This is a genomic window from Candidatus Binatus sp. (assembly GCF_030646925.1).
Taxonomy (GTDB): domain Bacteria; phylum Desulfobacterota; class Binatia; order Binatales; family Binataceae; genus Binatus.
In genome coordinates, this window is the sequence record NZ_JAUSKL010000089.1 from 1 (window position 1) to 57,671 (window position 57,671).

Genomic DNA, 57,671 nt, shown 5'->3' on the forward strand with positions numbered 1-57,671 from the left:
AATTGGTGGGCGGTGCAGGTTTCGAACCTGCGACCCTCGGCTTGTAAGGCCGATGCTCTACCACTGAGCTAACCGCCCGTATCGACGCATCGTAGCTTGGGCGCCGGAGTGCAGACAAGGAACCGCGTCGCCGCGGCGGCGAGGCGTTTCGAGTACAGATGGCTTTGATGGTTTCGCGCAGGTCGTCGTCAGTGGCCTGCGCGATCGCATCGAAGAATCGGGGAGCTGCTGTTCGGCTCAGTACATGCGACGACTGCACCCTCACCCGCCTCATCGCTCTGCGCCTCGGCGACCTCTCCCGCAACAAAGCGGGCGAGGCAATAACACGGCAGCTATCGCGAGAGATGATGGAAGGAGCCTAATCGGCAGCGCATCGCTCAGATGCGCGAACGGCTCGCCGCCATAGATCGCGCGGATTGGCGAAAAGGAAACGCGTCGTCGAAGGCGGCGAGGCGTTTCGAGTACAGATGGTTAGGGAAGGGGAGAAGACGGAGTCGTCGCGAGGGGAGGCAAACAAGGAAACGGCTCGCGGAGGGAGGCGGGGACGACGGAAAGAAAAGACGCCTCGCCGCAGCGGCGAGGCGTTTCCAGAAAAGTTGATTTTACAGAATGTTAGTGATCGTAAATGCCAGCGACAGTTCCGTTCCAGTGTCCGCGGCCGCAACGGCTAGCTGCTGGTGGCGGGCTCCGACGAAGATGACGGGGCGCCAGCGGTCTCGTTCAGCGAGTCCTTAAGTTGCTTGCCCGGTTTGAACTTGGCCGAGCGGCTGGCGGAAATCTCGATCGATGCGCCGGTCTTGGGGTTGCGTCCGGTGCGCGCCTGGCGTTCGGAAACCGAGAAGGTACCGAAGCCGGAGATGTTGACCCGGTCGCCCTGGCGCAAGGCCGAGATCACGTCGTCGAGCACGATGTTGATCGCGCGCTCAGCGTCGGCTTTGTTCAGAGGCAGCTTGTTCGACAACGCTTCGATTAATTCGGCCTTGGTCATGGCATCCTGGCGGCCTCCCGACCGCACATCCGAGCCGCTTCACCGGCTACGACGGTTCGCGACTATCCCCGCTTACCGATCCCCTAGGACAGATTCGTGGGCACCGCTGAGTCGTCCACGTCGGGCGGCGGAATCTGGCCCTTGGGCGCCGGCTCGCGCAGAAAGGCGAGGTCGCTCTCGCCTTTGCCGGCTCGGAAGAAGGTAGCCGGATCGGCGATGACCAGCGCGTGTCTCAGCACTTCATCCATATGATCGACCTGGATGAGGGTGACGTTTTTCAGAATCTGCGGTGCGATCTCCTCGATGTCCTTGGCGTTATCCTTGGGGATCAGGACGGTCTTGATGCCGCCGCGATGCGCGGCGAGGACTTTTTCCTTGAGTCCGCCGATCGGCAAGACGCGTCCGCGCAGCGTGATTTCACCAGTCATCGCGAGGTCGTTGCGAATTGCCGAGCGGGTGAGCGCCGAGACCAGCGCGGTCGCGAGCGTGATGCCGGCCGAGGGGCCGTCTTTGGGGATGGCGCCTTCGGGCACGTGAATGTGGATATCGATGCGATGATAGAACTGCGGCTCAAGGCCGAACACTTCGGCGCGCGAGCGGACGTAGGAGAGCGCGGCTTGCGCGGATTCCTGCATCACGTCGCCGAGCTGTCCGGTGATGGTGAGCTTGCCGCGGCCGGGGACGATCGTCACCTCGACGTTGAGCAGTTCGCCGCCGAGTTCGGTCCATGCGAGGCCGGTGGCGAGGCCGATTTGCGGGACAGTTTCCGCGGTTCCGTAGCGGAACTTCGGGACGCCCAGATACTTGGCGAGGCTTGAGCTCGAGATTTTGACGTGCGCGTTGCGATCGGTCTTGACGACTTCGACCGCAATTTTGCGGCAGACGGAGGCCAGCTCGCGCTCGACATTTCTGACGCCGGCTTCGCGCGTGTAGTGGCGGATGATGCCGAGGATCGCGCCGTCGGAGACCTCGATATTCTCAGGGCGCAGGCCGTTGGCCTCCTGCTGTTTTTTGAGCAGGTACTTTTTCGCGATGTTGAGTTTCTCGGTCTCGGTGTAGCCGGGAATTCGAATCACTTCCATGCGGTCCTGGAGAGGCCGCGGGATGCGATCGAGGGTATTGGCGGTCGTGATGAACATCACCTTGGACAGGTCGTAATCGCAATCGAGGTAGTGGTCGTTGAAGGTGTTGTTTTGCTCGGGATCGAGCACTTCGAGCAGCGCCGAGGAGGGGTCGCCGCGGAAGTCGGTGGACATCTTGTCCACTTCGTCGAAGAGCAGCACGGGGTTCGACGAGCCGGCCTTGCGAATCGACTGAATGACTTTGCCGGGGAGTGCGCCGATGTAGGTGCGGCGATGGCCGCGGACTTCAGCTTCGTCGCGCACGCCGCCGAGCGATACGCGGACGAACTTGCGGCCGGTCGCGCGGGCGACAGATTTGCCGAGCGAAGTTTTGCCGACGCCCGGAGGGCCGACGAGACACAGGATCGGACCCTTCATCTGGCCGACCAGAGTCTCGACGGCGAGGTACTCGAGGATGCGTTGTTTAACCTTGTCGAGGCCGTAGTGATCCTCTTCGAGGACGCGCTCGGCTTCCTTGATATCGAGTTTATCTTCGGTGTACTCGAACCACGGCAGCGCGAGGAACCAATCGAGGTAGTTGCGGACGACGGTCGCCTCGGCGGACATCGGCGACATCATCTTGAGTTTCTTGATCTCGCGTTCGCACTTTTCGCGTGCTTCGGCGGGCATCTTTTTTTGCCGGAGCTTTTCTTCCAATTCCTGAATCTCGTTTTTGAATTCGTCCTTCTCGCCGAGCTCCTTCTGGATCGCGCGCATCTGCTCGTTGAGGTAGTACTCCTTCGAGGTTTTCTCCATCTGCTTTTTTACGCGGGAGCGGATGCGTTTTTCGACCTCGAGGATTTCGAGCTCGGAGCGCATGTAGCCGAGGATCTTTTCGAGCCGATCGGCGGGAATGGTTGATTCGAGCAGCGCCTGCTTGTCTTCGAGCTTGATGCCGAGATGGCCGACGATTTTGTCGGCGAGGAACGCGGGATCGTCGAAGGCGGAGATCGAGGTGACCATCTCGGGCGGGATTTTTTTGTTGAGGCGCGCGTAGTTGTCGAAGGCCGAGACGACCGAGCGCATCAGCGCTTCAACTTCGGTCGAGCGATCGCTTACTTCTTCGATCTCTTCCGCCTCGACCTGGAAGTATTCTTCGTCGGTGACGTAGCGGATGATGCGCGCGCGCTTCTTGCCTTCGAGCAGCGCCTTGACGGTGCCGTCGGGGAGGCGGAGCAGTTGCACGACGACGCCCAAGGTGCCGACCGCGTAGAGATCGCCGGCGGCGGGTTCCGCGACTTTGGCATCCTTCTGGGCGACCAGCAGGATCGGGGTCTTCTTCGATTCGGCGGCTTCGAGCGCCTTGATGGATTTTTGGCGTCCGACAAAAATCGGATAAACTTCGTGGGGGAAAACGATTAGCTCGCGCAGAGGTAGAAGGGGAACGAGGGCCGCTGCGTCGCGATTATCTTTCTTGTCATTACGGAACAGCATCTTTTTCGATCTCGAGTCTCCCGGGCTAGGCGGTTTCGGCGGTCTTTTGATAGACCAGCAGCGGTTGCTCCTTCTGAGTAACCACTTCTTCCGAGATAAGCACCTCCTTGATATTGGGCTGCGACGGAATTTCGTACATCAGATCCACCATGATCGTTTCCATGATGGCGCGAAGGCCGCGGGCGCCGGACTTGCGCTTGAGCGCCTCGCGCGAGATTGCTTTGAGCGCGCCCTGGGTGAACTTCAGGTGGACGTTTTCCATGTCGAACAGCTTCTGGTACTGGCGCACCAGCGCGTTCTTGGGTTCGGTGAGAATCCGAACCAGCGCTTCTTCGTCCAATTCGCCGAGAGTCGCGATGACCGGCAGGCGTCCGACGAACTCCGGGATCAAGCCAAATTTGAGTAAATCCTCGGGCTGAACTTCGTAGAGAAGTTCGGAGATGGTCTTGGGATCGCGATGAGTCAAGTCGGCGCGAAAGCCCATCGTCTTGCCCGAGATGCGGCGCCGGATGATGTCGTCGAGGCCGACGAAGGCGCCGCCGCAGACGAACAGGATGTTAGTGGTATCGACCTGCAGGAATTCCTGCTGGGGATGCTTGCGGCCGCCCTTGGGGGGCACCGACGCCATCGTACCTTCGATGATTTTGAGAAGCGCCTGCTGGACGCCTTCGCCCGACACGTCGCGGGTGATCGACGGGTTGTCGCCCTTGCGCGCGATCTTGTCGATTTCGTCGATGTACACGATACCGCGCTGGCATCGCTCGATATCGTAATCGGCGTTTTGCAGCAGCGACAGGATGATGTTCTCGACGTCTTCGCCGACGTAGCCGGCCTCGGTGAGCGAGGTCGCGTCGGCGATCGTGAAGGGGACTTGGAGGAAGCGGGCAAGCGTCTGCGCGAGCAGCGTCTTGCCGACGCCGGTCGGTCCGATCAGCAGGATGTTGGACTTCTGCAGTTCGACGTCGCCGGTGACCATCTGCGAGTCGATACGTTTGTAGTGATTGTGAACGGCGACCGAGAGAATCTTCTTGGCGCGTTCCTGGCCGATTACGTACTGGTCGAGCACGCGCTTGATTTCGGCGGGTTTGGGGACTGCGGAACTTTGGCTGAAGGCCTCTTCGCTGTCGGTTTCCTCGGCGATAATGTCGTTACAGAGATCGATGCATTCGTCGCAAATGTAAACCGTGGGACCAGCAATCAGTTTGCGAACTTCATCCTGGCTCTTACCGCAAAAGGAGCAAACCAGATTGCCCGAACGATCGTCATGCTTGGCCATACTGCCTCCCGCGGATCACTTGGAGGGCCTCCGGTTAACGATTACCTCATCGATCAATCCGTATTCAACCGCTTGCTCCGGAGACATGAACAGGTCTCGATCGGTATCCTTTTCGATCTTACGAAGACTCTGGCCGGAATGCTTCATTATAATGTTATTGATGTCCTCCCGCGCGCGGATAATTTCGCGCGCATGAATCTCGAGATCGGAAGCCTGCCCGCGCATCCCGCCGAGCGGCTGATGGAGCATGATGCGCGAGTTGGGGAGCGCATAGCGGCGGCCTTTGGCGCCGGCGCACAGCAGCACCGCCGCGGCGCTCGCCGCCTGGCCGAGGCATAGCGTCGAGACCGGCGGCCGGATGAACTCCATCGTGTCGTAGATCGCCATCCCGGCGGTGACGGAACCACCGGGTGAATTGATGTAGAAATTGATTTCCTTTTCGGGGTCTTCTGACTCGAGGAACAGAAACTGCGCGGTGATCAGATTGGCGACGTCATCGTTTACTTCGGTGCCGAGGAAAACGATCCGGTCCTTGAGCAGGCGCGAGAAGATGTCGTAGGCCCGCTCCCCGCGGCCAGTTTGTTCGACGACTATCGGAACCAAGTTGCTCATAAAGCTGTTGCGCATCGCAGCCTGCCAGCTGAATTCGCGAGATGGCCGCCGACGCCTTAAGATTGTAACTGCTGGGAAATGGTCGAGCAACCTTGGATCGGGTTGATCAATGTTTGCAGACCGACTATGCCGGCTCCTCGCGATCTTTTTCGGGTGCGGCAGCGCCGCTTGCAGGGGCTTCTGACGCAGCGGGCGACACCTCTTCGCGCTTGGCGCGTTCGAGAATCAGGTCGAGCGCCTTCTCACGGCGCATCGTCTGGCGCAGTCCCTCGAGATTCTCTTCGTTGCGATAAAACTCGGCAGCCTTGTCGCGATTGCGTCCGCTCGCGTTGACGATCTCGGCGACCTTGCTCGCGAGCGCGTCATCGTCGATCTCGATTTTTTCCTGCTCCGCGAGCGCGTCCACGATCAGCGTGGTGCGGGCGCGCTTCTCGGCGCGCGATTTGAGATCGTCGGCGCTCTGCTTCACCCGTTCGGTTGCGTCTTCGTGCGAAAGCCCGCCGGATTCGAGCGTGGAGTGGAGTTCGGCTTCCATCGCATTGACTTCGCGCGCGACGAGCGACTCCGGCAACTCGATCGGATTGCGCTCGATCACGAGATCGAGCAGGCCCTGGCGCACGCGGAGGTCCGCCTCCTGTTTGGCGTGCGCGAGCAGTTGCTCGCGGACCTTGGCGCGAAACGCCTCGAGGCTTTCCTCGCCCTGATCCTTGGCGAAGTCTTCGTCGATAGCGGGCAGCTCGCGGCGATAGATTTCCTTGGCGAGCGCGCGCCATTCGACGGTCTTGCCGGCGAGTTCTTTTTGCGTGTAATCCGCTTCGTACGTGCGAGTGGTCTTCGTTTCCACCCCGATCTCGGCGCCGATCAACGCCTCGTCAACGCCGTGGGCGAGGCTCCGCCTGGATACTTCGATCAGCCGATCTTCGGACTTGACGCTGGAGAGCGGCTGGTCGTTCTCGAACGCCTCGACCGTCGCGAGCGCGTAGTCGCCTTCCTCGACGATGGTGCGATCCTCGACTTTTTTGAGCGTCGCCTGGCGCTCGCGGAAGCGCTCGATCGCTTCGTCCACCTGCTCATCGGTGACTTCGACCTTGGCGTCGGGAACTTTGAGGCCCTCGTAATCCTTGACCTCGATTTGCGGGCGAAGATCGAAGGTGGCACTGAACTTGAGCGACTTCTCGAGGTCGGTCTCTTCGGTGACGATCTCGGGCGGCACGACCGGCTTGAGATCGTTCTCCGCGAGCGCCTTGTCGGTGTATTCCTTGACGAGTTTTTGGATTACCTCGCCGCGGACCTGATCGCCGAAGAAGCGTTCGAGGAGTTTGCGCGGGGCGCGGCCGGGGCGGAAGCCCTTCAGCACGACGCCGCGTTTGAGCTCGTTGAAGGCGCGATCGAGCTCGCGTTTGATCTCGTCGGGCTCGACTTCGATCGTGAGTTTGCGCCGCAGGTTGTCAGCAGTCTCGATATTTACATTCATAGGGCTTTAACCTTTACAGATAAACATACGGCGGTGGCGGGAACAACCGAAGCGCGCGGACGTGGGCGGGAAACAACCAAACACAGGACAAGAGAAGAGATCCGAAACCTCACGCAGGTTTCGGGCTTCCCATGGCGATTAAGATGCGCGCTACGCGCTGCTAGTAAGGGAGCGGAAGCATCGCTCTGAATACCGCGCCCGTTATTTTACGGGAGAGGGAGCCGAAGTCGCGCAACGCACGCGAAGCCGACTTCGGGCCGCAGGGCCGAATCGCATTAGAATTAAGATGCGGCCTACGGCCTGTTAGTAACGAGTGGGAAGGAGAGCCGCGATCACGATTGGCATTTTGCATCATCGTCGTCGCCGACCAAGGATGCGGCCTTCGGCCTGTTAATAAAAGGAAGAGAAAGAAGAGTTGCGAACGGGTTGAAATCTTCGATCGACATTAAAATCATCACAAACCCTGAGCGGAGGCTGGCGTCCGATACCTCTCCCGTTACTCTACGGGAGAGAGCCTGCCCTGAGCGAAGTCGAAGCGAGGCCGAAGTCGCGCAACGCACGCGAAGCCGACTTCGGGCCGCAGGGCCGAATCGCTCCAGGATAAAGAGGTAGGTTAGGGTGTCGGGTCGCCCGCCGCTGCATTTCTTTCTCTCCGTCGGGCTCTTGCTGCGGTGGGTGATGATTTGGCGCATGTTGGATCATTAGGGCGGCTTGAAAATCTATGTCAGGGTGATCGTTGGCTAGTGGAGGCGCCGCGAGGACCATGCAAATAGAGAAGTTCTCAGATCCTGGTCGATTTCTAACTGAATTGGTCGCGATCAATCACGCGATCAATGAGACGGGCGACGCAGAACAGATCCAGTGGTTGCTGGTCGAAAAAACCTGTTCTGTGATCGGCGCGGATGGCGCCGCCCTGGTTTTGACCAATCAAGGTTCCAAGCCACGAATCTCGGCGGTGTGTGGGAGTTTCCCGGTCGCGGAATTTGAGGCCCAACAGACCCGGAAAGGTTTCGGCGCGCGAGGCGCCCTGAGCGTGCCGGGCCGCAGCGGCCGGAACTATTTGGAAGCCAAAGTCGGCGTGCTCGGAAACGAAATCGGCGTTCTGGTGGCCGTCTGGCAGAATGGCCGCGAATTGCCGGAGGAGGCGTCATTCGTACTGGCAGCGATGGCGGATCAGGCCGCTATCGCTATCCGCGCCGCTGCCAGCGTCGAGCAACGCCGCCAGAGCGAACTTTTCCGCAAGATGGTCGAGGAGGTGACGGACTATGCGATTTTCATCCTCGACCCCGAGGGCCACGTCGCGAGTTGGAATTCGGGCGCGGAGCGAATGAAGGGATACACCGCCAACGAAATAATCGGCCAGCATTTTTCGTGCTTCTATCCAGCCGAAGAGCGCGACCTTAAGCCGCGCCGGGAACTCGAGCGGGCCGTGGCGGAGGGCCGAATCGAAGACGAGGGATGGCGAATCCGCAAGGATGGATCGCGGTTTATCGCGAATGTGGTAATCACCGCGCTGCGCGAGAAATCCGGGGAGTTGCAGGGTTTCGCCAAGGTGACGAGGGACGTTACGGAACGCAAGCGCGCCGAAGAAGAACGACTGCATCTCGCACGGGAGCAGGAAGCGCTGGCGCAATCGCAACTCGCGGTGTCGGCGCGAGATGAATTTTTGGCGCTGCTGAGCCATGAGCTCCGCAATCCGTTGAGCGCGATTTCCACGGCGCTGTACGTGCTCGGGCGCGTGTTGCTGCCGGATCAGAAGGCGCGCCGGCATCTGGAAATAATCGAACGCCAGGCCAGGCACCTGACCAAGCTGGTAAACGATCTGCTCGATCTCTCGCGATTTACCGCGGGCAAAATCAATCTCGAGCGCCGTCCAACGGACATTCTCGAATATGCGCAGAATTCAATTCAGACCCTGACCCCCGAGATTCAGGCCTATCAGCACGAGCTTAAGATTGTCGCCGGCGCCGCACCCGTGATCGTCGATGCGGACCCGGTGCGGCTCGAGCAGATGATCAAGAACCTGCTCGAGAACTCGCTCAAGTACACTCCGAGCGGCGGCAAGATCGAAATCGCGATCGGCGTCGAGGGGCAGTTCGGAACGCTCTCGGTATCTGACAACGGAATCGGGATCGATCCGGCGATGATGCCACGGCTGTTCGATCCATTCACGCAGGAAAAGGACGTGGCCGCGCGTTCGCAAGGCGGTCTGGGTCTCGGCCTCGCGGTGGTGAAGCGCCTCGCCGAGCAACACGGCGGGACGATCGCGGCGCATAGCGACGGCAAGGGACTCGGCAGCAAGTTCACGCTCAAGCTGCCGCTGCAGGCAGAATCTGAATCGGGTCGGCGGGAGGCGGATTCATACGCCATGACCGTCCTGATCGCGGACGACGAACCCGATGTGCGAGCGACGATGAAGGACCTGCTCGAGATGTTGGGTTACCGGGTTCTGACCGCCCATGACGGATGCTCGGCGCTGCAGACCGTTTTGAGTTCGCGGCCCGCCGCCGCGATCGTCGATATCAGGATGCCGGGTCTCGACGGTTACGAGGTTGCGCGCGGAATCCGGGCCGAGAGCGAGTGCAATCCGATGCTGCTGATCGCGCTGACGGGGCATGGCTTCGATTCCGATCGGAAGCGATCGATGGAGGCGGGATTCGACGTGCATCTGACGAAGCCGGTATCGATCCCCGAACTGCAGCGGATTCTGAAAGACCATTGGGCATCGGGCGGGAGCGCGCACTGAGCCAGGCGCAATCAAGGAAGAGGAATAAGAGATCTGAAACCTCCCGCAGGTTTCAGACTTCCCGTGGCGATTAAGATGCGCGCTACGCGCTGTTAGTAAAGAGCGGACGCGGCGCTCTTAATACCTCGCCCGTTGTTTCAGAGGAGAGAGGAGGCCGAGTCCCGCCGGGGACGAGGTAGGTGAGGGTGCTGGAGCGCCCGCCAACGCACCGCCCTGATCTTCATCGTCGGCTATTTTTTTCGGCTATCCTGAAAGAAGGCGCCGTCCTAATGCTTCGCGGAGGTAGCATCTTCCGGAAGGGAAAGTGACGGATCACGAAATGTCGGACGCATCGAACCAGCAGGCGATCCAGCATCCTCACCTACCCGCCGCAGGAGCGGCGGGCCTCCTCTCCCGTAAAAATAACGGGAGAGGTATAAGGCAGAGCCTCCGCTCATAAGGTTCCCTCGTCGCGAGGTTCCCTCGTCGCTGGGCTCACTCGCAGGACTCTTTTTCGGGCTTTTTGCGAACAGGCCGTAAGGCCGCATCTCAATTTTTAATGCGATTCGGCCCTCCGGCCCGAAGTCGGCTTCGCGTTCACAACGGGAAGTCTGAAACCTGCGGGAGGTTTCAGGCCTCTTATCCTCTCCCTCTCTTATTTTCTGGGATGCCGGCTGACGTTGCGCGGGCGGGGTGACTGAATTGCTGATTTAGTCACCGATGCGACCGGTGCGACGGTGCGCAATATCTGGACATCGCGGCGGGGAAAACCTAGACTGCGCCAGATACCGTTAGGGTGCGGTGCCCGGTTACGGATTGCGTGAATTCATAGAGCTGCGGGCGCAACCCACCATAAACCTCGAACTGTCAGGAGATTCGAATCAGCGATGAGCGAAGCCAATATAGTTCTGCCAACTTTAACCAGCGGACAGGTGATGATTCTGTGGCTGGTACTGGTCTCGGCGCTGGTGGCGCTGGCCTACGGCGTAGTGTTGATCCGGGTAGTGCTGGCGGCCGACCCGGGTCCCAAATCGATGACCGACGTATCGGACGCGATCGAGCTCGGCGCGATGGCGTACCTGGGGCGCCAGGTCAAGACCATGATCTGGTTCGTCGGCGCGATTTTCATCGCGCTTTTTTTCATGTATCGCCACGTCTATCAGGGGCTCACGCTGCCGCTCGGAATCTCGATCGCGTTTCTGATGGGGGTCGCGGCGTCATACGGGGCGGGTTACGTCGGGATGTGGCTCGCGGTCAAGGCCAACGTCCGCAGTGCCAACGCGGCGCTGACGAGCTTCAAGGATGCGATGGAGCTGGCGTTCAAGGCGGGCGGCGTCTCGGGCATGTTCACGGTCGGACTGGGGCTCTTGGGCGCGACGATCATCTTCCTGGTGTTCCGCGAGAACGCGATGAAGGTGCTGGTGGGGTTTGGCTTCGGCGGCTCGCTGGCGGCGCTGTTCATGCGGGTCGGCGGCGGAATCTACACCAAGGCGGCGGACGTCGGCGGCGACCTGGTCGGCAAGATCGAGCAGGATTTGCCGGAGGACGATCCGCGCAATCCGGCGACGATCGCGGACAACGTGGGCGACAACGTCGGCGATTGCGCCGGGATGGCGGCGGACGTGTTCGAATCCTACGAAGTGACGCTGGTGGCGGCGATTATCCTCGCGGCGTACGCGCTGCAGGAGCAGGATTTTATCCAGGCATACGGCGCGTATGCGGGCGCGTTCGCGGTCAAGCTGATCATGTTCGCGCTGATCCTGCGCGCTGTCGGCGTGTTCTCGTCGATCCTGGGAATCATGGCGGTGCGAGTGCCGCCGGGCAAGATGCTCGATCCGATGCGTCCGATCAATATCGGCTACATGACGTCGGCAATCGCGTCGGTGATCGGATTTTTCATCGTTAACTATTTCTATCTGCAGGATCCGCGGACGGGTGCGACCGATTGGCGCTTTGCGTGCTGCGCCTCGCTCGGAATTCTACTCGCGGTCGTGACGCTCTGGCTGACCAATTATTTTACGCATCCGGACAAAGGCCCGGTGACGGAAACCGCGATGGCGGCGCGCACCGGTGCGGCGACGTTGATTTTGTCGGGCATGGCGGAAGGGCTCGAATCGTCGGTGTGGGCGCTGCTGGTGATCGCGGCGGCGATTATCGGCGCGATGGCGATCTTCCACGAATCGCTCGCACTGCAGTTCTACGGAATCGCGCTGACCGGACTGGGATTGCTGACGACGACGGGATTCATCCTCGCGATGGATACCTACGGACCGATCACCGACAACGCGCACGGTATTTTCGAGATGGGCGGAATCCATCAGGAAGAGGCGTCGAAGACGCTTTCGTGGATGGACGCGATCGGCAACACGACTAAGGCGCTGACCAAGGGCCTCGCGATCGCGACCGCGGTGCTGGCGGCGGTGTCGCTCTTCCGGTCGTTTATCGACGAGGCGCATCTCGGCGCGATTGGCGTGCAGATCAACATGCCGACGGTGTTCGTCGGACTGATGATCGGCGGCGCGGTGCCGTTTCTCTTCAGTTCATTCGCGATTAAGGCGGTGAGCCGCGCGGCTTATCAGATCGTGTTCGAGGTGCGGCGCCAACTGCGGATGCATCCGGGGATCATGGAAGGCAAGGAGCTGCCGGACTACGGCGCGTGCGTCGATATCGTCACGGCGGCGTCGCAGAAGGAGCTGCTTGGGCCGGGAATTCTCGCGATCTTCTCGCCGCTGCTGGTCGGCTTTGGACTCGGCGCGGGCGCGCTCGGCGGATTCCTGGGCGGCACGATCCTGACGGGGCAGTTGATGGCGGTGTTCATGTCGAATGCGGGCGCCAACTGGGACAACGCGAAGAAGAAAGTCGAAGACGGCTTTCTTGGCGGCAAGGGCACCGATGTGCACAAGGCGTCGGTGGTCGGCGATACGGTGGGCGATCCGTTCAAGGACACGGCGGGACCGGCGCTCAATCCGATGATCAAGGTGATGAACCTGGTCGCGATCCTGGCGGCGCCGTTCACGACGGTCGAACTTGGCGGGGTTACGGCGCTCCGAGTATTGATCGTGGTGGTATCGATCATAGCACTCTCGGTTGCGGTGATTTTCTCGAAGCGCGGATCGATCGCGGAAGAGAGCCTCGCGCTCGAGACCAAGCGCGCGGCGTAGGAATCGATAAGCAAGGTCGTGAAGGGCCGGGCGTCTTGCGACGCTCGGCCCGTCTTTTTGGCGCGCTCGCTCCGGTTCGCGTTATTGCTGCGACTGGAAGCCCGCGGGCGCCGGTCCGCGTTCCAGATCGCGGGCCGGCTCGACGCTCAATTCGACGGTCATGATTTGTTTTTGCGACATGCTGCGATAGACGCCGCGCAGTGGCGGCACGTCGGAATAATCGCGGCCATAGGCGAGGCGGATATGGCGATCGTCGGCGCGGCATCCGTGGGTCGGATCGAACCCCGTCCAGCCGAGTCCCGGCAATTGCGCCTCGAGCCAGGCGTGGCTGGCCTGCGCGCCGATCGTTTCGACGCGAGCGTCGGCCGGCGGCGCGAGATAACCCGACAGTAGCGCGCGGGGATACCGGCGAGGCGCAGGACCCCGATCGCCAGATGCGCGAAGTCCTGGCATACGCCGCCGCCCACGGTGAGGATCTCGTCAGCCGTCGAATGCACACGCGTGCGTCCCGGTTCGTACTCGAATTGCTGGCGAATCGATTCGTTGATTCGGGTCGCGTAGGCGGTCACGTCTTCGGCCGGGTCGGGACGCGAGAGCCAGAAAAATTTCTTCATCGCCGGGCTGAATGGAACGTGGCGGCTCGCGTTCAGGAAGTCGTACTCGGCCTGGCTGCGAATAGCATCCCGCATCAGGAATTCCTCGATCGTGACGCGTTGCATCGCCGCCGGAACTTCGGGCATTTGCTCGACGATCGAGGTGGCCGTGACCGAGAGCGAATTGTGCGGCGGGTAAATCGCGAACGCATGCACTGTATTGCCGTAGTAATCCGCGTATTCGATCGTCGATGGATGAGGCTCGATTTGCAGCTCGAACTGGACGCATCGCTGGGTCGCGCTGTCGCGCGGCCGGACGCGGACTTCGTTGTGGGACTGATAGACGGGGCCGTCGTAATCGAAGCTGGTGGTATGGCGAATCCGGAAGAACATCAGTCCGACTTCAAATAGTGGCGGAAGACTTCATCGCCGATCGCGGCGCATCCGTCCTGGATATGCAGCAGCGATTGATGCAAGCCGGATTTGATCAGTTCGGCCGGTTTTTTGCTGCTGAGGAACGCGGCCAGTTCGCTGAGCGCGCTGCAAGCCGGCGACGGCTCGGGCCCCTGGTTCGCGATGCGCTCCATCGACACTCGGAGCCGATCGAGCGAATAGCGCGCCGAGCGCGGAAAGGCCGGATCGAGCAGCAGGACATCGATCACGTTCGAGATTCGAATCGAGTTGCCGTAGCGCTTGCGATACGCCTCGAGCGCCGAGGCGCTGCGCAGCACGGCCGCCCATTGCAGCAGATCGACCGGTCCGCCGACGCGTCCTCGAGCCGCGGCAGCAGGAAGTGGTACTTGACGTCGAGCATCCGCGCGACGCATTCCGCGCGCTCGAGCATGATGCCGAGCTGCATGAAATCGTAGGCGAGATCGCGCGGAGTCGTGCTCTGGCGGATGCCGGCGATTCGGTAAAAGCAATCCTTCAGCACGGCGAAGAACGCGAACACGCCGGGCGAGGTGAAAAGCTCGGGCGTCCATTCCTCGGCGGCGAGATAGAGCGTGTTCAGATCGAGCCATAGCTCGGACGAAATGTAGTGGCGCAGCGAGAGCGAATTGGCGCGCGCGTTGCGGATACAATTGCGAATCGAGCTGGGGTTGTCGGGGTCGAGCGTGAAAAAATTGAGGACGGATGATTCGTCAGCGTCGGCGTAGCGGGTCTTGAAAGATTCGGTCTCGCCGAAGATCGCGAGCAGCGGCGCCCACGGCTGCGCATCGCGCGGCGTGGCGCCGAAGAGCACGAACGGGCGGAAATCGATATGCCGCGGCGCGACGCCCATCGTGCTCGGGGAGCCGTTGCGGATGATCGTCGGATGAGTCGAGAGCTGGATAACCGGTTGCGCGATGAAGGCCGCGGGGTCCGCGATGATTCGCTCGCGCGATTCGATGAGTTCCTTTTCGCTGGCGAGCGATCCGATCACGACGCCGTAGCCGCCCGACGCGCCGGTCGGCTTGACGACGAACTTTTCGAGGTTCGCGAGCACGTGCTCCCGGACTTCGCGATTGCGCAGCAGATGAGTCTCGACGATCGGCAGAATCGGCTCCTCGGCGAGGTAGTAGCGAATCATCGCGGGTGTGTACGCGTACACGGCTTTGTCGTCGGCGACGCCGGCGCCGATACCGTTGGCGAGCGCCGCGTTGCCGGCGCGCAGCACGGAGGTCAATCCCGCGCCGCCGAGCATCGAGTCGGAGCGGAATACGAGCGGATCGACGAAGTCGTCGTCGATCCGCCGATACAGCACGTCGATTTGCCGAAGTCCGTGCACCGTCTTCATGTAGAGCTTGTGATCGACGCAGACGAGGTCCTGGCTCTCGACCAGTTCGATACCCATCTGCTGCGAGAGGAAGACGTGCTCGAAGAACGCCGAGTCAACATCCTGCTAGGGATGACGAAAGTCGTCGGATCGCGCGCGACTAAAATTCACAGGCTCTCAGGATGACGGAGGCGGGTAGCCTCGATCAGGATGACGACACCGGTCGCGCGCATTTTCGGAATTCGCACGATCGTGATTGTTTGCGCTCGGTCAAAGGTGGATTTCGGAGGCGGTGCGCGCGATATATGCGCGGTAGGCTGCGTTCGCGCGTTCCAGTTCGAGATGAGTTCCCGACGCGGCGACGGTGCCGTCATGGACGAAAAATACCCGGTCGCACATGGCGAGAGTGCCGGGCCGATGCGCAACGATGAGCACGATTCTATCGCGCGATAACGCTCGCAGCGTCTCGATCAGATTCGATTCGGAACTGGAATCGAGGGGCGCGGTCGGCTCGTCGAGCACCATGATTTCAGGACGCATCAGCAGCGCGCGCGCGATGGCGATTCGCTGTTTCTGGCCGACGGAAAGACGCGCCCCGCGGCGGCCGAGAATCGTCGCATAGCGCTCGGGCAACTGCTCGATAAATTCGGCGCATCCAGCCATCGCGGCAGCCTCGCGAATCTCGGCGTCCGACGCTTCGGGATTGCCGTAGCGGATATTGTCGGCGATCGATCGCGAAAACAGCGCCTCGCTTTGAAAAACGAAGGCAACGCGGCGGCGCAGTACGTCGGGCGCGATTGCGCGGGAATCGCGGCCGTCGAACAGGATCGCGCCGCCTTGCGGTTCGAGGAAGCGCGGAATCGAGTAGATAAGCGTCGTCTTGCCGCATCCGCTGGGACCGGCGAGGGCAGCCATCTGGCCGGCGCGCAGCGACATCGATACGTCCGTCAGGACAGTAGTAGCGCCGTAGCCGATCGCGACGCCGCGGAATTCGAGCAAATCGATTCGCCGCTCGAGTTCGCCCGCGTCGCCAATCGCAGCAGGCTCGCCGAGGCGATCGAGCACGGTGTGGACGCGGCGCAAGCCGGCGACCTGCAACTGCAGTATCGCCCACGTGCTGCCGAGTACCGCCATCGGATTGATCAGCATCATGCCGTAACTCAGCAGCAGCACGACGTCGCCGAGGGTCATGCGGCCCGCGATCACCTGCATGAAGAAGTAGTAGATGACGTAGGCGAGGAGACCGCCGACGAGCGGCATCAGCGCGATGAAGAGCGCGAAGAGGATCGCGATCATCCTGAAGGTCGAGCGATAGGACGCCCAGCTCGCGCGATCGACGGCGGCGGTTTCGCGCGCCTCCTGTCCGAAGACCTTGATCAACTGGACCTGCGCGATGCGCTCCTCGAACGCGGCCATCACGTTGCTGCCGCTTTCGCGCATCGCCTGGCTCTGGCTGCGGAGGATTCGGCCCCACACGCCGGCGCCGAGCGCGACTACGGGCAGAAAGAGAATCGCGATCACGACGATCACCGGCTGATTGCTGAATTGCGCGGAGAGCACGAGGAGCGCCATCGCGAACATCAGGATCGATGCGAGCGGCGAGAGCACGCCGGCGTAGAAGGCCGGGCCGATCGCGGCGGTGTCGTACATCACGCGGAAAACCGCGTCGCCGATTTTCTGATCGGCGTAGAGCGCGAGCGGCGAGCGGATGAAGCGTTCGTAGATCGCGGTGCGCAGCGATTGATTCATCCGCTGCGTGAGATCGATCGTGACGCGCGCCTCGAGATAGCCGAACAGCCCGTTCCACAAGCTGTCGCCGGTGTTGGCGTCGTTCGCGGTCATGCTGGCCTGGTCGAGGCCGCCGCTGTTCACGTCGGTGTTGAGGCCGCCCGAGTTGTCGCCGACCATCCCGATCAGCACCAATGCCGCGAGCAGGAAGAGCGCGACCGCGGCGAGCATCAGCGCGCGATCGTTGCCGACGATCGGAGTCAGAATCGCGGCGGGGATCCCGGTCAAGGGATGACCGTCGATCACGTTGTCGATCACGATTTTGAGCGGCCACGGCGTCATCAGAAAAAACGTCAGCGAGAAAAAGGTCAGCGCGCATTTGATCGCGACGAGGCGCCGATGACGCGCGACGAACGGCCAGCTCTTGAGCAGCAATCGCATCGCCTCGCGGGCGGTGAGCGGCGCGCGTTCATCGACATAGAGCAGGTTCTCGCGCGAATCGGGCAGCGCAGCCGGAGCGATCGCGGGAGCGCCGTTCGACGCGATCGCCGCGGCGCCGTCAGGCGGAATCGTCGAAGGATGAATTGATTCAGGCATTGCCGGCCTCGGCCGCGGGCGCGGTGTCGAATGCGGATTGACCGGCGGCCTCGAGATGCCCCGCGGCGATCCGGTAGATGCGATCGGCGAAAGCGGCGGTGGTACGGCGATGAGTCGCGACGACGACGAGCCTGCGCTTCGGATCGTCGGCGACCCAGTCGCGCACGCCGCGCATCACGGCGTTTTCGGTGGATACATCGAGCGCCGAAGTGGGTTCGTCGAGCAGCAGGATCGGCACGTCACGGAGCATCGCGCGCGCAAGTCCGATCCGCTGCGCCTGTCCGGCGGAAAGCTTGGCGCCCTTCTCGCCGAGCATCGTTTCGAGGCCGGACGGCAGCGAGCGGAGAAAATTTCCGAGGCCGGCGCGCTCGATTGCGAGCATCACGTCGGCGATGGAAGCGTCGGGACGGCCGTATGCGACGTTATCGCGGAGCGTCGCGGTGAAGAGCGGATTTTCCTGCAGCGCGACCGATAGCATCGAGCGCCACGCGGGCAGATCGAAATCGCAAATCGGCGAGCCGTCGAGCGCGATCGAGCCAGCGGACGGCTCGAAGAAGCGCACGATCAGCGAAATGATCGTGCTTTTGCCGGAACCACTCGCACCGGCAATCGCGGTGACCTGGCCGGCGCGCGCATCGAAGCTGACCTCGCTCAGAACCGGCGTACGTAAATCGTAGCCGAAGGTCACGCCGTCGAATGACAATCGCGAAAAATGTTTTGGCGGAATTTTGCGGCCGATGCTGACCGATTGTTCGGGAATCCGCGCCAGCATTTCGAGCACGCGAGCGATCGCGACGACCACGTCCTGCAGGCTGCCCCAGAGATTGGTAACGCGGCGAGTGTGATTGCTCACGCGCTCGAACAGCGAGATCGAGCCTTGAAACAAACCGAGCGAAACGGCGACGTGCGCGAGTCCCGCAGTGCCGCCGGCGATCACTTCGAGCGCACCTAAGTAGAGCGCGGCGACATACGCGAGGCCGCGCACCGTGTTGGTCGCGACGCGATACGCTGCGAGCAGCATCCGGGCGCGGCGCGCGGCGACGAAGGACGTCCAGTTGTCGCGCGCGTAGATTTCGGCCTCGCTCGCCTCGGCGCCGAACGCCTTTACGGTTTTGATCGAGGCGAGCGTTTCCTCGATCCGCGTGGTCGCAAGCGCGGCGGTCTCGCGTTCCTCGACAAATGCGCGCCTGAGTGGGCCGCTGAACAGCCACGCCAGGATGAAGTTTGCGGGCAGCAGCCCAATCGCAATCAGCGCCATCATGTGGTCGTACAGGAAGAGCCAGACGATCGTGCCGATCGCGGCGGGGACGAAAATCACCGGCCGAACGATGAGCCCGTTGATGACCTGCGGAATCGCGGCTGAGTCCTGGAACATCCGGAAGATCGCGTCGCCGATTTTTTCCTGCGAATGGAATTGCACGCTCAATTCCTGCAGCCGGGTGTAGAGATTGACCCGGAACAGGTTGCTGATGCGCTGCAAAATCCAGATCGCGTAGCCGGTGATCGCGCCGAAGAACGGCAGAATCAACACGGAGACCAGCGCGGTGGCGACGCACGCATGAATCAGTACGTCGCGGCGATCGGCGTGGATAGGCAGGTGCAGAAACCAGGCCTGGCCGGGCGTCAGGGGATCGCCGTGGCCGACCACGTCGAAGAAGATACGCGAGATGTTGAGCGCGAAGAGGCTGCCTAGCAGGCCGGGCAGGGTGAGGAGGAAGAGGTAGATGAGATGGCGTCGATACGGACGGATGAAGGGCCAGACGCGCACGACGAGGCGAAAAACGTCGCGGGAGCGGAGGCGTCGCGGCTCGGGAAAACTGATTTGATCGGGTGCGGGCGGCGGAACGCCGGCGATGGTCGAAAGTTTGGAATCGATGCTCAACGAATCAGCGGCGACGCATCGCGTCGATCTGGATCAGGACACGACGCGCACCTCAAGGAATAGTATCGGTCGGCGAAATGGCGGGTAAAGCGGCGATGTGAGGCGGCGCGGAGGAGGCCGAAACCCCTCACGGGTTTCGGGCTTCCTGGGGCGATCGGATGCGCGCTCCGCGCTGCTAGGAAAACAGTTGAGAAAGATGTTTCACGTGAAACATTTTTTCACCCGTCTCATCCACCGCGCGCACACCTGATTCTTCAGAGAATCGGCGTCGCGACTTCGCCGATCCTCACGCCTATTCTTAGCCCATCGTCAATGCGAAAATTTCAGGGCGCGTCGAGGCAGGCTTGGAGGCGCGAGCATCGGAGTCAGAATCGATAACTCATAGTGAACAGAATATAACCAATAGACTTAATCGCAATGCGAACGCACGGCGAAGATGTTTCACGGGAAACGTTCCTTGCGATCGTGAAACGTTCAGCGGGTGAGCGAAACCTGGAAACAGCATGAAAGTTAGTCCCCTGGCCGGAAAACCTATCGAGCCGTCGCGGCTGGTCGATATCCCGCGGCTCATCACCGCCTACTTCACCGGCAAGCCCGACACGCGAATCCAGTCGCAGCGCGTGACCTTCGGCACGTCGGGTCATCGCGGGTCCGCCTTCGACAACGCGTTTAACGAGGCGCACATCCTCGCGATCACGCAGGCGATCTGCCTCTATCGCAAGCAGAATCGCATCGACGGTCCCGTCTTCGTCGGTATCGACACTCACGCGCTCTCGGTTCCGGCCTTTGCCAGCGCGCTCGAAGTGTTTGCCGCCAACAACGTCGAAACGATGATCGATCGCGACGGCGGCTACACGCCGACGCCGGCAATCTCGCACGCGATCCTGACCTACAATCGCGGCCGCAAGACCGGCCTCGCCGATGGAATCGTGATCACGCCGTCGCACAATCCGCCGCCCGATGGCGGCTTCAAGTACAATCCGCCGAACGGCGGCCCGGCCGACACCGACGTCACGCGCTGGATCGAGCAGATCGCGAATGATTTTCTCGCCGCGAATCTTGCGGGCGTCAATCGCATCCCATATGAGCGCGCGATCAAGGCCGCGACCGTGCACAAGCATGATTTTATCGGTGCTTATGTCGCCGATCTCGCGAACGTCGTGGACATGGAGGCGATCGCTCGCGCGGGCGTGAAGATTGGGATCGATCCGCTCGGCGGCGCCGCGGTGAATTTCTGGCCGGCCGTGATCGAGCGCTACAAACTCGATGCGACCGTCGTCAGCGATCGCGTCGATCCAACTTTCGGTTTCATGACCGCCGATTGGGACGGCAAGATTCGGATGGATTGCTCGTCGCCGTACGCGATGCAGCGGCTGCTCGGGATGCGCGAGCGTTTCGACGTCGCGTTCGCCAACGACACCGACGCCGACCGCCACGGTATCGTGACGCGCACAGCGGGGCTGATGAATCCGAATCACTACCTGTCGGTCGCGATCTCGTACCTGTTCGGGAGCCGCACGCGATGGCGCAAAGACGCGGCGGTCGGCAAGACGATGGTCAGCAGCAGCATGATCGATCGCGTCGCGGCGGGCGCTGGGCGCAAGCTTATCGAGACTCCGGTCGGCTTCAAATGGTTCGTCGATGGATTGGCCGATGGCAGTATCGGGTTTGGCGGCGAGGAAAGCGCGGGCGCGTCGTTTTTGCGAATCGACGGCTCGGTGTGGACGACCGATAAGGACGGCCTCATCATGGGGCTGCTGGCCGGCGAAATCACGGCGCGCAGCGGCCGCGATCCGGGCGAGTTGTACGCCGACCTGACGGAAGAGTTCGGCGCACCGGTGTATGAGCGAATCGACGCGCCCGCGACCGCGGCGCAGAAAAGCATCCTTGGCAAACTCTCGCCGGAGCAACTCGACGCGAGCGAACTGGCCGGCGACGCGATCACGTCGGTGATGACGAAGGCGCCGGCGGGCGGCTCGCCATTCGGCGGAATCAAGGTGAGCAGCGCGCACGGATGGTTCGCGGCGCGGCCGTCGGGCACCGAAGAGGTGTACAAGATTTACGCCGAGAGTTTTCGCGGCATCGAGCATCTGCGGCGGATTCAAGCGGCGGCGCAGGAGATGATCGCGCGCGTGTTCAGGCAGGCCGAATCGGACGCGCCGAAGTAGGGCATCGATGTCTGAGCGGCGCGTCATACTCTGCCTCAACGTCGGATCGTCAACGTGCAAGTTCGCGATGTATTCGTTCGAGCAGGGCGCCGAGAAATCGATCGCGCATGGCGAGGCGAAGACAATCGATGCGGTTATCGATGAACTGGATCGACTCGCGCTGCCGCGGCCGGATGCGGTCGGTCATCGAATCGTTCACGGCGGGCCGAATCACGCCGCGCCCGAGATCGTCACCGATGAACTGATCGCGGAACTCAAGCGGCTGATTCCGTTCGCGCCGCTGCACATGCCGGGCGAGATCGACGCGATCGAGGCGAGCGCGTTGCGGCTCGCCGGCGTTCCGCAGGTCGCATGCTTCGACACCGCGTTTCATCGTGCGATGCCGGAACTTGCGCAGCGCCTGCCGCTTCCGCGCGCGCTGTGGGACGAGGGCATTCGGCGCTACGGCTTTCACGGCATCTCGTATGAGTACATCGTGCAGACACTCGGTGCGTCCGCGCCGCGGCGACTCGTCATTGCGCATCTCGGCAACGGGGCGAGCATGGCTGCGCTCCTCGACGGGCGGCCGCTCGAAACCACGATGGGTTTCACGCCGGCGGGCGGCTTCATGATGGGCACGCGCTCGGGCGATCTCGATCCGGGCGTGATGCTGTACCTGATCGAGGAGAAGGGCTACGACGGCGCGCGCCTGTCGGAGCTGGTGAATCACGAGAGCGGACTGCGCGGAGTATCGGGCATCAGCGCCGACATGAAGCAACTACTCGAGGCGCGCGAATCGAATCCGCAGGCGGCGGAGGCGATCGCGATGTTCTGTTATCAGATCAGAAAATCGATCGGCGCGCTGGCGGCGGTGCTTGGCGGACTCGACATGCTGGTGTTCACCGGCGGGATCGGGGAGCACGCGTCATCCGTGCGCGATGAAGTTTGCCGAGGACTCGAGCATCTCGGTGTCGCGATCGACGGCGCTCGCAACGAGTCGCATCGCGAGACGATCAGCACTGACGCGAGCCGCTGCGAGGTGCGCGTGATCGCGACCAACGAGAATCTCATGATCGCGCGTCACACGCGGAAGCTGCTTTTTTAAGCTCCCTGAGAATTTTACTTCCGGACCGCCCACGGCACGGGCTTCTTGTCGAAGAATGCGGCAAGGCCATCGCGGCATTCGTCGGTGATGTGCGGCGCGGCGGTGTACTCGGTCATGCTCATCGCGATTGCCTGTCCGGAGAATCGGCACATCAGCGACTTGGTGATCGCCTCGGCCTTGGGCGCGTTGGTCGCGATCGCATCGGCCCATCTGAGCGCGGTCGGAATCAGCTGATCGCGCGGCACGGCTTCATTGATGATGCCGAGCGCCTGCGCTTTTTCGGCGCCGATCAGTTCGCCCGTCAGCAGCAGGTAGCGCGCGACGCGCTCGCCGACCAGGCGCATCAAGTGGAGGATGACCATCCCGGCCTGGATGCCGTGCTTCATCTCGGTGTAGCCAATTTTGGCGTCGAGCGATGCGACGGCGAGATCGCAGGCGCTCAAAAATCCTGCGCCGTTGCCGACGGCGATTCCGTTAACCGCGGCGATAGTCGGTTTCGAGAGCCGATAGACGCGCTCGATCAACTCCTCACCGCGGAGCGCGCCGTCCCACACCGCGCCGGTTTCATCGACGCGCAAATTGTCGAGCGTCGAGCGCAGTTCCTGCAGGTCCATCCCGGCGGAAAATGCCGGGTCCGCGCCGGTGAAGATCAGGGCTCGCACCAGAGGATCGTCTTCGGCGCGCTTGATCGCCGCCATCAGGCCGTCGATCATCGGGGCGCTGAGCGCGTTGCGATGCTGCGGATTGTTGAGGGTGATTATCGCGGCCGGGTGTCGCGCTTCGTACAATACGATTTCATCTGCCATCGTGATCTCCCAAACTCGCGGCATCGAAGCCGCCACGGATGCTCGCGGGAAGCGGCATTACGCGTGGATGCACATCTACTATAATGATCCAGCGAGGGCATTAGATGTGCGGCAGATTCACAATCACGCGGCGCGACGGTAATTCGCTGGCGGCGGAACTGGGTGTGGCGACGGATTCGTTCGCCGATTACAAGCCGCATTACAACGTCGCGCCGACGCAAGATCACTTCATCGTAAGAATCAAATTCGAGAACCGCGAAGCGATTCCGGCGCGCTGGGGTTTCGTGAACAGTTGGGCCAAAGACGCGAGCGGCGCCGCGCGATGTATCAACGCGCGTTCGGAAACGGTCGAGCGGGTGCGCGCGTTTCGCGAGGCGTTCATCAAGCGGCGATGCGTGGTGCCGGCGGACGGATTTTTCGAATGGACGGGGCCGAAGAATGAGCGCCAGCCGATCTGGTTTCATCGCGAAGATGGCGGCCTGATCCTGATGGCGGGACTGTACGAATCGTGGCAAATGAGTCCGGGCAATTGGCAGAGGACGTTTACGATTCTCACCACCGCAGCAAATTCGATCGCGGCGCGGTATCACGATCGGATGCCGGTGATACTCGACGACCGGCACGCCGACGACTGGATGGATCCGCGCGCGCCGAAGCCGCTCGCGCTCAAGAAGTTACTCGCGCCTGCGCCAGACGAACTGCTGGTGCCGACGCCGGTATCGCCGAGAGTGAACGACGTCGCCAACGATTCGCCGGACCTGCTCGAGACGCCCAAGGACCATTCACTCGCGGCGCGCCAGTTGAATCTGCTGTAGCTCGCGGGGGTGAATCGAAGACTCCGCGCTGAGATGCGTCGAGGCGCGCGCTGAATTGATTGGCCGATCGAGCGCGTGATACTTGATTGGGTACTGCCCGCATCAAGCCATCGCCATCGAGGGCGGCGTACCCAAGTGGTTAAGGGAGAGGTCTGCAAAACCTCCATGCATCGGTTCGAATCCGATCGCCGCCTCCAAATTTACTCAATGATAAAAAGGGGAACTTCGCGGTTAGGCCGAATCTCGGAATCCCAGTCGTCACCTTTTCGTCACCAAGTCAATTAGAAAGGCGCGGGGTTTAGGCCGCGCCTCTGAGTATCCGAGAAAGAGGGTCCGGGTTTATCCGGCGTTCCGAATCTGAACCATTCGAGTGTCAGGGAATAGCTTTCGTAGAGACTGTACCTCGCGAATCACGCGGCAGCCTTGAGCCAGTCAACTGCGTATCGGCTTTCGGGGAATTCTTTGGCTGCGAGCTGCAGGAAGGTCTTAACTCGCCCGTCGCCGCTGAAACGTTTCAAAGAGGCGACGATAGCCCTTCGGACATTGGGCTCTTTTTCCTCGCGCGCAGCTTCCATCAGATAACGGGGCTTAGTTTCGTCGCTGCGAGCCAGTGCCTTCCAAGCAGAACAGCGTGTAGGCCAAGGTCTAGTCCTGTCAGAAGCGATCCGCTTGAACTCGTTTGCTTCCGCTGTTCCTGTCCGCACCTTGGACATCGTCCGGAGTTCGTGCAGAGCTAGAGCTTCAAGATGGCTCTCAGGGGTTTGCGATAGTCGCCGCATACAATTTTCCACGACACGCTCATCAGATCCCGCAGTTTTGAGATATTCGCTGGTAAGCTTCGGATCTATGTTCATCAGGTCTTGGCGCTCAGAGAGTCGGCTGCAACCATACTCGTCACCCTTGTTCATCAGAAATCTCAAAATCCATCGAAACCGCGACTGCTTGATCGCGTCCGAATCCGAAACGAGACGATCGAATGCTCGCCTAACAGCGCTCCTCTTCAAACCGGGCGAGTATGCGAATCCTCCGTCCAGATAGTCGATTTCTCCATCCTTGAGATTCGCCGTGGCGTCCTCGGGATCATCGAAATAGATGGTCTTTTCTTCTGACCGACTCAAGTTCAGTCCGCTTAACTCATCATCAAACAAATCAACGAGCGCCTCGCTGAAGCGCCTGTTTGGTGTGAAGATCAAGAAATCGTCACCATATCGCCTGTGCGCTATTCCGGTCGAAATAATTGAACGATCTACGGGTTCTAAAAAAAAATTTCCAAGCACTGCACAGCCTTCAGGACCAATCGGGAGACCATCTCTTCCATGCAGTTCCCGCCAGAAGCGGAGTGCGCTAACAATTCGTTTGACGGAAACGCGGTCGCAGTTGCGCGCATACAGCATTTGTTCGAGGGTCTCGATGCGAATCGATTCATAGAATTTCGTGACATCGGTTCGACACATGAACTGGGAATCAGCTTGTTCGAGAAGAGTCACACCTTCGCCGACAAACGACATCCAACCGCGCGGGCGGAAGGTCCATGCAGCATCAGGATCGGAACGCGGAACGATGCGATAAGAAAAAACACGACCAGAAATCAATTTATCGGTAACTTCAGCTATGCGCCCGGCAGATGACCTCAGCAGAGTAAGATCAGCGGCGCTGGCTACAGCCATCGTCCGCACCTTCTTGGGCTCATTCGCGCGATAGTTTGGATAAGGGAAAAAAGTCAACTCGCGAGGGGGCCGATTTTGTGACGCCTCTAGCGACAAGTCTTCAGCAAATCGGGCGGCAGAATTCACGTAGTCCTGAAAATCGACTACGTCAGGAATCTCAAAGAATCGTGAGTTCCATTGGGCAACCGCTAAAATGTGTCTTCGCAGTTGTTGTAAATCGAATTGCGTTACCTCCGCCTCTCAACCGCCCCGCAAACCAAGGCTCCATCTTATATCACATGATGCTCTTCTCGGAAACGGACTGCGATCGCGCGAGCGCATCGTCACCTTTTCGTCACCGTGGCATCCGATTTCATGGGTGAGAACGGGTTCCGTAGACCGAACGCTTTTCTGGAAAATGCCTCGATTCGTCTCGATAACGACTTGTCACAACTTGATGACGACGCGACACGGAGCGTCTGCAAAACCTCCATGCATCGGTTCGAATCCGATCGCCGCCTCCAAATATTGCGAGTCTAAGGCGTGGGCGGTGGCGGTTGTGCGAGATTGTGATCGGGTTTCACGGTCAGATTGACGAGGCACGGCGGACCGTCTTCGCCGTAGCAAAGCTTGCTCAACTCGCCGAGCCCGGGGTTGCGATCGTCGTGCGTGTAGCCGGGGCAAATCCATGCGCCGCTGCCTGAGCGATAGAGCGCGACGGTGAAGTAGCGGCCCGGATCGAGCCGTCCTGTAAGAGGATCGCCGCGTGGCGGCAATTCGCGGGAATTGGTGACCTGGAAGCCGTCGTGGGCGGCATCGGGCGAAAATTGCATGAAGAAAATTCGCCATTGGCGGCCGGGCTGCGCGGCGACGGAATATTCCATCGAGCGATCGTAGGAGAACACCGGCTTGTCGCGGCATAGCCACGGGCGGGCTTCGGCGGCGAGCGACGGAGCAGTGGCGACGATCGCGATCGCGGATGCGAGGGCGGCTGATTTTGCGAGCTTCAAAAGTTTCAATTTCGTTGCCTCGAGCCGATTTCGATTATGCGCGCGACGATTTCGCCGAGGTTCACGTCTTTCGGAGTGAAGACCGCCTGCACGCCGAGCTTCAAGAGCGCGTCGCGGTCGTCTTCCGGAATTATTCCGCCCATCACGAGTTGGACGTCGCTGGCGCCGCGGCTCTTCAACAGCTCGATCGTCTTGCGCGCGATCGTCATGTGGGCGCCGGCAAGGCTCGAGATCGCGAGCACATTGACGTCCTCTTCGAGCGCGGTTTCGACCAGTTGCTCGGGAGTTTGCTTGAAGCCCGCGAGCACGACTTCCATCCCGGCCTGCATGCAGGCGTGCGCGAGCAGCTTAACGGCGTTGATGTGGCCGTCGAGGCCGGCCTTGCCGAGCGCGATGCGAATCCGGGTGGTCGCAGCCGGCACGGTTAGCGGCGGCAGGCTCGCGCTGGTTTCGAGAATCGGCGGCGTGTAGCGGCCGCGGCTGACGCGCTCGAGCGACTGCGTCCATTCGCCGACAGTGCCGCCGGCGCGCGCAAGTTCGAGCGTGGGATCCATCAACGGTGCGTCGGCGACGACGGCGCGTTCGAGCGCCTCGCGCGCGTTGACGACGGCGGCCTGATCGCGCGAGGTGCGCCATCTGTCGAGACTCTCGATGCGCTCGCGCTCGTTGGCGGCCTGATCGGCGTGATTCGCAATCGCTGAAGATTTCGGCGTGAGGCCGATTTCCCCGGTGAAGGCATTGACGCCGATCTGAATGATCTCGCCGGCTTCGACCTTGCGATGGCGCTCGGCGAGTTGCCGCGTGAGCTCGGTGCTGACGATCGAGATCGCGCGAGTGTAACCGGCGGCGCGAAGGCGGATCGCGATCTCGCGCGCTTCGGCGGAAATCTCGCCGGTGAGTTTTTCGATCACCTTGCTGCCCTCGAAAATATCACCGTAGCTCGCAAGTCCGGTTTCGTGCATCAGGACTTGCTGGGTGCGGAGGCTGAGCGTCTGCTCGGCCTGATCGGGCAGCGCCTGCGCCTCGCGGAAGCCGGGAAGCTGGAGCGCGTTGACGCGCGCACCGGCTGAGATGACGACCGGCAGCGCTTCGTACGCGATACGGACGATATTCACTTCGGGCTGCGGCTCGGTGAGGGTGAGCGAGCGCACCTGGCATCCGGCGCGGAAGGCGACGTCGTCGATTCCATACTCGGTGTGGCAGAGTTCGCGCCAGAGCTTGAAGTAGGCGCGCACCTTGCAAATCTCGGGAACCAGTTCGATTCCGCTGTTGATGAAAAACGAGATTCGGCGCACGGTCTGTTCGAATGCCGGCGGCGAAAGTTGCGTCCGCAGCGAATCAAGAATCAGGAGCGCGTTGCCGAACGCATAGCCGACTTCATCGGCGGGACCGGCGCCGCTTTCCATGTAGTGATAGCCGCAGCAATTGATCGGGTTCCAGTTCGGGACGCGCTCGACGGCGAACTTAATCAACTCGGTGGAGAGCTTGAACGACAGCTCGGGATGAAAGATCGAGGTGCCGCGCGCGACGAACTCTTTCAGCAGGTCGTTCTGGGTGGTGCCGCGCAGCTCGTTCCACGGCACGCCTTGGCGCTCGGCGACGACGAGGTACAACGCGAAGATAAAGGGCGCGGTCGAGTTGATGGTCATCGAGGTGTTGATCGAGCCGAGCGGGATGCCGTCGAAGAGCGCTTCCATGTCCTGCCAGTGGCAGATCGAGACGCCAGCCTCGCCGACCTCGCCGCGGGCGACGGACGCATCGGGGTCGTAGCCGTTTTGAGTGGGCAGGTCGAAGGCGATCGAGAGGCCGCGCTGGCCTTGTAGCAAGTTGGCGCGAAAGCGCTGATTGGCCTGGCGCGCATCGCCGAAGCCGGCGTAAGTGCGGATGATCCAAGGCTCCCTGGGTTTTTGGGGTTTGGGCTCGCGCACTTTGGTCGGGTTCGCGGGTTTGTGCGGACGATCAGTCATCGGGATTCACCGCGGGCGGCGTCGCAGTACGACGTAAGATTCAGCATACACGAAAGCAGCGTAGTTGCGGCGGCGCGGCGATTCCAGCACGGGGTCAGAGCGCGGCCGGGCGAGCATTGCGGAAGCGGCTGGAGCCTGCTATCGAATCGAGCGCGGCGAGATCGGAAGCAACACGTTCGATCAGATCAAGGCCGTCGATACCGCCATGCTCGGCGACTTCGATCAGCGGCGCGTGCGTCGCGCGCCGAATGCGCGTCGCGGCTTTGCGCGATTCGCCGGCGCTAAGGCGCTCCGCTTCAGCCAGCTCGGCGAGGTGATCGCGATGACGCCCTGCGGCGCGCATGCGGCCTAGCAGCGATGAGATATCGCCAGCGTCGAATCGAAACGGGGTCGCGCGGTTGTAGATGATCGCAGAAGGCGGCATTCCGAGGCGGTTAAGTTCGGCGTAGGTCTCGATCGTCTCGGAGACTGACAAGCTATCGGAGGTTGTGACCTGCAAGATTGCGCAGCGGCGGCGATCGTGGAGCAGGTCCGAGATATTTCGCGATTCCTTGCCGACGGTGCTATCGCCGAAAGTCGAATGCGCCGCGGCCGGCATCTTCAGCATGCTAAGTGCCTGTCCGCTCGCAGGCGCATCGACGATGATCAAATCGTGGCGGTTGGGGTCGTCGGGCGCGCGCTCGGCCTCGTAGTAGATTTTGCCAAGCATCATAAGTTCGCGAAGTCCGGGCGCGGCTTGAACAAAGAACTGATAGACGCGGCTGGCAAAGACCGCCTTTAGCAGCATCCGGCCGGGCACCACGAGGCGGAGATACTCTTCGAGCGCGTGGCCTCCGTCGAGCAGCATCAGCGAAAGGTTCGGCGCTACGTCGATTGGAACGAATGAGGCTTCGACGCCGAGCGTGGAGGCGAGCGGAGCACCAGCGTCGGTTTCCATGATTAGCGCACGCCGGCCCGAGGCGGCTGCGAGGCGGGCAATCGCGGCACTTAGCACGGTTTTGCCGACGCCGCCTTTGCCGAGCACAATCAGCACGCGGCAATCGAGTAGTTCGGTGAGCATCGCGGATAGTAGGCGACTTGCCGGTTACTTATTAAAGGCGGTCTGCACCTTCGAGCTTCGATGCGCGGCCAGAACAGTGTGCTCCAGCTTTGCAAGGCGTTGCTCGATAGCAATGCGCATCGCCGCGTCGCGTTGGTGATTCGCTTCCAACCTTGCGATGCGATCAGCTTGTTCCTGATTCTTTCTAGTTTCCTTCTGAAGTTCGTTGAGGAGCATCGAGGAGAGCATCGAGTAGCGCACTGATTCGACCTTGCCATCCGGATCGTGGACCACCAGCTCCGGATAGACTTGATCGACTTCTTCGGCGACGAGGCCGTACTGCCTTACACCTTGCTGATCGCCTTTGTAGATGAAGGTCACCGGATGCAGCTTCATCAGGGCGTCGGTCGAGGTCCCCATGTCATGGATGTCGCGCTTGTAGCGAGCAGACGACACTATTATTCCCAGGCGACCGCTGCCGTTAACGACGACATCGCTGCCAGTCACAGAACTGCCCGCGATACCGGCAATGAAGGTCGCGGTCTGTGTGCCCTGCGTGCCGAGTCTAATAGTAGCCGCGTCAGCAGCGACACCGCGGTTGCCGAGATCGATGTTGTTGCTGCCGGTGGTTAGAAAAAAGCCTGCCTGGAAACCAATGGCAGTATTGGATTGGCCGGTCGTGTTCTTGAAGAGGGCTTGGACGCCGTCGGCGGTGTTGAAGTTGGCCGTAGTGTTGTTGTACAGAGCTTGCGCTCCGCTCGCGGTATTCTGGATACCGGTGCTGCTGTTGTAGAGAGTGTTCGCTCCTTGGGCGGTGTTGTTCCTGCCCGAGGTGTTGAATGTCAGCGCTCCAACTCCGGTGGCGGAATTGTTGGCGCCCGTGGTGTTGAACTCAAGGGCGCCCACTCCGGTGGCCGTATTCAAGGAGCCGGTGGTGTTGAATGTGAGGGCTTCTGCTCCGGTGGCGGTATTGTTGGCGCCCGTGGTGTTGTCAAAAAGCGTCTGGAATCCGCTGGCGGTGTTGTCGCCCCCCGAGATGTTGTTAAAAAGCGCGCTGTGTCCGCTGGCGGTGTTGAAGGAGCCGGTGGTGTTGAATGAGAGGGTTTGTGCTCCGGTGGCGGTATTGTCGCCCCCCGAGATGTTGTTAAAAAGCGCGTGGAATCCACTGGCGGTGTTGAAGATGCCAGTGGTGTTGCTCCCGAGCGCAGCGGCTCCGAAGGAAGTGTTGTTGGTGCCGGAGGTGTTGCTCCCGAGCGCACCCGTGCCTCCGGCGGTGTTTCCCATGTCGCTTACGTCGTTGTTGGGCGGCGCACCAGCCCAGCTCGATGCGGCTGCGAGGGTGAGGATCAGGCCGGTGATCGCGATCGCATCCTTCCAAACTCTGTTCATGGCTCCTCCTGATGGCGTTACAGGTTGATTATTCGTCGGCGAATATTCGTCGACTGGCGTCCGCGCCCGCCTGGGTTAGCGCGTGTCCAACAAACCCGGCGAACGGGAACTAAACTATAACGCAGTGCATCATGCCGCCGCATTTGCGATGGGCGCAAACGCCCGCGGCAATGGTTCGTGAGGCAGAAGGTATCCTTCGACTGCGGCAGCCTCCCTCGTTCCAGGATGGAGGAGGGGGAGCGGTGGGCTAGCAGGCGATCCAGCACCCTCACCTACCCGCCGCAAGGCGGCGGGCCTCCTCTCCCGTAAAGTAACGGGAGAGGTATAAGACGGCAGCCCTCGCCTCAGAGTGACAAGGTGTGGCGGACCTACCAGCGGATCAGATTTGCGCCCCAGGTCAGACCGCCGCCGCACGCATTGAGCATCACGAGGCTGTTGTCGTGAATGCGGCCTTGCTCGAGCGCCTCGTCGAGCGCGATTGGCACCGACGCTGCGGAGGTATTGCCGAAGCGATCGATATTGGTGAAGACCTTCTCATGCGGCATCCCGAGCCGATCGGCGACCGCGGAGATGATTCGCAGGTTGGCCTGGTGCGGCACGAACAGATCGATTTCGTCGAGCTTGACGCCGGCGCGATCGGCGACCAGGCGGCTGACTTCTTCCATGCTCTTGACGGCGATTTTGAAAAGCTCGGGACCTTTCATCTGGATTGCGTCATCGGCGCATCGCCGCACTTCGGAATCGATCGTGCTGCGCACTCCGGTGGCGCGGACCGAGAGCAGATGCCAGTGCTCGCCCGAGGAGCGGAGCAGGCTCGAAAGCACGCCGCGATTGCCGTCTTCGCTGACCATCACGACTGCGCCGGCGCCGTCGCCGAACAGCACGGCGGTGCGGCGATCGTTCCAATCGACCATGGTGGAGAGGGCGTCGGCGCCGACGACGAGCACGCGTTTGAAATCGCCGGCGCGCATCTGCGAGTCCGCGACCGAGATCGCGAAGATGAAGCCGGAGCAGGCGGCGGCGACGTCGAAGGCGGGAATCGAGGTGATGCCAAGTTGATGCTGGATCTGGCAGGCGAAAGAGGGAAATGCGTACTCGGAGGAGACGGTACCGACGATGATCGCGTCGAGGTCGGTGGCTTTGAGGCCGGCGCGATCGAGCGCGCTGCGGCTGGCGGCGGTCGCGATTTCGGCGAGCGACTCACCCTGGCGCATCGCATAGCGCTGGTTGATTCCCGTGCGCGACTTGATCCACTCGTCGGAGGTATCCATGTACCGCTCGAGGTCTTTGTTGCTGAGAGCGGTGCGCGGCAGAGCGCGTCCGGTGGCGACAATTCTGGATCCCATACGTGACCCGGTTCGTTATAGTTAAGCGGGCCGGAAGGCCAGCGTAGTGTTGGTGCCGCCAAACCCGAAAGAGTTATTGAGCGCGATGCGGACCTTACAGGGACGCGCCTGGTTAGGCACGTAGTCGAGATCGCACTCCGGGTCAGGTGATTCCTGGTTGATGGTCGGCGGCAACATCCCGCGATCGACCGCGAGGATCGTGTACACGGACTCGATTGCGCCGGCGGCGCCGAGGGTGTGTCCGGTCATTGATTTGGTCGAGCTCACCGCGACTTTGGCGGCGCGCTCGCCGAAGACTCGTTTCACGGCCTGGGTCTCGGCGAGATCGCCCTGGGGCGTCGAGGTGCCGTGCGCGTTGATGTAATCGACTTCGTTGGGATCGAGGTCGCTGTCCTCGAGGCACATGCGGATACATTTGGCGGCGCCGCGGCCTTCGGGCGAGGGCGAAGTGATGTGATAGGCGTCGCTGTTGGCGGCATAGCCGCAAATCTCGGCGAGAATCCTTGCGCCGCGCTTGATCGCGGACTCGCGCTCCTCGAGGATCAGGGCGGCGGCGCCCTCGGACATCACGAAGCCATCGCGCTCCTTGTCGAACGGACGGCTGGCTTTTTCGGGAGCGTCGTTGCGGGTCGATAACGCGCGCATCGCGATGAATCCGCCGACGCCGAGCGAAGTGAGCGCGGCCTCGGTGCCGCCGGTGATCGCGGCGTCGAGATAGCCGAGGCGAATCATGCGGTAAGCCTCGCCGATCGCGTGGCTGCCCGAGGCGCAGGCGCTGGTGGTGGTGAGGTTCACGCCGCGCGCGCCGTACCGAATCGAGATTTGGCCGGGTGCGAGGTTGCCGATCAACTTGGGGATAAAAAATGGGGTGACGTGGCGCAGCCCACTCTCGAGATAGATGTGGTGGTACTCCTCGATGGTGCAGAGGCCGCCGATACCGACGCCGATCAGGACGCCGACGTTGTCGGCATTTTCCTCGGTGATCTTGAAGGCGGACTGCTGCATCGCCTGTTCGGCGGACGCGACCGCATACTGGATGAACAGGTCCATCTTTTTGATGTCGCGTTTTTCGATCCAGTCTTCGGCCTTGAAATCTTTGACTTCGCCGGCGATGCGCGCGGGGAACAGGGAGGCGTCGAAGCGGGTGATCGGACCGATGCCCGACTGGCCGGCCATCAGGGCCTGCCAATTTTTTTCTACTCCGGTTCCGAGCGGCGTCACCATTCCCAAGCCGGTGACGACCACGCGGCGATCAAGCATTGGTCTCATCGGACCCCTCATCCACGATAGCGTTGAATTACATAATCTATGAAAATCAGGGCGCGGTCGATATTCATCGCACGGTTACCCACAGGCTCCGCCTTGCATCCAAAGTTGTGCGGATGAAACAATTCAGGCGATGCCGCTAATCAATCCCGCAGACGATCCGTTCGCAAAACTGGCGCAAAATCTGGGCGAACTGGAGATCGTAGTCGGCGAGCGGGCGCGCCCGGCGGTCGCCGAGGTGCGGGAGAAATTGCGCGAGGCGATCGCGTGCCGCGAGCGGGGCGATATGCCGGCGGCGATCATGGCGATTCGCACTGCGATGGAACGACTGGCGGCGCTCGCCAGCGTGCTCGATCCGCAGGAGGGCGCGATGATGCGGTTTATCGCGGAGCGCTTCACGCAGGCGCTCGGCACGGGCGACAAGGGCGATGCGAAAACCGTGGTCGATGTGATGCGGCGGAAAGCGGGCGATACCAGCGACGACGATAAAAAGGATTGGTAATATTTTTCGCGCGGCTGAGTTCGCTCAAGAATTGCGGAGCGGCTTGCGGAATCAGAAACGGGGCGCGACTCGCTTAGCACAAACATCACGGGGACAGGCTGCTGCTTTATACAACTGGCGATTCAACGATCGCCCTCAACAAAAATTTCTGGTGATATCTTGGCGACTGCAGCAAAAATCAATTTGACCAGTCCGGATTCCGACCTCGCCTGCATCAATTCGATTCGCGTGCTCGCGATCGACGCGGTGCAGAAGGCCAACTCGGGGCATCCCGGGATGCCGATGGGGATGGCGCCGGTGGGCTACCTGCTGTTCACGCGCTACATGCGGCACAGCCCGAAGAATCCGGCGTGGTACGGGCGCGACCGATTCGTGCTGTCGGCGGGCCACGGATCGATGCTGCTGTACAGCCTGCTCTATCTCACCGGCTACGACATGACGATGGAGGACATCGAGAATTTTCGCCAGCTCGGGAGCAGAACGCCGGGGCATCCGGAGAATTATCTGACGCCGGGCGTCGAGACCACGACGGGTCCGCTCGGCCAGGGCTTCGGCAACGGAGTCGGGATGGCGATCGCGGCGGCGCATCTTGAGAATCGGTTCGAGCGCGACAAGTCGGGCCTGTTCGATCATCGCATCTTCGGCATCTGCGGCGACGGCGATCTGATGGAAGGGATTTCGAGCGAGGCGGCGTCGATCGCGGGGCATCTCGGGCTCGGCAACATTATCTACATTTACGACGACAATAACGTCACGATCGACGGGCATACGGAACTGACCTTTGACGAGGATGTTTGCAGACGGTTCGATGCGTATGGATGGCATACGCAGCACGTCGAGGATGCGAACGATCTGACGGCGATAAGCAAGGCGATCGAGGCCGGAATCGCGGAGACGAAGCGACCGTCGTTGATTCGAGTGCGATCGATCATTGGATACGGCAGCCCGCATCGGCAGGGTACGTCGGAGGCGCATGGCAAGGCGCTCGGTGTCGAAGAAGTCAAACTGACGAAGCAGTTTTACGGCTGGCCGCTCGAGCCGGCGTTCTACGTGCCGGACGAGGCGCTCGCGAAATTTCGCACATGCGTCGGGCGCGGCGCGCAGCTCGAATCGGAGTGGAACGGCAAATTCGATATCTACGCAAAACAGCATCCGGCGGAAGCGGCTGAATTCAAGGGCATGCTCGCGAAAGAATTGCCGAAGGGCTGGGACGCTGAGTTGCCGGTGTTCACGCCAGCGGACAAACTCGCCACGCGCGAGTCGGCCTCGAAGGCGGAGGCCGCGATCACGGCGAAGGTGTGGAATCTCTTTGGCGGCGCGGCCGACTTGAACGAGTCAACGTTCACCGACGTCAAGGGCGGCGGCGATTTCGAGCGCGGTGAATATGGCGGGCGCAATCTACATTTCGGGATTCGCGAGCACGGGATGTGCGCGATCCTGAATGGCATCGCGCTACACGGCGGATTCATCCCGTACGGATCGAGCTTTCTGTGCTTCACGGATTATTGCCGTCCGTCGATTCGGCTGGCGGCGCTGATGCAACTTCACGTCGTGTTCGTGTTCACGCATGATTCGATCGGACTCGGCGAAGACGGCCCGACGCATCAGCCAGTCGAGCATCTGGCGGCGCTGCGCGCGATCCCGCATCTCACGGTGATACGGCCGGGCGACGCGAACGAAGCGGTCGAGGCGTGGCGCACGAGCATGACGCATACGCACGGCCCGGTGATGCTGGTGTTGTCGCGGCAGAAGATGCCCACGCTCGATCGCACCAAATTTGCGCCCGCGGCCGGCGCGCGCCGCGGCGGATACGTGCTCGGCGAGACCGCGGGCAAAACGCCGGAGATCATCCTGATGTCCACCGGGTCGGAGTTGTCGCTGATAGTCGATGCGAAAGCGAAGCTCGAAGAAAAGGGCAAAGCCGTGCGCGTCGTCAGCATGCCGAGCATGGAAATTTTCGAGCAGCAGGACCAGGCGTATCGCGATGTTGTGCTGCCGCCGAATATTCGGCGCCGGCTCGCGGTGGAAGCGGCGGTGGCGATGTCGTGGTATCAGTGGGTCGGGCCGGAGGGCGACATCATCGGCATGACGACGTTTGGTGCGTCGGGCAAGTACGAAGATTTGGAAAAGCACTTCGGCTTCACGGTCGAGAACGTGGTGGATCGCGCGCTGAAAGTACTCGCGCGCTGACGTGAAGGGGAATGGCTGAGCGGAAGATCATCGTTTTGAACGACGCCGGCGAGTTGTACGTGCGCGCCGCCGAGGAAATCGCGCACATCGCGGGCGAATCGATCTGCACGCATGGCGAATTTTCGATTTGCCTGTCGGGCGGATTGACGCCGGCTGCGACTTACGAATTGCTCGCGACGCGGTTTCATCTGAGCGTGGATTGGAAAGAGCTGCAATTTTTCTGGGGCGACGAGCGATGTGTTCCGCCGGACGATCCGGAAAGCAATTTCGCGATGGTTAATCGCACGATGCTGAGCAAGCTTGGGCTGAGATCCGAGCAGGTGCATCGGATGCGCGGCGAGGACGATCCGGCGAACGCGGCGCGCGCGTACGAAGAGGAATTGCGCAGCCACTTCGGCGTCGGCGAGGGCGAGTTTCCGCGTTTCGATCTGATCCTGCTGGGATTGGGCGACAATCGCCACACCGCGTCACTGTTCCCCGGCGACGCGGCGATTCACGAGACGCAGCGGCTGGTGGCGGCGGTCGAGGTGGACGCGGTCCCGCGGCGACGGCTGACGCTCACACCGCCGGTGATCAACCACGCGCAGCGGGTGATGTTCCTGGTGGCGGGGCAGAACAAGGCGGCGGCGGTGAAGGACGTGCTCGAGGGTCCGTGCGATGCGGACAAGTATCCAGCACAGATCGTCGCGCCGCTTAACGGCGAGGTGATCTGGATGCTCGATAAGGCCGCCGCGAGCCTGCTGGCAAATCGCTGATCGAAAGATAAGATAAGAGTCCGAAACCCCTCACGGGTTTCGGGCTTCCTGGGTACGATAAGATGCGCGCTACGCGCTGTTAGTAGCGATACCAAAGCCGCAGCATTGATGACGCCTCGCGTTACAAGGATGCGCGCTACGCGCTGCTAGAAGGAGATATCAGGAGGCGGCACACGGGCGTCGATGCTTCGATTCATACTGCGGCATTTCACCGCGTTACTGGTCATCACGGCGCTCGCAGCGTGGGCGCTGTTCTACGTACCGCGAAGTCCCTCGTGGGCGGTTCTCCGCGCGAAGCAGGCGATTGACGCGCGCGACGGTCCGGCCGCCGCCGAGTACGTCGATTTCGAGAGCGTGGTGAAGCACGCGGCGTACGAAATGATCGAGAAGAAAGGCAGCAGCAATCCGTTCGGCTCGATCGTAGGGCGGGCGGCAGTAGATTTTCTGATCAAGCCGATGGCGCAAGTGGCGCAGGCGTGGGCAATTCGCGAGGTCAATACCGGCGCGAAGGAAGTGCAGATGCCGGCGGTGGCGGTGGCGGGATCGATCGTGCTGCTGCATCGGAGCGGCGACACCGCATACACCAACTTCACCGATCACAAAGGGCAGGTCTGGGAAATTCATCTGGCGCGGCAGTCCGACGGCTATTGGCGGGTGATCGAGGTGAAGGACATCAACCAACTACTCGAGAAATTGCAGCGCGAGCAGCAGAAGCAATTGGGCAGGCCGTAGGGCGTAAGGACGACCAACCACTGCCGAGGTCGCGGAACGCGACGAGGCAGGTTAGGGTGCCGGATTGCAAGCTATCGCAACTGGTTGCTTTCGATTTTCGGATACCGCCGGAGTAACCTTCCGCGAGTGTGCAAAAATGGTCGGCATTGAAGAAGGATCGTAAATACCGGCGCAACTGCACCAGCATACGATCCTGCACCCTCACCTACCCGCCGCAGCGGCGGGCCTCCTCTCCCGTAAAATAACGGGCGAGGTATAAGGCCGCAGCCTCCGCCTCAGAATGATAACGCCCTCTCCCGTAACGTAACGGGCGAGGTATCAGAGTGCGGCGCGCGATCTGATGCGAGCAGGGGTGGAGCGGGCGAGGTATCAGGACGACGATCGCGCACCCTCGCCTCGATTGGAATGACAACGCACGTGCCGCGCGTGCATCAGCACCATCACCGCTCATCAGTACGGAACGGACGAGATGGCTCAAAGAGGGGCTGCGTTTACTTGGCTGGTCGCGACAGGTACAATGAAGTTCGCGCGGCGGCCTCCCAGCGGCTCAGCCGCGCGCCTTTACTATCGCCCATAAAAAATGAGACGGCAGGACATCCGAAATCTAGCGATCGTCGCACACGTCGATCACGGTAAAACTACCTTAGTCGATGCGATGCTGCGTCAATCGGGCGTTTTTCGCGCCAATGAGCAGATGATCGATCGGGTGATGGACTCGAACGCGCTGGAGCGCGAACGCGGCATCACGATCATGGCTAAGAACACCTCGATTCTATGGGGTGAGACGCGCATCAATATCGTCGATACGCCGGGGCATTCGGATTTCGGCGGCGAGGTCGAACGCACGCTCTCGATGGTGGACGGAATTCTGCTGCTGGTCGATGCGTGTGAAGGGCCGCTGCCGCAGACGCGATTCGTGCTGAAGAAAGCGCTGGAACTGAACCTGCCGGCGATTTTGTGCATCAATAAGATCGATCGCTCGGATGCGCGCGCGCCGGAAGTGCTCGACGAAGTCTATGACTTGTTCATCGATCTTGGCGCGAATGAAAATCAGCTCGACTTCCCGGTTTTGTACACCCAGGCACGCGCCGGCACTGCCGCGGTGAGGCTGGACGTGCCGAGTGAGAATCTTATCCCGCTGTTCGACGGAATCGTGGCGCATCTGCCCGGGCCGGAAGTCGATCCCGACGCGACGCTGCAATTCCAGGTCAATAATATCGATTACGACGACTACGTCGGGCGGCTCGCGGTGGGGCGGATAATCGCGGGCTCGATGACGGCGGCGCAGAATTATTCGCTCTGCCGGCGCGACGGCAAGACAGTCGCGTGCAAGGTCGCACATATCTACAGCTGGCAGGGACTCAAGCGCGTCGAGGTCGAGACGGCGCGCGCCGGCGAAATCGTGATCGTCGCGGGCGTCGAGGATATCGCGATCGGCGAGACGATCGCGGACCTCGAGAATCCGCGGCCGCTGCCGCCGATCCGAATCGACGAGCCGACGGTCGCGATGACGTTCTCGGTGAACAATTCGCCGTGGGCGGGACGCGAGGGCGACTTCGTGACGTCGCGCAAGCTCGGCGAGCGAATCGAGTTCGAGGCGCGGCGCAACGTGAGCACGCGGGTCGAGCAAATCTCGCCGGATTCGTGGCGGGTGATGGGGCGCGGCGAATTGCAGCTTGCGGTGATTGTCGAGACGATGCGCCGCGAAGGCTACGAGATGCAGGTCTCGAAGCCGACCGTCATCACCAAGCAGGCCGGCGGGCAGGTGCTCGAGCCGATGGAGATGCTGGTGATCGACATCCCGGCGGAATGTATCGGCGTGGTCACGCAGATGCTGTCTTCGCGCAAGGGCAAGATGCGCACGATGGTCACTCATGCGAGCAGCCGGGTGCGGCTGGAGTACGATATTCCGGCGCGCGGGCTGATCGGATTTCGCGGCAGGTTCCTCGAGAACACGCGCGGCAACGGGCTGATGCATACGCTGTTCAACGGCTACGGGCCGTGGAACGGCCCGATTCGATCGCGGGCAAATGGCGCGATGATTTCGGATCGGGAAGGGGCCACGACTGCCTACGCGATTTTCCATCTGCAGGAACGTGGGATATTTTTTGTGGGGCCGGGCGAGCCGGTTTATGAGGGAATGATCGTCGGCGAATATGCGCGTGAGATTAATCTGCCGGTCAACGTGTGCCGCGAGAAAAAGCTCACCAACATGCGCGCATCGGGGCACGACGAAGCGGTGCGAATCTCGCCGGCGCGGGTGCCGACGCTGGACGCGGCATTGGAATGGATCGACGAAGAGGAACTGGTCGAGGTCACGCCCAAATCAGTTCGGCTGCGTAATCGGGTGCTCAAGACCGCGGTCCGCAACAAGCATCGGATGGGCTTTACCGACGCGCCGCCGGCAGAGATGGCTGGGAGCGACTGACAGGATCGCGAGTTCGAACTGCGCCGCATCCGGCGCGGGAATCGCGTCAGGGCAACCATGAGATTCGCCCGAATCGCCTCGATTCTCGCGCTGATTCTACTTCTACTGATCACCGGTTCGATCGTGCTGATTGCCTACAATCAGCCACGCGTGATCGCGTTCGTACTCGCCTCGATCAATCGCCGCACCGGGGTCAATATTGTTCCGCGCAGTTCGTCGATAACCTTCAGCAATCACCTGGTGGTGGTCCTCGATGAGCCGGAAATAACCGCGAAAGGCCGGCCCACGATCAAGCTCAAGACGCTGCGCGCGAGCGTCGGCTATCATTCGCTGCTCACCCAAACGGGCCTGCCGCTTTACGGCCTGCGAGCGCTGAATCCCGAAGTTATCCTGCCGGTAGAGTCGGCGGAAACCGCGGCGATACCGGTGCCGAAACCGGGCGCTGAGTCGGTCGCTGCGATTCGGGAAGCGCTGCAGACGCTCGGGCGGATCGCGTGGCGGGTCGAGGTGATCGAGGCGACCGTTCGTTACGCCGACGGCCATCCGCTAATCGAGCATCTGGGAGTGGTGGCATTTCACAAGCGCAGAAATCCGGGGCAATGGAGCCTCAGTTTCGATACGAGGATTAGCGGCGGCCCGGTTGCGGGTTCGAACGCGGCGGGAAAATTCACCATCGATGCGTTCCCGCAGACGCCGCCGGTGGCATTCGGGCGCGGTCAAATCTGGACCTGGAACGTGCCGCTCAAGCATCTCGAGGCCCAGGGAATCGAGCTGGTCGGCGGCCTGCAGGGTCATCTCAAGTTCTCGATCAAGGATGATGGTTCTCTGATCGGCGCGGTGCAGGCCGGCGGCGCCGACCTGACTCTGAAGGGCCAGGGATTGTCCACGCCGATCAAGCTTGGCGACTACACGCTGCAGACGGCGCTCAGCTTTTCCAACGGCCTGCTCGCCTTCAACCAGCTCATCCTGAAGCACGTGGATCGGCCGCTGGTCTCGGCGGAGACGGAAGTGGTCGAACCGTTCAGCCTGAATCCGGAGATCGGCGTCAAGGTCGGCGGCTTTCGCCTCGATGCGTCGGGGCTCAAGCAGAAGCTGCTCCTGGTGCGGCGTTTGCCGACCGAAGTTGAAGCGATGCTGAAGCGGCTCCGGCCGGGCGCCGTGAGCATCGGCGCGGTGACGCTCAGCGCATCGCTCGACAAGATCAAGACGACGCCCTTGAAGGCGCTGCGCGAGAACCTGGTCGTCAGCGCGCAGATCGAGAGCGCCGGCTTCACGCTGCCCGAAGATTTGAAGCTGCCGAGCGTCGAGCAGCTTGGCGCGCAGCTTCATTTCGAAAAGGGCGTGCTGACGATCGCGCAGGGCGGCGCGAAGCTTGGCAACTCGTCGATCCATGAAGTGACGGCGCGCGTTGATTTGGCGAACGGCGTCGAGGGGGCGAAATACGAAGCTGGGCTCGCGATCGACGCGGACCTCGGCGATCTGTCGCCGGCAATTTTCAACGCGATGCAGCAGTACAAACTCGACTGGCGCGAGCATATCCAGCGCGTCGGCGGCCGTATCGATATTGGCGCGACTGCGTCGGGCGCTCTCAGCGCGAACAACATGACGCCGCCGTCGGATTATCGCGTCGTCGTGACGCCCAAAGGCGCGCAAGTCGCGGTCAAGGGACCGCCGGGCCCGTTTCATCTGAGCCGCGGCATGGTCGCGATCACGCCGGATCGGATCAGATTCGAGGATCTGATGCTGGCGATCACCGGCGGAGATGCGGTGCTGAATGGCGCGGTCAGTTCGTTCAGGGAGGGCGTCGAGATGCACGATCTGACGCTCGACCTGCATCAGTTCCCGTCCGATCTATGGCTGTCGCTGCTGGTGGATCCAAGCGATCTTGCGTTGCATGGGCCGATCGGTGGCCGCGTGATCCTGAACACCGCGCGAAAGGATCCCAAGGTGATTCTGCCGGCGGGCAAGCTGACGCTCACCAAGGGCGACGTGCAGTTCAATTTTTTGCGCGCGCCGATCGAGGTGCAGGGCGCCACGGTCACGATGGATCGCAAGACGCTGGTGCTGTCGATGCCCGGATCGCTACTCGATAAGCAGCCGATCGATTTCACAATCACCGTGCCCGATTTCCGCAATCCTTCGCTTCAAATCGTCGCGGTCGTTCAGAAGCTCAATTTTGAAGTGATGAAGTTCATTCGGATGCCGTGGTCGCCGTCCACCACGCCGGTCAATTTCCCGCTGCCCTCGAGCGGGCATATCGAGGCGCGCTTCGGCAATCTCGCGGCGTTTGAGATGTCGGATATCAAGACCGACTTTTATCGCAAGCCGAGCGGGGACTGGAGCGTTTACAATTTCAGCGCGAACGCCTACTCGGGAACAATGAAGCTGGACCTGATCGGCCGCGCGCAGGACAACTGGGTCCATCTGAACGGCAGCATGACCGACGCCGATCCGGCGCCGCTGTTCATGCTCGGCGGCAAGATCGAACGCTCGCCGCTGCTCGGACGGATGTCGATCGGCGCCGATCTGTGGGCCAATACTGACACCGATTTCTACAACACGATGGCGGGCGACGTTTCGCTCACCGTGCGCGACGGCACGCTCGACAAGTTCACGCTGCTATCGCGCCTGCTGAGTTTTATCGACATCAAGAATTGGCTCACCGCGCAAATTCCCGATCCGCGCATCACCGGGGTGCCGTTCAAAACCCTGCTGGCGGATTTCAGGGGCAGCGGGGGCGTCTTTTCCACCGATAATTTCATCCTGCATGGACCGGTGATGGACATCACAGCGACCGGCAGCATCCGATTCTCGGACAGCACGCTGGATATGCAGGTCGGCATGTTTCCGTTCGACACGGTGGACTGGGTGCTGAACAAGATACCGCTGATTGGCGAGCGGGTCGGCTCGGGCACCGGCAAACTGGTGGCGGCGTACTTCCAGGTGCAAGGGCCAATCGGCGACCCGTCGATCACGCCGAAGCCGATCACGTCGGTGGCGGAGTTCGTGATGAAGGCGCTCGGGATGCCGATCAACATCATTCGTCCCCACACGATCAAGTGAGCGCGCGCCGACCGACGCTGATCGTATTTTGCCGCGAGCCGATTCCCAATCACGCCAAGACGCGCCTCATCGGCAAGATCAGCGCGAATGCGGCGGCGGCGCTGGCCGACGCATTCATCCACGATGCGCTCGCCAAGGCGATCGCGATCAAGCCGGGGCGATTGGTGATCGCGGGCAGCGCACCCGAAGCTGCTCTTCGCAGCAAATACTTCACGAATCTCGCCAAACGATTCGGCGTTGAATTGATCGATCAGGGCGGTGGATCGCTCGGAATGCGGATGGCGCGCGCGCTCGAGCGATACGCGCCGGATGGTGCGTTGCTGATCGGCGCCGACATGCCCTCGCTCCCCGCGAGATTGCTCAAGCGAAGCTTCGACTTGCTGCGCGCTAATCGCGTGGTGATTGCGCCCAGCATGGACGGCGGCTACTACGCGGTCGGCGTGCGCGGCGCGATTCCGCCGATCTTCGCGGGTATCCGATGGGGCAGCGGCGGCGTGCTCGCGGAGACGATCGCGCGGCTGGAGAATGCGCGCGTCGATTTTGCGCTGGGGCCCGCATGGTACGACATCGATCGCTGGAGCGACGTGATGCTGCTCGGCGCGCATCTTCGATTGATGCCGCGATCGAGCAGGTTGCCCTGTCCGCAGACCGTTTCGGTATTGAAGCGGCTTGGAGTACTGCGCGATGATCGCTACAGTACCTCGACGCGCGCCAAACGGATTTCCGATCGATGATCGAGCTGACTCTTTACACGCGGCGGGATTGCGAACTGTGCCACGAGATGGAGCGCGTCATCGCGGCCGAGATGCCGAAGTTCGCGGCGAGAATTTCGCGAATCGAAATTGACGGCGACGCCGAACTCGAGGCGCGCTATGGAATCGAAGTGCCGGTGCTGCTGGTGAACGATCGGAAAGCGTTCAAGTATCGATGCACCGCGAAGGAACTGCGCCAGCGCCTGCTGCGCGAAGTTCGCGGTTGAAGAGGCGCGCCGCCGATGCCGACTCGCACGCAGCGTCCGCTGAGAGCGATCCTGGTTACCGCCAGCGGCGAAGAGCAGGCGCGCTCGATCGCGCGCATCCTGGTCGGCGAACGGCTTGCGGCGTGCGTGAATATCGTCGGGCCGATTCGTTCGGTCTATCGATGGCGCGACGCAGTCGAGGACGAACCCGAGTACCTGCTGGTGATCAAGACGCGCGCGATGCTTTACGGCAAAGTGGAACGGCGCGTGCGCGAATTGCACACCTATGAGGTTCCCGAGGTGCTCGCGCTGAAGATCGAGCGCGGCTCGCCGCCGTACGTGAATTGGCTGCTCGAATCGACCGGGCCGGCCGTGCGGACCGCGGCAAAATCGCGCAAGCAAACGTCGAAACGAAGTTCCACGCGCGCCGCCGGCAAAACGAAATGATCAGAATTGCGATTTCAGGCGCGGGCGCGATCGCCGAGCGCGCGCATATCCCGGCGCTGAAATCGGTGCGCGGTGCGCAAATCGTCGCGCTCCAGAGCCGCACCATCGAAAAGGCCGAGCGCGTCGCGACTTCGCTATGGCCCAACGGCGGCGCGCGGCCAAACGTCTATGCGAATTACGATCAGATGCTCGCGCGCGAGAAGCCCGACGCGGTTTGCGTGTTCACGCCCAACCGGTTGCATCGCGAGTTCACGGTGAAGGCGTTCGAGGCCGGCGCGCACGTGTTGGTCGAGAAGCCGATGGCGGCGACGGTTGCCGACGCGCGCAAAATGATCGATGCGTCGGTCGCGGCCAAGCGGGTGCTGATGGTCGCGATGCAGCGGCGGTACGGCGGCCTCGAGCGGGCAATCAAGCAGGCGGTCGAGAATGGTGCGATCGGCGCGCCGAATTTTATTCGCGCGCGCTTGTCGCATGGCGGGCCGCAATTGTGGGCGCCGGGACAGACCTGGTTTACCACCGCGGCGGAAGCCGGCGGCGGCGCGATGCTGGATCTCGGCGTGCACGTTGCGGATCTGGCGATTTGGTTCATCGGCGAAGTGGAGTCGGTGTCGGGACAGGTCGGCACGCTCGCCAAGGCGATCGAGGTGGACGACACGGGCGTGATGATATTGCATTTCAGGTCGGGCGCGATCGGCGTGATCGAGGCGAGTTGGAGCAGCATGCCGCCGCTGTCGGCGATCGAGATTTATGGCGCCGGCGGCAGGATAATGGCCGGTTATCCGCGCATGGATATCGCAATTCAAAAGGCCGATGGCAGCGCGGCGCCGGGATATTCGCGCGACGAAGTGATGAAGCAATTCGACCCGGCCGACTTGCTCGCGCCGTTTCGCGAACTGGCGGCGAATTTCGTCGCGGCGATCGAGGGCAGGGCGACGCCGTTCCCGGACGGAACCGACGGACTGCGGGCAATTGAAACCGTGGAAGCGTGCTATCGGTCGGCGCGGAGCGGCCAGCGGATCAAGCTTCCGCTGGAATGACTCGCGGCGTCGAATCGCGCAAAGTTGAACGCTGGATGTTTCGCGAATCGATAAAAAAAATGGCGGCCTACGTGCCGGGCGAACAGCCGCGTCCGGGACAGCGCGTGATCAAGCTCAACACCAACGAGAACCCGTATCCGCCGTCGCCGCGCGTGCGCCGTGCGGTCGCGGCAGCGGTGTCCGGAACGGCGCTGCGTCTTTATCCAGCGCCGCGCGCGGATGAATTCGTCGCGAGTGCGGCGCGTCTCTACTCGATTCCGCAGAAGATGATCATCGCCGGCAACGGCTCCGACGAACTGCTCGCGATGATTTTTCGTGCGACGCTCGGCGCAGGCGACACGGTCGCGTACGCGGTGCCGACCTATTCGCTGTACGACACGCTCGCGCTGGTGCAGGAGGCGCGGATACTTCATTTTCCGCTCGGCGCCGATTTCGAACTGCCGCTCGAGGCGATCGCTCAAGCGCGCGCGAAGCTGACGATCGTGTGCAATCCCAATTCGCCGTCGGGCACGCTCACGCCGGCGCGGAAGATCGCGGCGCTCGCGAAGCAGCTTGACGATCGCTTGCTGGTGATCGACGAAGCCTATGTTGATTTCGCCGAGGAGAATGCGCTGCCGCTCCTGAAACGTCATCGGAACCTGGTGATTCTGCGCACGCTCTCGAAGTCGTACTCGCTGGCGGGGATGCGGCTCGGGCTCTGCTTCGCGCATCCGCGGGCGATCAACGCGTTGATGAAAGTGAAGGATTCGTACAATTTGAGCCGGGTGGCGTTGGCTGCGGGCGCCGAGGCGCTCAAGGATTCGGCGTGGATGCGCAAAAACGTCGAGAAGGTCAAGCGCACGCGATCGGTCACCGAGGCGGCGCTCCGCAAGCTCGGCTTCGTTGTGACGCCGTCGCAGGCGAATTTCGTGCTCGCGCGGATGCCCGGGAAAAACATGGCGCCGGTGACGAGAGGGCTCCGCCGCGCGGGCATCCTGGTTCGTCATTTCCCGACGCCGCTGCTCCGCGACGCGCTCAGAATTTCGATCGGCACGCCAGCCGAGATGAAGGCGCTGTTTGCGGCGCTGGAGCCGCTCATCAAGCAATCGACGGCGAAGCGGCGTTCGCCCGCATGAGGCGTGTCTAGTTCGATGGCCGCGCTGAAGCGCCTGTTCGGCGGTTTCCGCAAAGCTAAGGGCCGGGCGAAGGCTGAATCGGAAGCGGAAGCCGCGATCCAGTGGGTCATTGCCGGTCTCGGCAATCCCGGCGAACCGTATGCGCGCACGCGGCACAACGCCGGGTTCATGACGATCGATCGGATCGCGAAAGCGAATCGCGTCGAGCTGAATCGGCGGAGGTTCAAGGGACTGACCGCAGAGGTCATCCTGGCCGCGCAGCGAACGATGCTCGTCAAACCGCAGACCTTCTACAATCTGAGCGGAGAGTGCCTCGCCGATCTGCTCGGATACTTCAAAGTTCCGGCCGAGCGGTTGATCGTGGTGCACGACGAACTCGATATTGAGGCGGGACGTCTCAGGTTGAAGCGCGGCGGCAGCGACGCCGGCAATCGCGGCGTCAGATCGGTCGCGGAGGCGCTGGGCACGCCGGATTTCATCCGGATCCGGATCGGACTCGGACGTCCGCCGGGAGACGAGCAGAGCAAGGATTACCTGCTCAGGCCGCTGGCGGCGGCGGAACGGGAGGCCTTCGCGCCCAATCTGGATCGCGCGGCGGGTGCTGCGATGGAAATAATCGAAAGCGGACTGGAGCGTGCGATGAACCGCTATAACCAGCGGCTTTGACAGTTTGTGCCGCGCGGCACAACTGTGCTAACAAAATGATTATAAACCTAATCAATGTGTTGACATCGAGGCTGCGCTTGATAAGACACGATCTGACGAGGGAAGCCCGGCGCGAGCGGCGGATGGGATCTGGTTCTAGCTGAACGAGCGCAGACGCGAGTTGGGATGGGCCAGCAGTTGGGAGGCCGCTCGAATGCGCGGGCCCGGAAGTTTTACGAAAGGGGACCGCGCAATGGAAACCGAGAAATCGCGATTCAAGACTACAAGCACCGCGCTACGCTTTTTTTTTCGGGTGCGCGAACTGGTGCACGGCGGGTGCGCGCAGCGCCTGCGGCCTCGAGAACTGCCGTCGGTGGCGGGATTCGCGGCCCGCAGCGCGATCGACGATTATCACAGTATCGGCTGGTGCATGCGGGGGCTGGACGAATTGCAGTTATGGCTGCTGAGTGAACTCTACGGGCCGACCAGTTTTGGCGTGCGGCGGCGAACCTACGCCGAGGCCTCCGAGGCCGGCCGGATTGAGTTTCGGGAGTTCGGAATCGGACGGCGCCGGATGGCGCTGGTTCATCGGCTGGCGATCTAAAGCGTAAGCCAGCGGCTGCGCGAGTTGGGAATGATTCCATCGGAACGAACGACGAGTGAGCCGCGCATCCGGCGGCGGATGAGGATTCAGGAGCGGCGTCCGGCGCATCAGCCGGCGCAACTCAGCTCGTAGCGAAATCGGCGAATCGCGGCGCATTGCTATTCCGGTGCGCGGCCTAAATCCTGTACGCTGAAAAATGGCGCAGGCGAACAGGATCGGCGGAATAGCAGGTGGACGAAGCTCAAGCGAAAGAACATGCCGCGGCGCTCTCGGCGGGAGCGGTGGAAGTCATCTCGGCGGCTGAAATGGCGGCGAAAGTCGCGCTCGGCCGGCCGCTTAGAATCAAGCTCGGGATGGATCCGACCGCGCCGGACCTGCATCTTGGCCACAGCCTGACGCTCAAGAAATTGCGCGACTTCCAGGACGCCGGTCATACCGTGATTTTCCTGGTGGGCGATTTCACCGCGATGATCGGCGATCCGACCGGGCGATCCGAGACTCGCAAGCCGCTCACGCGCGAGCAGATCTCGCAGAACGCCGAGACCTATCGTTCGCAGGCATTTCGGATACTCGATCCGGACCGGACCGAGGTGCGCTTCAACAGCGAATGGATGAACGAACTCAGCATCCGGCAACTGATCGAGATCGAGGCGAAGGTTAGCGTCGCGCGATTGCTCGAGCGCGACGATTTCGAGAAGCGCCTTAAGAATGAAGAGCCGCTTTTTCTGCACGAGCTGCTGTATCCGGTGATACAGGGATACGATTCGGTCGCGCTCGAGGCGGACCTCGAAATCGGCGGCACCGATCAGAAGTTCAACATGCTCGTCGGCCGCGAGTTGCAGCGGCATTTCGGCCAGCCGCCGCAGATCGTCATGACGATGCCGCTGCTCGAGGGGCTCGACGGCGTGCGCAAGATGTCGAAGTCGCTGGGCAACTACGTCGGGCTGACCGACGAACCGGCGGACATGTACGGCAAGCTGATGTCGTTGCCGGACAAAATGACTGCAAAATATTTCCAGTTGCTGACGAGGTCCGGCGCGCAGGAAATCGCGGATATCAAATCCGGTGCAATCCATCCGATGGAAGCGAAGAAGCGCCTCGCGCGGATGATCGTCGGCGAGTACCACGGCGAGCAGGCGGCGGCGCGCGCGCAGCAATACTTCGAGAGCAAGCATCAGCGCCGCGAAATTCCCGACGGCGTGCAGGTGTATCGAATCGAGCGGGATTTATGGATTTGCGAGCTGATGAAGCAGCTCAACTTCACGCCGTCCACCAGCGAGGCGCGCCGGCTCGTGAGCCAGGGCGCGGTGCGCGTCGACGGGCAGACGATCAGCGACGCGAATTTTCGATTCGTGCCCGGCGAGCATAAGGTGATCGAGGTCGGGAAGCGGCGGGTGGCGCGAATCGAGCCCTGAGCGCCGCGGCGCGAGGGATCGTTCAGTCCTTCTTGTCTGCTTCGGCTTGCGCGACGGCGTCGCGCAGCTTCGTCATCGTGCGCGCGAGCGCCTTGGTGTAGCGTTGCTTGGTCCAGCTCTCCTTGGTGCGCATCTTGAGCCAGCCGAGCTTGACGGCGTCGGGCTTGTTGCCCATCTCGCCGGTCGAGACTTCGATGATGGCGCGCTCTTCGACGCTCAAGCTGTCGAGCAACTCGCGTTTCAGGCCTTGCAGAAATCCTGACTTGAGGTCGATATCGATCTTGACAGTCATCGCGCCATCAAGGGTAAGCGTAGTCGATTGACCGCGGCGCCTCAACGGCTTGACTTTCGAAATCGGTGGTAGATAGTCGCGAACTGGAGAGAGGGAAACATCATGCAGCATTTCAAAGTCGAACAGCACGACAATGTCCAGGTCTGGACGATGCACAATCCGCCGATGAACTACATGACGGGGCCGATGTCGCGGGAACTGCTCGAACTGATCGGCAAGGCGGAGGACGACGCAAATACCCGCGCGATCATCCTGACCGGCGGTATCGACGGCAAGTTCATCACCCACTACAGCGTGGACGAGCTGGCGGCGATGGCGGCCGATCCGGCGGCGTGCGCGCAGAGCTTTCCGCAGTTGTCCGAGGGATTTCATCGGATGCTCGATCGAATCATGCTGATGCCGAAGGCGGTGATTGCCGCGATCAACGGCGACTGCATGGGCGGCGGATACGAGCTGGCGCTGGCGTGCGATTTTCGCCTCGCGGCGGACGGGCCGTATCAGATCGGATTGCCGGAGTCGGTGCTCGGGATATTGCCCGGCGGCGGCGGAACGCAGCGGCTGCCGCGGTTGATCGGGCGGGGACGGGCGCTCGAGGTGATGCTGTTCGGCAATGTCTATCATCCGCGCGACGCTCTCGCGATGGGGATGGTGAATCGAATGCTGCCGCCGGAGACGCTGATGCCGTTTGCGATGGGTTGGGCGCGGACGCTGGCCAAACGGCCGCCGCGCTCGATTGCGGCAATCAAGCGGGCGGTCTATCTGGGCGCCGATCGCGATCTCGAATCCGGACTTTACATCGAGCGGATGGAGATGACGCAGGTGATGTGCTCGGAGGACGCGCGCATTATGATGAACGCGTACAACGATGCGGTTGCGCGCGATCCGATGATCGCGCGCAGCGACTTCCTGAACGGCCATGGAGTACCGGCCGCGAAGGGCCGGTAATCACCAAGCCTATTCCTCTTCGACCGCCTGGCGGATCGCGTTGAGGATAAAAATGAACTGGCTCGGCGCGGTGACGCGGCCGAGCAGGTTCACCTTTTGCAGCACCTTCAATTCCTGATCGGTCACTTTGTGACGAGCGAGGATACCGCGATTGTCGGTGAACTTGCGCCAGGCGTTTTCGGGCCGTTTGGACGGGGACGCGTCGCGCCGCAGCCCCACCAGATCTTCAGCTTCGGGATGAGTAAGGAGAAATAGCCGCTGCTTGTCGAGATCGAGGGTGTCGGCGAGCCGCGACAGCAGCGACAGCGACGGACGGCGCCGTCCGTTTTCGAGATAGGCCACGTGGCTGGCTTTCACGCCAAGTTTGCGAGCGAGTTCGCGCTGGGTGAGGGCAAAAGCTTCTCGCCGCTGTTTCAGCACCGGTCCCAAGGTCTCTTTTTTCATAAATCCTACTCTGCCAAGTACACGTGGTTAGATTGATGGATCATCCAGACGGATGCCGAGCGACTCGCGCCCGCGATGTTAGAAAGATCGTTACGCCAACGAAGACAATTAAAGATAACTAATAGTGTACGGGTTCCGGGCCTATCAGCGCAAGTGCACTATATCACATGCTTCAACGAGCGTTTGCGTGCACATTGTGACTGTGTTAGTTGCACATTCAGTTAACAAGCGCGAATCGCGTGCCTTGCCGGTATGGGGGGGTGGAGTCCAAAAAAGAGGGGCTTCCGCCCCCTGCGCTTTTTTTCAGCACTCAACTTGCCGACGGAGGCGGCAGATGCGGCTTCTGGCAACTCCCGCCACCAACGCAATTCGCACCAGCGCCGAGATAGATGAAGCCCGCCTTGATCGGGAAGAACAGGTAATTGAGCGGCGTGTTGATCGGATCGAAGGACTCCGGCGCTCTTCTCGCCGCGATTTGCTCCTCTTCGAGCTTTTGCTTGGAATCGGTCTCGACGGTTTGAACGCTGGCGAGGCGGCCGTCGGAGCCGAAAACCGCGGCTTTGCCCGAGTCGAGCCAGACGTAACGCAACACGCTCGCGCCGCTGTGATTCGGATCGGGGATGTTGTCCTTCAGATCGGGCTGGCCCATCGCCTGCACGGTCTGATCGGGCGTCATCCCCGTGGCCAGATTTGCGCTGGTCGTCGTGGCGCATGAAGCGGCCATCAACGCGAGCATCATGACGGCCAGGCCTGCGAGAAAATTGCGCGGCATCATAGTGGTGTTCTCCCGTACGTGATCGGAGCTAACACAGGATACCGCCGGCGGCAACCCGCGAGGTTTTTTGCCGGTTGGATACGCCGGACGAGGGCGTGAAAGCCTCGGTCGGCGTGGCATAATGTGATCGCGATGACGGAGAACGAGCTCAATGATCGCCTGTTCGTGTACGGCGCATTGCTCGACGCGGCTGAACGCGCGCGGTTGCTCGGGCGGCCGATCGAAGCGACGCCGGCTCGGCTACTCGGCTACGCCCGGGGGCAAAAGCGGTACTACTTTGTTGCGCGCGTGGCGGGCGCGGCGACTGACGGCGCGATCCTGGAAGGACTGGTTGCGCAGGATTTCGAGATGCTCGATGAATACGAAGACGTGCCGCAGTTGTACACGCGCGAGATGATCGAAGTGATCGCGGCGGACGGCAAGGCGATCGCGTGCTGGATTTATCTGGCCACCGAATGGGCCTGCGCCGAATGAGCGATGCTTCACGCCGAAAACATTGAGTCCCCGACATTCGTCGAACGATCAGCCAGTTTCACCCGGATGCACGATCCCTCGCAGGATAAGGTGATGCACAGAGCGGACGAGATGGCTGAAAAAATTACTTCGCTTCGGACGATGACGGGGGCCGGCTCTGCTCGCCGCGCTTCAAGTTGAACTTATCGATTCGGTACTGCAGCGTGCGATAGCTCAGGCCGAGCATCTTGGCGGCCTTGGCGATCACCCAGTCAGTTTTTTCCATCGCCTGCAGGATCAAATCGCGCTCGAAACTTTCGAAGTTGAGTCCGTCGGGCGGAATCTCGAACTTGTCGCCGCGCTGGCGATCGCCGCTGCGCCCGGGCGTCTTGCGCGACAGCACTTCCTGCGGGAAATCGCGCGGCATGATGGTGTCGCCTTCGCAGAGCAGGATCGCGCGCTCGATCGCGGACTCGAGCTGGCGGACGTTGCCGGGCCATGTGTAGTCGAGCAGGACTTCCATCGCTTCGCGGCTCAAGTCCTTGACGCGGCCTTCGGCCAGATGGCCGAACTTGGCGAGCGCATGATTGGCGAGCAGCGGGATATCGCCGCGGCGATCGCGCAGCGGAGGCAGCGTGACGGTGACGACATTGACGCGATAGTAGAGGTCCTCGCGGAAACGGCCTTCGCCGACTTCTTCGGCGAGGTTGCGGTTGCTGGCCGCGACCAGGCGCACGTCGATGCGAAACGACTCGTTGCCGCCGACGCGGCGCAATTCTTTTTCCTGCAGCACGCGCAGAATCTTGGCCTGCATCCCCTGCGGCAAGTCGGCGATCTCGTCGAGGAAGAGGGTCGATTTGTCGGCGCTCTCGAACAGCCCGATCTTGCGCTCGTTGGCGCCGGTGAAGGCGCCGCGTTCGTGGCCGAACAATTCATTTTCGATCAGATTGTCGGGAATCGCGGAGCAGTTGATCGCGACGAACTGGCGCGCGGCGCGCGGCGACAAGCGATGAATCGCCTTGGCGACGACTTCCTTGCCGGTGCCGCTCTCGCCCTGGATCAGGACCGTCGAGTTGGACGGCGCGACGCGGCGCACGAGGCGAATGACTTCCAGAATCGCCGGATCCTGCCCGACAATTCCTTCGATTTCGAATTTGCCCTCGAGCCGCCGCTTGAGCAGCAGGTTTTCCTGCTGAAGGTTCGAAAGCTCGGCCGCCTTCGCCACGGTCATCACGAGCGTCTCGCGATCGGTCGGCTTGGTGAGGTAGTAGAACGCGCCGGTTTTCATCGCCTGCACGGCGCTGTCGATGGTTCCATGCGCGGTCAACACGACAACCTGGCTGCCGGGATATGAACTGCGGACTTTCGCGAGGAGTTCTTCGCCCGACATCCCGGGCATCATGAGGTCGGTCAGCACGACGTCGAATTGCGAGAGCGCCAGCAACTCCATCGCGCGCTTGCCGACGGCGGCTTCCTCGACGGCGAAGCCTTCCTCGCGCAGCGTGTCGGCGGTGATTTGGCGTTCGAGGTCGTTGTCCTCGACGACGAGTACGGAGGCCTGAGTCATTGGTTGTGCACCGTGATCGCGGGGAAGCTGAAGGTCACCTTGGTACCGACGCCGTCGGGATTGTTGGTCAGATCGATAGTGCCGCCGTGGCGTTCGACGATCGCTTTCGAGAGAAAAAGGCCGAGGCCGATTCCTTCGCGCTTGGTGGTGAAGAACGGTTCGAACACGTGATCGACGGCACCCGGCTCGATGCCTGCGCCGGTGTCGGAGAATGTTATCACCAGGCGGCCGTCGCCGCTCGCGAACGCGATGCACATCGTGCCCCCGTCGGGCATCGCCTGAATCGCGTTGGCCACCACGTTGATGAAGCAGGTGCGGAGTTTCTCCGCGTCCACGTTGAGGACGGCGGCGACGTCGCGGCCTTCCTCGATCAGCTCGATGCCCTGGCTCTTCATCTTCGAGTCGGACAGGGCGACCACGCCGTCGATGAGCTGACGCACGTCGATCGGCGAGGGATGAATCTCGATCGGGCGGCCATAGTGCAGAAAGCTCTGCACCAGTTCGGAGAGGCGGCGCAGTTCATCCTTCATGATGACGAGCTGGCGCAGAAAGGCTTCGCGATCCTTGGGCGGCTGCGGCGCATATCGCGCGCGCAATTGATCGAGGGCAAGGCTGATGAAGTTCAGTGGATTCTTGATTTCATGCGCGAGGCCGCCGGCGAGTTGGCCGAGCGCGGTGAAGCGCTCGAGGCGGTTGAGTTCCTGCTCGCGTTCGCGCGCGCGGCGCAGTTGCCCGACCATGTCGTTGAAGCTGCGCGTGAGCAGCCCGATTTCATCGCGGCGATGCGCCTCCGGCACCGGCTCGAGACCGCGCGCGGCGAAATTCTGCGCGGCGTCAGCGACCGCGTGAATCGGCTTCACGTAGCGATCGGCCAGGATGTAGGCAAAGACTAATCCGATCGTAAAAATCGCGAGCCCGATCATCAATTGGCGCGATCGATTCTCGCGGAGCGGCTGCGCGAAATCGCCAAAATTCGCCACCACCTGCACGTAGCCGAGCAGATGGTCCTCGACCTCGACCGGAATCAAATACACGGTCGTCTGCGGAGAGAGCGGACCGAGCTTGCTTGGCGGAATCGTGACCAGTTCGTCGGGATGCTTCAATTGCTCAGGCGACAGCCATTCGGCTTGCTTGGGATGCAGCGCCGCGCCGATCAGATGCGGGTTCGAGCTATTGAGGATCAGCGCCTGGCTCGACGCGATCGATACTTCGAGCCCGCGCGTGTGCAGGCTGCTGACGTAGTCGCGCAGCCGATCGCGGTCGATGTTGCCGACGGCGGTGAGTTCCTGGACGCTGATCTGAATCGCGCGCGCGAGGTCTTTGACCTTCTCCTGCGTGGTCGCGACGATTGCCTCCTGCGTGCCGAGGCTGACCCATAGCTCGGCGCCCAGCGTGAGGCCGAGCAGCGCGACCATCAGGACGATCAGCTTGGCTTTCAGATTGAGCGCGGGAAAGTATGATTCCATTCGAGTGTCACCGAGCAGCGAGGCTGCCGACCGCCGAATGTGCGAAGGCGTGTTCAGTGCGCCGAGCGCCCGTTCGGGGCGGCTGATTTACTCGATTCGCTAGCTCGATTTGCTGGCTCGACTTGCTAACTCGATTTGCTAACTCGATTTGCTCTCCTGGGACTTCGCGGGCTTCGCCGAGATTAGCATCCTGCTTGCGTAGATCGCGACGCATAGGACAATCACAACTACGATCAGGCGCTCGAAGCCGCCCAGGTACTTGACCACCATCTCGAGCTGCGCGCCGAACACATAGCCGAGCGTTACGACGATCGGAACCGAAATCAACGCGCCGATCAGGTCATAGATCAGAAACACCGTTGGACGAACGCCGAAAGATCCCGCCGACAGGTAGATCAATGCGCGCAGACCCGCCAGAAATCGCGCATAGAGAATAGCACGATGGCCGTGGCGCTGCATGAAGGCCTGGATGCGCTCGATCTGGATCTTGCGGCCGGGGCGCTCGAGGCCGAAGTAGCGCACCAATCCGGTGCCGAAATGACGGCCCAAAAAGAACAGCGAATTGTCGCCGGCGACGACGCCAAAAAAGGAGACTAGAATCGTGAGCGGATATCGCGTCGTGCCGCGATGGACCAAATAGCCACCCGCGAGCAACGCGATATCCTCAGGAATCGGCAGACCCAATCCGCACAGCAGCAAGATCACGAACAATCCGGCGTAGGTGAAGTGCTCGATGTAGGCGGAGACCAGTCCGACCAAGCTCAGCCCCCAGCGTAGCGCGCGCGCAAGGTGTCGCGGATTTGGTCGACTGGCACGCCGCGCGCGGCCATCGCGTCGGCATCGTGGGCCTCGCCGACGCAGATCGCGCACTTGCTGCCGTGATCATCGCGGAAGCAATCGAGGAGGTTCTTGTGTCCTTCCTGGTGATCGCACCCGCAGTAACAATGCATCTGGGCGAGCAGCGCGGGGTCGCGCTCGGCGACCTCGTAGGCTTGCCTCACATCGCCCTGGAAGCGCTTGGGGTCGAGCGTGACGCGTAACTGCTGTCCCGCGTTGTTCAAGGCATCGCCGGCACCTGTCGTCGATTGACGATTGTGCAGCGAGCTATATCCGGCATACGCGATCGCGATGACTCCGACGACGCCTGCGCACAGCGCGATGATTTTCTTCTTGTTCATCAACTGCTCCCAGCGTCGAAATTATAGCATCTCGATGAATCTAAGGCTTTGCTGCTCGAAACTGTAGAGCGCGGCCGGCCGATGGGGTCCGCGGCGCGTATGCGGCAACTGTTTGAGGATGCCCATCGCGAGAATTCGGCGCCGGAAATTGCGGCGATCGAGTGGCCGGCCGAGCAACAGCGAATAGAGTTCCTCGAACTCGGCGAAGGTGAATTCACGCGGCAGCAACGCATACGCGATATTGCTGTACTCGAGCTTCGACTTGAGCCGCTTGACCGCGTACGCCGCCATCAGGGAGTGATCGTACGCGAGTTGCGGCAAATCGCCGACTTCGTACCAGCGCCCGGTTTCATACTTGTCGCATGGCGCGCCGACCTGCTGCGAGGAGGGAATCAGCGCCATGTACGCGACCGACACGACGTGCCCGCGCGGATCGCGCGACGGATCGCCAAAGGTGAATAGCTGCTCGAGGTAGGCGCTGTTAAGGCCGGTCGATTCGTGCAGCTCGCGGCGCGCGGCGCTATCGAGTAGTTCGCCGACGCGGACCAATCCGCCGGGAAACGCCCAGCGGCCGCGGCCGGGACCGCGCCGCAGTTCGACCAGGAAGGTTTGCAGGCGGCCATCCTTGATCGCGAACAGCACCGTATCGACGGCGACCATCGGGCGCGCGAGTTTTTCACCGATTACGCCGCCGACGCCGTCGCGAGGTTGCAGCTCGATCAGACGCTCAGCTCGAGCATCTTCTCCAGTGCGCGCTTTGCGCCCTCGCGAACTTCC

The 57,671-nt window shown here is 61.7% G+C and carries 48 protein-coding genes, 2 tRNA genes and 1 pseudogene (1 of these 51 running past the window's edge); 22 read left to right on the forward strand and 29 right to left on the reverse strand.

The genetic code is table 11. The features are described 5' to 3' along the window. Positions 1-3: 3 nt before the first annotated feature. From Q7S58_RS15820 to tig, 6 genes are all read right to left on the reverse strand, one after another. Positions 4-78 (reverse strand) — tRNA-Val (locus Q7S58_RS15820). A 589-nt stretch (positions 79-667) separates the two neighbouring features. After that, the gene (locus Q7S58_RS15825) at positions 668-988 is read right to left on the reverse strand and encodes an HU family DNA-binding protein (protein WP_304827854.1); all 321 of its coding nucleotides are present in this window, start codon (positions 986-988) and stop codon (positions 668-670) included. An 83-nt stretch (positions 989-1,071) separates the two neighbouring features. Next, entirely contained in the window at positions 1,072-3,543 is a 2,472-nt protein-coding gene (gene lon / locus Q7S58_RS15830) for an endopeptidase La (RefSeq protein WP_304827857.1), read from the reverse strand. A gap of 25 nt (positions 3,544-3,568) precedes the next feature. Further along, on the reverse strand, positions 3,569-4,819 hold the full coding sequence (gene clpX, locus Q7S58_RS15835) for an ATP-dependent Clp protease ATP-binding subunit ClpX (protein WP_304827861.1): 1,251 nt from the start codon (positions 4,817-4,819) through the stop codon (positions 3,569-3,571). Positions 4,820-4,834: 15 nt separating this feature from the next. After that, a complete protein-coding gene (gene clpP / locus Q7S58_RS15840) occupies positions 4,835-5,446 on the reverse strand; it encodes an ATP-dependent Clp endopeptidase proteolytic subunit ClpP (RefSeq protein WP_304827864.1) in 612 nt (203 codons plus the stop codon). A 109-nt stretch (positions 5,447-5,555) separates the two neighbouring features. Continuing rightward, complete coding sequence (gene tig, locus Q7S58_RS15845; RefSeq protein ID WP_304827867.1) at positions 5,556-6,905, reverse strand: trigger factor; 1,350 nt, start codon at positions 6,903-6,905, stop codon at positions 5,556-5,558. Between the two features lie 763 nt (positions 6,906-7,668). Between tig and Q7S58_RS15850 the strand changes: the two genes are divergently transcribed. Together Q7S58_RS15850 and Q7S58_RS15855 are read left to right on the forward strand one after the other, a co-directional pair. Continuing rightward, positions 7,669-9,651: an ATP-binding protein gene (locus tag Q7S58_RS15850; protein WP_304827870.1), complete on the forward strand. Its 1,983-nt coding sequence runs from the start codon at positions 7,669-7,671 to the stop codon at positions 9,649-9,651. Positions 9,652-10,517: 866 nt separating this feature from the next. Then, complete coding sequence (locus Q7S58_RS15855; RefSeq protein ID WP_304827873.1) at positions 10,518-12,791, forward strand: sodium-translocating pyrophosphatase; 2,274 nt, start codon at positions 10,518-10,520, stop codon at positions 12,789-12,791. 158 nt (positions 12,792-12,949) lie between these two features. Here Q7S58_RS15855 and Q7S58_RS15860 read toward each other — a convergent pair whose 3' ends face one another. The 6 genes and pseudogenes from Q7S58_RS15860 to Q7S58_RS15885 form a co-directional block, all read right to left on the reverse strand. Then, positions 12,950-13,777: a transglutaminase N-terminal domain-containing protein gene (locus tag Q7S58_RS15860; RefSeq protein ID WP_304827877.1), complete on the reverse strand. Its 828-nt coding sequence runs from the start codon at positions 13,775-13,777 to the stop codon at positions 12,950-12,952. Beyond that, positions 13,777-14,115 carry an alpha-E domain-containing protein gene (locus Q7S58_RS15865; protein ID WP_304827880.1) on the reverse strand — a complete coding sequence of 113 codons (339 nt, stop codon included), beginning with the start codon at positions 14,113-14,115 and terminating at the stop codon, positions 13,777-13,779. Before Q7S58_RS15865 ends, Q7S58_RS15860 begins: the two co-directional genes overlap by 1 nt. Next, positions 14,043-14,627 (reverse strand): alpha-E domain-containing protein, encoded by a 585-nt coding sequence (locus Q7S58_RS15870; protein WP_304828115.1) that lies wholly within the window; start codon positions 14,625-14,627, stop codon positions 14,043-14,045. Before Q7S58_RS15870 ends, Q7S58_RS15865 begins: the two co-directional genes overlap by 73 nt. Positions 14,628-14,630: 3 nt before the next feature. After that, positions 14,631-15,245 (reverse strand): annotated as a pseudogene (locus tag Q7S58_RS15875) (circularly permuted type 2 ATP-grasp protein); the annotation flags it as partial. 165 nt (positions 15,246-15,410) lie between these two features. Then, the gene (locus Q7S58_RS15880; RefSeq protein ID WP_304827883.1) at positions 15,411-17,465 is read right to left on the reverse strand and encodes an ABC transporter ATP-binding protein; all 2,055 of its coding nucleotides are present in this window, start codon (positions 17,463-17,465) and stop codon (positions 15,411-15,413) included. Continuing rightward, entirely contained in the window at positions 17,458-19,347 is a 1,890-nt protein-coding gene (locus Q7S58_RS15885) for an ABC transporter ATP-binding protein (protein ID WP_304827886.1), read from the reverse strand. The genes Q7S58_RS15880 and Q7S58_RS15885 overlap by 8 nt, the downstream gene beginning before the upstream one ends. A gap of 503 nt (positions 19,348-19,850) precedes the next feature. Between Q7S58_RS15885 and pgm the strand changes: the two genes are divergently transcribed. Together pgm and Q7S58_RS15895 are read left to right on the forward strand one after the other, a co-directional pair. Next, positions 19,851-21,515 (forward strand): phosphoglucomutase (alpha-D-glucose-1,6-bisphosphate-dependent), encoded by a 1,665-nt coding sequence (gene pgm, locus Q7S58_RS15890; RefSeq protein ID WP_304827889.1) that lies wholly within the window; start codon positions 19,851-19,853, stop codon positions 21,513-21,515. 7 nt (positions 21,516-21,522) lie between these two features. Beyond that, positions 21,523-22,599, forward strand: coding sequence for an acetate/propionate family kinase (locus tag Q7S58_RS15895; RefSeq protein WP_304827892.1), 1,077 nt, complete (start codon positions 21,523-21,525; stop codon positions 22,597-22,599). Between the two features lie 14 nt (positions 22,600-22,613). Here the strand turns inward: Q7S58_RS15895 and Q7S58_RS15900 are convergent, their stop codons facing one another. Further along, complete coding sequence (locus Q7S58_RS15900) at positions 22,614-23,405, reverse strand: enoyl-CoA hydratase/isomerase family protein (protein ID WP_304827895.1); 792 nt, start codon at positions 23,403-23,405, stop codon at positions 22,614-22,616. A 104-nt stretch (positions 23,406-23,509) separates the two neighbouring features. Here Q7S58_RS15900 and Q7S58_RS15905 point away from each other — a divergent pair, with 104 nt between their 5' ends. Together Q7S58_RS15905 and Q7S58_RS15910 are read left to right on the forward strand one after the other, a co-directional pair. Next, on the forward strand, positions 23,510-24,220 hold the full coding sequence (locus Q7S58_RS15905) for an SOS response-associated peptidase (RefSeq protein WP_304827898.1): 711 nt from the start codon (positions 23,510-23,512) through the stop codon (positions 24,218-24,220). A 121-nt stretch (positions 24,221-24,341) separates the two neighbouring features. Further along, a tRNA-Cys gene (locus tag Q7S58_RS15910) sits at positions 24,342-24,417 on the forward strand. Positions 24,418-24,630: 213 nt separating this feature from the next. Here the strand turns inward: Q7S58_RS15910 and Q7S58_RS15915 are convergent. The 7 genes from Q7S58_RS15915 to fabF form a co-directional block, all read right to left on the reverse strand. Then, positions 24,631-25,887, reverse strand: coding sequence for an RNA-directed DNA polymerase (locus Q7S58_RS15915; protein ID WP_304827901.1), 1,257 nt, complete (start codon positions 25,885-25,887; stop codon positions 24,631-24,633). A 515-nt stretch (positions 25,888-26,402) separates the two neighbouring features. Then, a complete protein-coding gene (locus tag Q7S58_RS15920) occupies positions 26,403-26,885 on the reverse strand; it encodes a hypothetical protein (RefSeq protein WP_304827904.1) in 483 nt (160 codons plus the stop codon). Beyond that, positions 26,882-28,843 (reverse strand): methylmalonyl-CoA mutase family protein, encoded by a 1,962-nt coding sequence (locus Q7S58_RS15925; protein WP_304827907.1) that lies wholly within the window; start codon positions 28,841-28,843, stop codon positions 26,882-26,884. Before Q7S58_RS15925 ends, Q7S58_RS15920 begins: the two co-directional genes overlap by 4 nt. A 94-nt stretch (positions 28,844-28,937) precedes the next feature. Then, positions 28,938-29,903, reverse strand: a complete 966-nt coding sequence (locus tag Q7S58_RS15930) for an ArsA family ATPase (protein ID WP_304827910.1) — start codon at positions 29,901-29,903, stop codon at positions 28,938-28,940. A 24-nt stretch (positions 29,904-29,927) separates the two neighbouring features. Then, a complete protein-coding gene (locus tag Q7S58_RS15935) occupies positions 29,928-31,271 on the reverse strand; it encodes a tail fiber domain-containing protein (RefSeq protein ID WP_304827913.1) in 1,344 nt (447 codons plus the stop codon). Between the two features lie 368 nt (positions 31,272-31,639). Next, entirely contained in the window at positions 31,640-32,617 is a 978-nt protein-coding gene (locus Q7S58_RS15940; RefSeq protein WP_304827916.1) for a beta-ketoacyl-ACP synthase III, read from the reverse strand. A gap of 21 nt (positions 32,618-32,638) precedes the next feature. Further along, entirely contained in the window at positions 32,639-33,877 is a 1,239-nt protein-coding gene (gene fabF / locus Q7S58_RS15945; RefSeq protein WP_370655532.1) for a beta-ketoacyl-ACP synthase II, read from the reverse strand. 139 nt (positions 33,878-34,016) lie between these two features. Here fabF and Q7S58_RS15950 point away from each other — a divergent pair, with 139 nt between their 5' ends. From Q7S58_RS15950 to tyrS, 14 genes are all read left to right on the forward strand, one after another. Continuing rightward, a complete protein-coding gene (locus Q7S58_RS15950) occupies positions 34,017-34,385 on the forward strand; it encodes a hypothetical protein (RefSeq protein WP_304827921.1) in 369 nt (122 codons plus the stop codon). Between the two features lie 159 nt (positions 34,386-34,544). After that, complete coding sequence (gene tkt, locus Q7S58_RS15955; RefSeq protein WP_304827924.1) at positions 34,545-36,575, forward strand: transketolase; 2,031 nt, start codon at positions 34,545-34,547, stop codon at positions 36,573-36,575. Between the two features lie 11 nt (positions 36,576-36,586). After that, positions 36,587-37,330 carry a 6-phosphogluconolactonase gene (gene pgl / locus Q7S58_RS15960; protein ID WP_304827927.1) on the forward strand — a complete coding sequence of 248 codons (744 nt, stop codon included), beginning with the start codon at positions 36,587-36,589 and terminating at the stop codon, positions 37,328-37,330. A gap of 183 nt (positions 37,331-37,513) precedes the next feature. Continuing rightward, positions 37,514-38,062 (forward strand): DUF2939 domain-containing protein, encoded by a 549-nt coding sequence (locus tag Q7S58_RS15965; protein ID WP_304827930.1) that lies wholly within the window; start codon positions 37,514-37,516, stop codon positions 38,060-38,062. 580 nt (positions 38,063-38,642) lie between these two features. Then, a complete protein-coding gene (gene typA, locus Q7S58_RS15970) occupies positions 38,643-40,490 on the forward strand; it encodes a translational GTPase TypA (protein ID WP_304827933.1) in 1,848 nt (615 codons plus the stop codon). Positions 40,491-40,547: 57 nt separating this feature from the next. Next, entirely contained in the window at positions 40,548-43,553 is a 3,006-nt protein-coding gene (locus Q7S58_RS15975; RefSeq protein ID WP_304827936.1) for an AsmA-like C-terminal domain-containing protein, read from the forward strand. Continuing rightward, entirely contained in the window at positions 43,550-44,287 is a 738-nt protein-coding gene (locus Q7S58_RS15980; protein ID WP_304827939.1) for a TIGR04282 family arsenosugar biosynthesis glycosyltransferase, read from the forward strand. Before Q7S58_RS15975 ends, Q7S58_RS15980 begins: the two co-directional genes overlap by 4 nt. Next, positions 44,284-44,532: a glutaredoxin family protein gene (locus Q7S58_RS15985; protein WP_304827942.1), complete on the forward strand. Its 249-nt coding sequence runs from the start codon at positions 44,284-44,286 to the stop codon at positions 44,530-44,532. The genes Q7S58_RS15980 and Q7S58_RS15985 overlap by 4 nt, the downstream gene beginning before the upstream one ends. Before the next feature lie 15 nt (positions 44,533-44,547). Further along, a complete protein-coding gene (gene cutA / locus Q7S58_RS15990; protein WP_304827945.1) occupies positions 44,548-44,958 on the forward strand; it encodes a divalent-cation tolerance protein CutA in 411 nt (136 codons plus the stop codon). After that, positions 44,955-45,995: a Gfo/Idh/MocA family protein gene (locus Q7S58_RS15995; RefSeq protein ID WP_304827948.1), complete on the forward strand. Its 1,041-nt coding sequence runs from the start codon at positions 44,955-44,957 to the stop codon at positions 45,993-45,995. Before cutA ends, Q7S58_RS15995 begins: the two co-directional genes overlap by 4 nt. Beyond that, positions 45,992-47,110, forward strand: coding sequence for a histidinol-phosphate transaminase (gene hisC / locus Q7S58_RS16000; protein WP_304827951.1), 1,119 nt, complete (start codon positions 45,992-45,994; stop codon positions 47,108-47,110). The genes Q7S58_RS15995 and hisC overlap by 4 nt, the downstream gene beginning before the upstream one ends. 15 nt (positions 47,111-47,125) lie before the next feature. Further along, the gene (gene pth, locus Q7S58_RS16005; RefSeq protein WP_304827954.1) at positions 47,126-47,776 is read left to right on the forward strand and encodes an aminoacyl-tRNA hydrolase; all 651 of its coding nucleotides are present in this window, start codon (positions 47,126-47,128) and stop codon (positions 47,774-47,776) included. Between the two features lie 232 nt (positions 47,777-48,008). Further along, positions 48,009-48,359 (forward strand): hypothetical protein, encoded by a 351-nt coding sequence (locus tag Q7S58_RS16010; protein ID WP_304827956.1) that lies wholly within the window; start codon positions 48,009-48,011, stop codon positions 48,357-48,359. A 230-nt stretch (positions 48,360-48,589) separates the two neighbouring features. Next, the gene (gene tyrS, locus Q7S58_RS16015) at positions 48,590-49,774 is read left to right on the forward strand and encodes a tyrosine--tRNA ligase (protein ID WP_304827959.1); all 1,185 of its coding nucleotides are present in this window, start codon (positions 48,590-48,592) and stop codon (positions 49,772-49,774) included. A gap of 22 nt (positions 49,775-49,796) precedes the next feature. Here the strand turns inward: tyrS and Q7S58_RS16020 are convergent, their stop codons facing one another. Then, complete coding sequence (locus tag Q7S58_RS16020) at positions 49,797-50,066, reverse strand: hypothetical protein (RefSeq protein ID WP_304827962.1); 270 nt, start codon at positions 50,064-50,066, stop codon at positions 49,797-49,799. Between the two features lie 102 nt (positions 50,067-50,168). Here Q7S58_RS16020 and Q7S58_RS16025 point away from each other — a divergent pair, with 102 nt between their 5' ends. Beyond that, complete coding sequence (locus Q7S58_RS16025; protein WP_304827965.1) at positions 50,169-51,011, forward strand: enoyl-CoA hydratase/isomerase family protein; 843 nt, start codon at positions 50,169-50,171, stop codon at positions 51,009-51,011. Positions 51,012-51,020: 9 nt separating this feature from the next. On the opposite strand, the gene Q7S58_RS16030 is transcribed toward Q7S58_RS16025, so the two are convergent. Both Q7S58_RS16030 and Q7S58_RS16035 read right to left on the reverse strand, forming a co-directional pair. Beyond that, positions 51,021-51,455 carry a helix-turn-helix domain-containing protein gene (locus Q7S58_RS16030; protein WP_304827968.1) on the reverse strand — a complete coding sequence of 145 codons (435 nt, stop codon included), beginning with the start codon at positions 51,453-51,455 and terminating at the stop codon, positions 51,021-51,023. Between the two features lie 310 nt (positions 51,456-51,765). Continuing rightward, positions 51,766-52,230 carry a hypothetical protein gene (locus Q7S58_RS16035; RefSeq protein ID WP_304827971.1) on the reverse strand — a complete coding sequence of 155 codons (465 nt, stop codon included), beginning with the start codon at positions 52,228-52,230 and terminating at the stop codon, positions 51,766-51,768. Positions 52,231-52,362: 132 nt separating this feature from the next. On the opposite strand from Q7S58_RS16035, the gene Q7S58_RS16040 reads away from it, so the two are divergent. Then, the gene (locus tag Q7S58_RS16040; protein WP_304827974.1) at positions 52,363-52,704 is read left to right on the forward strand and encodes a gamma-glutamylcyclotransferase family protein; all 342 of its coding nucleotides are present in this window, start codon (positions 52,363-52,365) and stop codon (positions 52,702-52,704) included. A gap of 124 nt (positions 52,705-52,828) precedes the next feature. On the opposite strand, the gene Q7S58_RS16045 is transcribed toward Q7S58_RS16040, so the two are convergent. From Q7S58_RS16045 to nadA, 6 genes are all read right to left on the reverse strand, one after another. Then, positions 52,829-54,250: a sigma-54 dependent transcriptional regulator gene (locus tag Q7S58_RS16045; protein ID WP_304827977.1), complete on the reverse strand. Its 1,422-nt coding sequence runs from the start codon at positions 54,248-54,250 to the stop codon at positions 52,829-52,831. Then, positions 54,247-55,716, reverse strand: coding sequence for a HAMP domain-containing sensor histidine kinase (locus Q7S58_RS16050; RefSeq protein WP_304827979.1), 1,470 nt, complete (start codon positions 55,714-55,716; stop codon positions 54,247-54,249). Before Q7S58_RS16050 ends, Q7S58_RS16045 begins: the two co-directional genes overlap by 4 nt. Positions 55,717-55,854: 138 nt before the next feature. Beyond that, positions 55,855-56,475, reverse strand: a complete 621-nt coding sequence (locus tag Q7S58_RS16055) for a DedA family protein (RefSeq protein WP_304827981.1) — start codon at positions 56,473-56,475, stop codon at positions 55,855-55,857. A gap of 2 nt (positions 56,476-56,477) precedes the next feature. Continuing rightward, positions 56,478-56,894: a CYCXC family (seleno)protein gene (locus Q7S58_RS16060; protein ID WP_304827983.1), complete on the reverse strand. Its 417-nt coding sequence runs from the start codon at positions 56,892-56,894 to the stop codon at positions 56,478-56,480. A gap of 21 nt (positions 56,895-56,915) precedes the next feature. Then, positions 56,916-57,554 carry an NUDIX domain-containing protein gene (locus Q7S58_RS16065; protein ID WP_304827986.1) on the reverse strand — a complete coding sequence of 213 codons (639 nt, stop codon included), beginning with the start codon at positions 57,552-57,554 and terminating at the stop codon, positions 56,916-56,918. Positions 57,555-57,613: 59 nt separating this feature from the next. Beyond that, positions 57,614-57,671, reverse strand: the 3' portion of a protein-coding gene (nadA, locus tag Q7S58_RS16070) for a quinolinate synthase NadA (protein WP_304828118.1). The gene runs 968 nt beyond the window's last position; only the last 58 of its 1,026 coding nucleotides appear in the window; its start codon lies beyond the right edge, outside the window; it ends in the stop codon at positions 57,614-57,616.

Coding starts and splice junctions, on each gene's coding strand:
- Q7S58_RS15825 (WP_304827854.1), bottom strand. CDS start 988: ATGACCAAGGCCGAATTAATCGAAGCGTTGTCGAACAAGCTGCCTCTG.
- lon (WP_304827857.1), bottom strand. CDS start 3,543: ATGCTGTTCCGTAATGACAAGAAAGATAATCGCGACGCAGCGGCCCTC.
- clpX (WP_304827861.1), bottom strand. CDS start 4,819: ATGGCCAAGCATGACGATCGTTCGGGCAATCTGGTTTGCTCCTTTTGC.
- clpP (WP_304827864.1), bottom strand. CDS start 5,446: ATGCGCAACAGCTTTATGAGCAACTTGGTTCCGATAGTCGTCGAACAA.
- tig (WP_304827867.1), bottom strand. CDS start 6,905: ATGAATGTAAATATCGAGACTGCTGACAACCTGCGGCGCAAACTCACG.
- Q7S58_RS15850 (WP_304827870.1), top strand. CDS start 7,669: ATGCAAATAGAGAAGTTCTCAGATCCTGGTCGATTTCTAACTGAATTG.
- Q7S58_RS15855 (WP_304827873.1), top strand. CDS start 10,518: ATGAGCGAAGCCAATATAGTTCTGCCAACTTTAACCAGCGGACAGGTG.
- Q7S58_RS15860 (WP_304827877.1), bottom strand. CDS start 13,777: ATGTTCTTCCGGATTCGCCATACCACCAGCTTCGATTACGACGGCCCC.
- Q7S58_RS15880 (WP_304827883.1), bottom strand. CDS start 17,465: ATGCCTGAATCAATTCATCCTTCGACGATTCCGCCTGACGGCGCCGCG.
- pgm (WP_304827889.1), top strand. CDS start 19,851: ATGAAAGTTAGTCCCCTGGCCGGAAAACCTATCGAGCCGTCGCGGCTG.
- Q7S58_RS15895 (WP_304827892.1), top strand. CDS start 21,523: ATGTCTGAGCGGCGCGTCATACTCTGCCTCAACGTCGGATCGTCAACG.
- Q7S58_RS15900 (WP_304827895.1), bottom strand. CDS start 23,405: ATGGCAGATGAAATCGTATTGTACGAAGCGCGACACCCGGCCGCGATA.
- Q7S58_RS15905 (WP_304827898.1), top strand. CDS start 23,510: ATGTGCGGCAGATTCACAATCACGCGGCGCGACGGTAATTCGCTGGCG.
- Q7S58_RS15915 (WP_304827901.1), bottom strand. CDS start 25,887: ATGGCTGTAGCCAGCGCCGCTGATCTTACTCTGCTGAGGTCATCTGCC.
- Q7S58_RS15925 (WP_304827907.1), bottom strand. CDS start 28,843: ATGACTGATCGTCCGCACAAACCCGCGAACCCGACCAAAGTGCGCGAG.
- Q7S58_RS15930 (WP_304827910.1), bottom strand. CDS start 29,903: ATGCTCACCGAACTACTCGATTGCCGCGTGCTGATTGTGCTCGGCAAA.
- Q7S58_RS15935 (WP_304827913.1), bottom strand. CDS start 31,271: ATGAACAGAGTTTGGAAGGATGCGATCGCGATCACCGGCCTGATCCTC.
- Q7S58_RS15940 (WP_304827916.1), bottom strand. CDS start 32,617: ATGGGATCCAGAATTGTCGCCACCGGACGCGCTCTGCCGCGCACCGCT.
- fabF (WP_370655532.1), bottom strand. CDS start 33,877: ATGCTTGATCGCCGCGTGGTCGTCACCGGCTTGGGAATGGTGACGCCG.
- Q7S58_RS15950 (WP_304827921.1), top strand. CDS start 34,017: ATGCCGCTAATCAATCCCGCAGACGATCCGTTCGCAAAACTGGCGCAA.
- pgl (WP_304827927.1), top strand. CDS start 36,587: ATGGCTGAGCGGAAGATCATCGTTTTGAACGACGCCGGCGAGTTGTAC.
- Q7S58_RS15965 (WP_304827930.1), top strand. CDS start 37,514: ATGCTTCGATTCATACTGCGGCATTTCACCGCGTTACTGGTCATCACG.
- typA (WP_304827933.1), top strand. CDS start 38,643: ATGAGACGGCAGGACATCCGAAATCTAGCGATCGTCGCACACGTCGAT.
- Q7S58_RS15975 (WP_304827936.1), top strand. CDS start 40,548: ATGAGATTCGCCCGAATCGCCTCGATTCTCGCGCTGATTCTACTTCTA.
- Q7S58_RS15985 (WP_304827942.1), top strand. CDS start 44,284: ATGATCGAGCTGACTCTTTACACGCGGCGGGATTGCGAACTGTGCCAC.
- cutA (WP_304827945.1), top strand. CDS start 44,548: ATGCCGACTCGCACGCAGCGTCCGCTGAGAGCGATCCTGGTTACCGCC.
- Q7S58_RS15995 (WP_304827948.1), top strand. CDS start 44,955: ATGATCAGAATTGCGATTTCAGGCGCGGGCGCGATCGCCGAGCGCGCG.
- hisC (WP_304827951.1), top strand. CDS start 45,992: ATGACTCGCGGCGTCGAATCGCGCAAAGTTGAACGCTGGATGTTTCGC.
- pth (WP_304827954.1), top strand. CDS start 47,126: ATGGCCGCGCTGAAGCGCCTGTTCGGCGGTTTCCGCAAAGCTAAGGGC.
- Q7S58_RS16010 (WP_304827956.1), top strand. CDS start 48,009: ATGGAAACCGAGAAATCGCGATTCAAGACTACAAGCACCGCGCTACGC.
- Q7S58_RS16020 (WP_304827962.1), bottom strand. CDS start 50,066: ATGACTGTCAAGATCGATATCGACCTCAAGTCAGGATTTCTGCAAGGC.
- Q7S58_RS16025 (WP_304827965.1), top strand. CDS start 50,169: ATGCAGCATTTCAAAGTCGAACAGCACGACAATGTCCAGGTCTGGACG.
- Q7S58_RS16030 (WP_304827968.1), bottom strand. CDS start 51,455: ATGAAAAAAGAGACCTTGGGACCGGTGCTGAAACAGCGGCGAGAAGCT.
- Q7S58_RS16035 (WP_304827971.1), bottom strand. CDS start 52,230: ATGATGCCGCGCAATTTTCTCGCAGGCCTGGCCGTCATGATGCTCGCG.
- Q7S58_RS16040 (WP_304827974.1), top strand. CDS start 52,363: ATGACGGAGAACGAGCTCAATGATCGCCTGTTCGTGTACGGCGCATTG.
- Q7S58_RS16045 (WP_304827977.1), bottom strand. CDS start 54,250: ATGACTCAGGCCTCCGTACTCGTCGTCGAGGACAACGACCTCGAACGC.
- Q7S58_RS16050 (WP_304827979.1), bottom strand. CDS start 55,716: ATGGAATCATACTTTCCCGCGCTCAATCTGAAAGCCAAGCTGATCGTC.
- Q7S58_RS16060 (WP_304827983.1), bottom strand. CDS start 56,894: ATGAACAAGAAGAAAATCATCGCGCTGTGCGCAGGCGTCGTCGGAGTC.
- Q7S58_RS16065 (WP_304827986.1), bottom strand. CDS start 57,554: ATGGTCGCCGTCGATACGGTGCTGTTCGCGATCAAGGATGGCCGCCTG.